The sequence below is a fragment of the Nonomuraea sp. NPDC046570 genome (assembly GCF_040645915.1).
Lineage (GTDB): Bacteria > Actinomycetota > Actinomycetes > Streptosporangiales > Streptosporangiaceae > Nonomuraea.
Map to the genome: position 1 here is coordinate 1 of NZ_JBEYZF010000027.1, position 55,358 is coordinate 55,358.

Here is a 55,358-nt window from a genome sequence, read left to right on the forward strand (position 1 = left end):
TCGAATCAAACACGTACTATCGCGAAATGAGGAGTGACCATGAGTGAATCCCTCCGCCCCGTCAAGAACAACAGGGCCCGGACGCCGCGGGTCTCTCGGCGAGTGGCGGTTACGGCGCTGGCGGCCGCGCTGCTGGCCGGGGCGGCCACACCCGCAGTGGCCGGCAGCGCGGCCGTGCCGAAGGTCGCTGCCGGGCAGGATCGCCCGGAGCTGCAGAAGGCCATCCAGGAGTTCATCGATGCCGGTTACGCCGGGATGCAGATGCGCGTGAACGATGAGCGGGGCGAGTGGGTCGGCAGCGCCGGGGTGCGCAAGCTGGGCCAGAGCGCGAAGCCACCGACGAACGGGCGGTTCCGGGCGGGCAGCGTCACCAAGGCCTTCGTCGCGACCGTGGTGTTGCAACTGGTGGCCGACGGCGAGATCGGGCTGGACGCCCCGGTGGCCGGCTATCTGCCCAAGCTAGGGCTGGACCGGCGGATCACCGTACGGATGATGCTGCAGCACACCAGCGGGCTGTTCAACTACACCGGCGAGTTCTACGACGACGGGAAGTACGTGCCGGGGATCCCCGGCGCGGGCAAAGAGTGGGTGGACAACCGGTTCCACACATACCGGCCGCAGGAGCTGGTACGGCTGGCGTTGTCCAAGCCGGCGAAGTTCGAGCCGGGGACGGGCTGGAGCTACGCCAACACCAACTACACGCTGGCCCAACTGCTGATCGAGAAGGTCACCGGCCGCTCGCTCGCCGAGGAGATGAAGCGGCGGATCCTGCGGCCGCTCGGGCTGTCGGGCACCGTGGTGCCGGGCGCCCGGCTGGACATCCCCGGGCCGCACGCCCACGGCTACTACCGGTATGAGGACGCCGGCCAGTGGAAGGTGGTCGACGTCACCCGCCAGAACCCCTCCCTGCTGCCCGCCGCCGGTGACATGATCTCGACCACCCAGGATCTCCACACGTTCTTCTCCGCGCTGAACGGCGGCAAGCTCATCCCGGCCAAGCTGCTGGCCGAGATGCGCAAGCCGCACCCCAAGAGCGGCGGCCTCTTCGGCCGCTACGGCCTCGGGCTGTACGTGCAGGACACGGGCCCGGACTGCGTCGGCACCCTCCTCAACCACAACGGCAGCGTGGGGGGCTACGGGGCGCTGATGTACAGCACGCCCGACGGCAAGAAGACCCTGATCGCCTCGATTACCACCGGGGACGCCGCAATCGACCCAGCGCAGGTGTTCCCGAAGGCACTGGACAAGCTCGTCAAGGACGTTTTCTGCGGCGGGACGGCCGCGGGCTGACGGGCCGAGCCGGCCAGGCATGCCACACCGGTGGTACCGAAACTCACCGACACCGCTTCCGCCTCAAGCGGGTGGAGCTCTGCTTGACCGGCAGCTGGTACCAATCCTCACCTACATAGCCAGTCAGCCGGTGTCATCCCAGAAATTCGGACGTCGCCGTTGCCGCCACCACGGCCAATCAGGTGAGGCACGAGGGTCCGGTGACGTCCTGGCGAGGAAGCTTCTGTCGATGGGCAGGACCAGGCTGTAGAGGTACGGCTTGGCCCAGCGCGGCAATGCGGTGAGCATCCGTTCGACTTCTCCGCGCGGATCGGGCTCCCACGAACACCCAAGGCATGAGCACTGGGGCAAGAGCTGGGTGGTGGTGCCGGGTATCACGTCCCGCGTCCAGGCCAGCAGTGCGGCAGCCACCTCGCCTGGCCACAGAAGGGTGTGTTCCACGGCGATCACCGCGGCCATGGGCCGGGAGGTGAGACCGGGGACCTGGTGGATCAAGGCTCTGTGGGTTCCGCACGTCGACTCTCGCGTGCGGACCTCGGAGGGGCGCCTACGCGGCATGGGCCTTTCTGATCAACGTCATGAACCGATGATCACACGCCGGGAAGGGGATCTCCAGCCCATTGGACTACCGCCCGTGCGGCTTGCTCTCTTCTCCGTCGACTTGGCTAGGTCATTCATGGTGCTGAAAGCATTCACTCATTTGATTTCAGCACGACGGGATCATGCTGTGGCGCAGGCCATATCTGAAGGTAGTGATCATCGACTAAGCAGCGCTCTTCATCCATTCCTCGGACGTGGTACCGCAAGCGGTATGTTCCCGGACCAGCAGGTAACGAAGGAAGGCTGCACACCTTCTCTTCGTGCCAATCAATGTGCCATCCCATCAGGAAGACCTGGCCTGATGGGGACTCGAAACTGGTCTCCACGATGTCTTCGTAGCCTTCGAGGTCAGCGCCCGGATCCCGATCAGCGACAGCCACCGTGAAAGGCACCGTCCCCCACTGAGGGGCGACGCGCAGGGTGATGAAGCCTCTCCCCCCTCGGATGATCGTCCCAACGGGATGGTTCACTGATCCGTCGGGGGCCTCGCGATACCTCTGATCGGCGAAATGGACCTGACCGCAGTCCTCCACCTCCACATCCACCCGCTTGGTGTGCACGGCCGGGGTCTCATCTCTGCTCATGGGCGGGAAGCATAGAGTCCGTCAGCGACAAAAACGGCTATCGGCGGGGCCGAGGGCCTGTGTGCGGGCCGAGGTCGCCGCGGTGGGCACCTCACCCTGCTCGTGGCCGCGTCGAGCGCACGCTGGTCGCACCCGGCTCCGCCCGGGGCCGCCGCTTCGCACTTCCGGCTGGGCTTAGGTCAATGAAAAGAAGACCGTAAGTCCCTCTCGGCATCCTTAAGTCAGCACCTCAAGAACAACACGTGATCTCGCTCAAGGAGAAAAGCCATGGAGCTCAGCGTCCACACCTTCGTCAGCCTCGACGGCGTCATGCAGGGTCCGGGCGGGTTCGAGGAGGACCGGAGCAACGACTTCGAGCGCGGCGGCTGGCTCGTCCCCCACAGTACGGCCGGCCAGCTCGCCCCGGTCGACGGGTGGTTCAGGAAGGCCGACGCCTTCCTGCTGGGGCGGAAGACTTTCGAGATGATGCGCACCTACTGGTCGCAGGTGACCGAACCCGACAACATCGTGGCCACCGCCCTCAACACCTGGCAGAAGTACGTCGTCAGCGACACCCTCTCCGACTCCGACGCGGCCTGGGGCAACACCACGGTACTGCGCGGCGACATCATCGAGCAGATCCGCCGGCTCAAGGAGCAGCCCGGCGGCGAGCTGCAGGTCCACGGCAGTTGGCAGCTGGCGCGCACCCTGCACGACGCCGGGCTCATCGACACCTACCGGCTCCTGCAGGTCCCGGTCGTGGTCGGGAACGGCAAGCGCCTGTTCGCCGACGCCATCCCCGCCACCTACAGCATCACCGAAGCGGAAGTGCTCCCCGGCGGCTCCGGCGCAGTCTCGCTCACCCTGCGCCAAACCCAGTTCGGCACCACCAGCCCCGGCGAGTTCGCGGTACGCGACGGCAAGGAGACCATCGTCTAGGCACGGCCCGTACGAGGTCGGCACGCTTGAGCTGTGTGGGACGTGCGCACCGGCGACCTCGGCCAGGACCAGGTGTGACGGCTCTCGATGTACGGGGCGTCGTACCCTTGCCGTAATGAAATCCGAAATGCCTCGTACGAGCACTGAGGCTTTGTCGGACGCCTTTGTCGCCGACCACCGGGGCCGCGCGGCGCCGAAGACGCCTCGGCGGCTGGTCGTGGTCGTGTTCGACGGCGCGCTGCTCGGCAGTATGTCCTTCGCGTTCGGTGTGTTCGACATCGCCGCGCACTACGGTGGTCTGCCCGACCTGGATCTGCGAATCGTCGCGGGTGAGCCGGACGCCGCGATCACCGGGGGCGGGCTGTCGTGGGAGGTCCCCCAAGATCTTGAGGCGATCCGGACCGCCGATCTGGTCATCGTGCCCAACCTGCGCCAGGAGGCGGCCGAGAGTCCGCCGAAACCAGTGCTGGAGGCCCTGCGTACCGCGCACGCGCGGGGCGCGCGGGTCGCCGGATTGTGCAGCGGTACGTTCGTGCTGGCGGCCGCCGGCCTGCTGGACGACCGTCCCGCGACGACGCACTGGGCGGTGGCGGCTCGGCTGGCCGAGATGTATCCGAAGGTCCGTGTCGACGCGAGAGTCCTCTACATCGATGACGGGGACGTCCTGACCGCCGGCGGTGGCGCCGCCGGAATGGATCTCGGCTTGCATCTGATCCGCGCCATGGCGGGGGCGGCGGATGCCAACCAGCTGGCGAAGGCCATGGTGGTGCCGCCGCACCGGCCCGGCGGGCAGGCACAGTACATCGAGTCGCCGATACCCGAACCTGACCTCGAAGATCCGGTGGCCGAGTCGATCGCCTGGGCGCTCACCCGGCTCGACACCGCGGTTCCGGTGAGCGCCCTGGCCGAACGGGCACACATGAGCAGGCGCAACTATGACCGGAGATTCCGCGAGATCATCGGCAGCGCGCCGGCGACGTGGCTGACCCATCAACGCGTCATCCGCGCCCAGCAGTTACTGGAGTCCAGCGATCTGCCGGTCGACGAGATCGCCCGACTGTGCGGCTTTTCCTCTGCCGCGACTCTACGTCCGCATTTCCGACGCCACGTCGGCGTCGCCCCGATCACGTACCGCGAAACGTTCGCGCACCGCGGCGACGATCCCACGATGTCCTGAAACCGCCGGTCGTTGGCGAATTCGCTACTCACGCTGGGCCGAGCCGGTGCTGAGAATCAATCAACATGAGCGACAACGACATTCGGCGGTTCCGAACCGACCTCGACGACCTGCGGGAACGGCTGGCCCGTACCCGATGGACGAACAACCGGCTGCCTGGCTGGGCCCGCGGGGTGCCCCTCCCGGACCTGCGGGAGCCGGCATGCCGCTGGATGACCGACTATGACTGACGCGCCCACGAGTCCCGGATGAGCGGCATTTCCGGTGCGTGGACGCGCAAGTGCAGCGTCTGTGGACTTCCCGCTGGGCCGTGGCGATGGCCTGGTCGCGGGGGCAGTGCTGGGTGTGTTCGATGACGAGGACGAGGTTGTCCATGTCCCCGCGCGCTTCCTCCTTCTCCAGGGAGTACACGTCGTTGCACATCAGCGTGATGTCGATGACGATCTCTCGCATGATCCTCAGCTGCGGGCTGTGGAAGGCGGCCGCCGGGACGCGCGCCGCCCACCCCGGAGGTGCTCCGTCGGTACTGCGCCGCCACAGCTTCCATATCCGCACTGACGCGGAGCGGAAAGGGCAGATCGAAAGCAACGTCCTGCGGCATGGGCCCCTCCACACGGTTGGCTCTACAAAGATCGCGTTCCTCGTTCAGGAGTGCGACGATTGGCTGGCGGTACGAGGTGACTGCATGCCAATAAACCCGCAGAACGCGCGCGTGTCTCGGTTGTAAGGTGCGCTCGTGGACAATCTTGAAGGTCTCGTCATCGCCAGGCGGCTTCGTGTCCCCATCGACGCACCTGCCGGCTCCACGCCGGGCTGGGGAGAGACCGCCGCCCGCCAACTCGACGCCGCGCTGTTGAGCGTCGGCTTCAAGTGCTCAGTGGCGCTGCTCGAACGCCTGTCAGAGTTGCGTGGCGAGACCGTGGTGGATCTCGGCGTTCGGATCCTGGCCGCCGTCCGCGGGTTGGTCGGCGACCACGTCCAGCACAACGCCTACTTCATCGACTTCCCCGCGAACGTCCCCGACACCCTGGAGTTCTGGGCCGGACTGCTGCGTGAGGCCCTGCTCGACCCGGTCGCCGCCGCGCGCGTCCAGCCGCCGACGCTCAACCTCCTCACCCTGCCGGGCTACGGCCGCTACCAGCACACCTACGCCGACCTGCTGGCCGCTCACGCCGAACTGATCCCGCTGGCCGGGGACCGGGTGACCGTGCTGGAGCTGGGCGGAAGCCTGGAGCGGGAGGCGCGTGAGCTCTACTTCTCGCTGGCGGGCTCGGAGGTGCCGCTGGCCGCCGAGGATCTGGCGGCACTGCGCGCGCTGGCCGCGTTCTGCGCCGACCAGCCCGAGCGTGTACCGGTGCGAGAGAACCGGGCCGTCATCAACGAGGTACGGCTGGCCGCCGGGCAGCCGTTGCTCGTCGACACCGTGACCGACGTACTCCGGCTGGCCTGCGGCTGCTCCGGCGGCGATGTCACGCTGGCCACCCCCACCAGGTTCCGCTCGTTCCGCCGCGCCGAGCGCCGCGCCCTGCTGCAGGCCCTGGACACCGTCGCTTCCCCGGCCAAGCTCGGTGACGTGCCGCGCCACCGGGAGCAGTGGAAGCGGCTCGGCGAGCGGCTGCACCCTCATGAGTACCCGCAGTTCCCGCAGGCCGCGGGCGTCTTCGAGGTGGCCAGGGGTGTGCGCGAGGCCGCCGGCTTCGACAGCCGTGTCGAAGCCGCCCTTTCGGCGGGCCGTACCGCCGACGCCCTCGACCTTCTGGAGAACGCGCCGGGCGCGCTGCTGCGCCGCCTCGACCACCTGCTGCGGACGGGCCCTTCGGCGTCGGCCGTACTGGACGCCGCGCAGAAGGCCGCGGCGGATGCCTCCGGCCGGGTCCTGCTGTCGCTGCGCGAGCACCTGCAGAACCGATTCGCTCCCGCCGCCGGCCGCGTCTTCGCCAACCGGTACGGCAGGGCGTGGACGGCGGTCGACGCCCGCCCGCCGCTTGAGGAGGAGGTCCTGTCGCGGGCGCTCGCCATCCTGGACGAGGAGATCGCCCGCCGCCTCCCCGATCCCGGCGAGCTGATCGTCGATCCGGACGTGCTCGACGTCGCCCTGCCGCTGTCGGGCAAGGCCGTCTCTCCCGGGCTCGGCATGCTGCCGCGCGGCTCGCTGTCGGCGGTGGACGGCGAGCTGCTCAGGTTCTTCGTCCACTGGCGCCAGGCCGAGCGGCGCACCGACTACGACCTGTCCGCGCTCATGCTCGACGCCTCGTACGGCGAAGCGACGCACATTTCGTGGACGAACTACGCCAACGACTTCGCCCGGTACTCCGGCGACCTCACGGAGGCACCGGCGCCCCACGGTGCGTCGGAGTTCATCGACATCCGGCTCGCCGACGCCACCCAGCCGATCATCATTCCCCAGGTCAACATCTACTCCGGCGAACGGTTCGACGAGGCGGCCGAGGCCTTCTTCGGCTACATGACCAGGGACGCCGCGCAGGAGGGCAGGCCGTTCGAGCCGCGCACCGTGCGGATGAAGTCCGACCTTCGCGGCTCCGGCCGGATCGCCTTGCCGCTCGTCTTCCTTCGCGGCGACGACGACCGCTGGCGGGTGAAGTGGCTGCACCTCTATCTGCAGGGGCACCTGAGCTTCAACCAGGTGGAGGGCAACCAGGCCACCGCTTCCCTGCTGGTGCGCTCGATCGCGGAACGCGACTACCTGCGGGTCCGCTACCTGGTCGAGTTGCTGCGGTCGAAGCGCTCCAGCGCTGAGCACACCACCTACATCGGGCTGCAGGCGCCGGACGACCTACCGCCGGGCGCACGCGTCCACACCCCCGGGACGCTGCACGAGTTGATCCCCGCCTGATACCGTGAAGATCGCGAGGCCATGGGAGGGCTTCCTTCTCACTTTTGAAAAAAGTCTCTCTAGCCTTCCCGCATTCCTCGCCTTCCGGTCGTGAGGCCATCCGAGAGCTTCCTTCTCACCTGGTTCGAATCCAGGTAGGCCCCATGCGGGCCTACTGGCACATCTAGCTCCCGGGCCTTCCTCACGACCGGTAGATCTCGCACGGGTCGACGCGATGACGCCGGTGTCCCTACCCGACCGTCTCGCCGACCCGGGTGACGCGTCGCCATTCACGGCATCTACGCGGACCATGCGCGAAAGGGATCACCTTGCTGGACTCCCCCCGGGTGTCGAGGTTGGCGCTGCTGATGTGGATGGTGGCGCTGGTCGTCGCCGCCGTCTCGACCTGGGAGGAGTGGCGCCTCCGGCTGCAGCCGGGTGAGTACTCGATCTCCTCGTGCGCAGGTTGGAGCAGGGAAGGATCACTGCTGGCCCCGCTTCGAGGCGATCTCGACGACTTCCTGGAAAGCATTGTGGCGTGGGCCCTCCCCGCCCCCCTGGTCCTTCTCGGGTTCCTCGCCTGCCTAGGCCGCGGAGACCCTCGAAGTGCGGGACGACGAGTGGCGGGCGTCCTCTGCTTGATCGCTGTTCTCGAACCTCTCACCCCGGTATATTCAGGCCCCGACACCTGCGACGGCCCCATCCCCATTCTCAGCGTGGACTGGTTCGCCACGGTGATGAGCAGTTGGGGAACCACCCAACTCTGCCTCCTGACCGCGGCTGGGCTGGTGCTTCTCGCGTCATGGACCATGCGACGCGCCGACCGTGAACACCGGGGAACCGGCCCACAGCCAGGTACCGCACGGCGTCGACTCCTGGCGATCCTGGTCGACTACCTGATCGTTGCCGCAGTTCTCATCTTCGTCGTACAGCCGATCCTGTTCTTGACCGACATCGACGGCTTCTTCCCCTCCATCAACCTGGAGTACGGGCTCCTGAACTGGATCAATCTGTTCGAGGTGAACAACGCCCCCGAACGACTCGCCGTACTCCCCGCGGTGTTCCTGTACTTCTGGGTTCAGCACCTCCTATGGCAACGAACGCTCGGTAAGCGACTGCTGCGCGTTCGCGTCGTCTCCGCAGGCACGACGGACCCGCCGGGGGCGAAGAAGGCGGCGCTCCGTGCGCTGGTCTTTCCGCTCCTCGCTATCGTGCCGACCGTCGGGCCACTCATCCTCATCGTGGACGGGCTGTACGCACTCTTCGATTCTTATGACCGAACCCTTCATGACCGCTGGGCGGGCACCAACGTAATACGCCGCATACCGAAGACCCAGCCCCAGGGATAAGCCGCCGAGCACCAGCCACCGGATCCGGCCAGGCAGGCAGGATGTCAGAGTCACGATCGCCGGGTGGACCGGCACTTCGACGCGGACATCACCCCCAGGAGTCTGGTGGGTCCACGATGAGGTCTTCGGGGTGAGGGAGTGGGGCCGGTTCGTCCTCGGTGGCGTAGATCTCCAGGCACGAGAGATGTCCGTCTTCGACGAAGAGCAGGACACCGTCGCCGCGTCCTCGCGTATAGGCGGAGATCAGCACGCCATCCTGTACAGGGGAGTTGAGCGCGCGAGGTCCTGTTCCTGGGCGAAGATTCACCGTCGCGCATCCGCATCCGCAGTGTCCGGTGACGACTGCCGAAGGGACCTGAGCCCGAAGCTCCTCCGCGCCGGGGAAGTCCTGCGCGAGGAGCGCCAGAATGACGACTTGCTCCTCAGCGGACAGAGGACGCTCACCGGTCGACATTTCACCAAAGTAGCGGGTCGGCCGCTCGCGTGAGAGTGATCGAAGGCCGCCTCAGAATCCTGGAACTGTTAGATGTCGATCGAACCGCAGCTGTGTCGACTGGGTTGCCCGCACGGCGACCCGTACCTCGTCCTCGGCGAACACGTTCATCAGGTTCATCAGGTTGACCAGGTCACCGGCGTCGGTCGCGATGGCGTCATAGGCGCGGCTGAACGCGGACAGCAGCGCGGGAAGGTGGTCGGCCAGTTCCGAATCGAGCCCGCCGTCTTCGGGATGGGGCCGGTTCTACCTTCCGTGGAAGACCGGGTGTTCGCGCACCAGCCGCATGGTATTTCGCTTGGAAGCAGGTTGAAGGAACGCCTTATTGCGCCGATTTCCGCAGGTCACAGTTCGTATTGCACTGAACTCTTCGAGAACTAAGAAAGGAGTCGCGCCTGGGCTTGGGCCCTTTGCGGCCCCGATCGGCAGGGCAGTCGTGGAGGTATCTGCTTAGGTCCTTCATACTGGGCACGTACCCCCCTTCCGATTCTGGCGAAGGGAGCCGACCGTGTCTGACAACGTCCTGCTGGTCATGCGATTCCACCCGCTGGGTGGCGAGGACTTCTCCGTGGTGAGCCGGGATTTCGATAGTGAGCCGGAGGCGATAGCGGCGATCGCACGCGCTCTGGACGAGCGGCGCAGCCTGGTGTTGACCCATGCGAGGTACGACCGTGAGGCCGACATCAACGGCGTGGTCGTCAATTTGGCCAACGTGGTGTCGGTGCGCCTGTCGAGGACAGACAGCGTCGAGGCAGGTCAGTACCTGTAAGCGAAAGCGCGCCGGCTTACGCGGTCCGGCCGCGCGCTGGTGTGGAGACAACGGCGGTGCTCTCGGAGGGCCTGGGTGTCAGCCTGCCGCTCTCATCAGCCACAGCAGCATCTGGCCGGTGATCACCGCTGGTGATGGGCCTGGTTGCGATTGGTGGTTTCCGCTCCGTCGAGCTAGCTAGATGATCAGGTCACCGCACCTCACTGCATCGCTCACGCTGGCGCCATCGCAACGTGTTCATACCGCCTCACGCACGCGGCCATCCTGTCCCGCACTCCCGGAGGAGTCGGCATGAACACGACGGACGCCCCCAGCAGCCCCCCTGTCATCGCGCTCACGCCCGTCAGGGCCGCCGACCAGCTCCTGCGCATCACCGCGCTCGTCGACCGTACGGGCTTGCGCATCGAGGGCGAGCTCGACCGCGTCACCCTGCCCGCCCTGACCCTGGCGCTGGCCTCGACGGCGGGAAGCGGCAGCTTCTGCGTCGATCTGAGTGGCCTGGTGTTCATCGACGTCGGCGGGCTGCGCGCCCTGGTCAACGCCGCCGCCCGTCTGCAAGGCGGCCACGTCCTGACGTTACGGTCGGCGTCCCCGCAGGTACGACGCCTGCTCGAGCTCACCGGCTGGCACGAGGCGCCCGGACTTCGCCTGGAGGCGCGACAGAGCGCCATCCCGCAGAAACTCAAGCCGGCTGTGGCGTCAGACCGGCGATCGCAGCCGGCGATGAGGCTTACTGGGATTGGACCTTTCCGCGAGCCTGCCGATCACGTTGACTGATGACTGATCAGTCGGCGCACTTGGCGTCACTGTCGCTGTGAGGGGGTCGCCATGACCCTGAACGCAGATGGCATGAAGGTGACCGCGCACAGCGGTCCGAACGGCCAGGCACCACGCTGCCACCACCTCGACCTGCTCACGAACGCTGAGCGAGGGGTACCCGAATGCCGACAGTGCCTGGCGGCCGGCTTGACCTGGGCACGTCTACTGGTGTGCCTGACGTGTGGGTGGGTGGCCTGTTCCGACGATTCGCCGGGCGGTCATGCCAGAGAGCACTACCGGGAGACCGACCACCCGGTGGTCGTGGCGCTGGACCCGGAGACGACCTGGCGATGGTGTTACGTGCACGGTCAAGCCGTCTGACCGAGTTGGAAGAGGCATGACCATTGCTGAACAGATGGTTTGGTCCGACATCTCGGAGAGGGATCGAGAGCGGAAACGCGGCCGGCCATCTCGGTCGGCTCACCCGACCTATGTGCGCCGACCATCGCGAGAGCGACCTAAGGTGAAGAGAGACGGTCCGCATCAGCGCCGCCCGGGCGGAAAGGGGTGGCGGGCATGGAGTTACGCCAACTCCGCTACTTCGTGACGCTGGCCGAGGAGCTGCACTTCGGTCGCGCGGCCGCCCGCGAACACATCGTGCAGTCCGCGCTGAGCCAGCAGGTGCAGCGGCTCGAGCGCGAGCTCGGGGTACGGCTGCTGAATCGCAGCACCCACCACGTCGAGCTCACCCCGGCCGGCGCGGTCTTCCTCGTCGAGGCGCGCCAGATCCTCGACCACGTGGGCCGGGCCGCGCACGCCGCACGCAACGCAGTCGCCGCTCCGCGTACGCTTCGGGTCGGCATCATCGACGCCGGCTACGACTCCATGCCGCAGATTCTGCGGGCCGTCCAGCAGCGCCATCCGGATCTGACGATTCACCAGGTCGAGGCCAGCACCCCTGAGCAGTACCGGCAACTGGCCGACGGGCGTCTGGACATCGGAATCGGTCGAGCCTCGCAGACTCCTGCCGAGGTGGCCTCCGAGCTGATCCGGCTCGATCCGCTCGGCGTACTGGTCCCCGACGATCACCGCTTCGCCACGCAGAACGGTGTGCCCGTCTCCTCCTTGGCCGACGAACCGCTGCTGCTCGGCGAGGACACCCACGCGCCGGAGTTCAACCAGTTCGTCATCGAGCTGTGCCGCTCGGCCGGATTCTCACCCACCGTCTACGAGGGAACCGTCGAGAGCACTCGTGCCGCCGCCGACCTCGTGCTCCAGCGCCGCTGCGTGCTTTGCGTCCCCTCCTCCTCCCGCACCTCCAACCGGCCGGGAACCGTCTGGCGTCCCCTGATCGAACCGGTGACCCACTACCCGTGGTCGCTCCTGTGGCGCTCCGGCGTCCCGCCTGCCCACGTGGCCGCCGTCATCGACGCTGCCCGACAACTCGCCCACCGGCTCGGCTGGCTGGACAGCGCCGATCCGCCGTCCGGTCGGAGAACACCGACGGTCATCACCAGCGGTGAGGGAGTTTCCTGACATCGGTCGCTTCCACCGGGTGGGACGCGGCTCGGGCCGGGGCTCGGCGCCACCTGATCTCCAGCCGGGAGCTCCTTACGCGGGCAGCATGATCTGCTCGTGGCAGAAGAGCCCGTTATGGGCGGTGATCACAACGGCGACGTGACAGACGGGTCACCGGATGGCAGCCGCCGCCGACACCTCCTGGCGGGCATCGAACTGCCCACCTTCGTTCTCCCAGTCGTCTTGTCCCGTGTCCCGTTCTGGCCGAGGCGTCGGAGAAAGGTCCCGCAGCGTGATGCTTGGGGCGGCGATGCCCGTGGACGACCCGCCGCTCATACTCGCGACGGCCGCTGCGAACGCGCTCCTCGCCGACACCGCCGTGGCCTGCGGCGGTATCACCTGAAGCGTGATGCCTTCTTGCCTTCCCCTGATGCTCAGAGTGACCAGCCGTCCATCCATGGACCGGAACCATCCCACTCTGACCACTCGGCCGGGAGCCGCGATCCGGTGCGGGATGTTGTCCCAGGCGTCCACCTGCAGCCCGACTCGGAGGGTCATCTCCCCCTGTCGCTGGTCGACGGCTGCGATCAGAGCCGGAAGTTCGGCCGCGGCGTCGGTGGAGCGGGGCCACCAAGCCCCGTCCACGGGCCCCACGTGGCCACGCGCGGACGCGAGGCTCAGCCGTACGGCGGATGCTTCGGCTGGAGGTTTCGGTGGAACACGAGTGGCGGGAATTGCCTGGAGTGAAGTGGCTTGCCTTGTCATGATCGACCGGCCGTCTCGGCTGATTGGGCCGCAGTGGTGGAACGCCTCAGACGGCGTCGACTTGATTGCCGGCGTTCGAGATATCCTCGGCAAAACCAATTGTACATCCTTCAACAGATCTTCAATCATCCACCTAAGACTTACCGAAGGCAGTAAGCCCGCATTCAAGAACCCCATAGATACGCGATTAAGGTTCCCATGACCGGCTTCTGGTCAGGATGAATGTGCTGGTCGGATCGCGCCAGGAGAGTCGCCACGAAAGAAGCTCCTCGGCCGACTGGAAAATGGGTTCTGGTCGGATGTAGCGTGGTGTGTGGGTCGTGCGCTCTCACGTGCGACGGCCTGGAAGGGACGGCCCCGGTGTTCAACCGCCGGGGTCGTTTTCGCGTCAAGGGAGCCCATTTCACCGTGACGCCGATCGGCACAGCGACCCGCGACCTGGTGCGTACCGCGCTCGCCAAGGACCGCGGGTCCCGACCCTCGGCGTACGAACTCCTCGCGCGACTCTCCGCCCCGCGCCCGGGCGACGCGCAGGCTCTTGTACGGCCGGAGCACGCGAGCCGCCTGACCGTACCGTTGTGGAGCGCTTCGGCAGTCGTGGCGGCCGTCGTCGCCATCGGCGTGGTGTTCGCGGTGACCTCAGCGGGGAAACCGGACGCACAGCAGACCCCAAGCGCGCCCTCGTCCCGGCAGTGGAATGTGCGGCACGACGACCGCGCCCGCGCTCGTCCTGAGCGCGCAGCAGAGCATCAGGGACTTCCTCTGCCCCCACGGCATCGACTGAACGCCGTCACACGTTGACGACGACTTTCCCTCGGGCGTGGCCTTGCCGCATGTACTGGATGGCCGCAGGGGTCTCGCTCAGCGGGTAGGTCCTGTCGACGGCCGGAGTCACCGCGCCGGATTCGATGAGTGTGGTGAGGACGGTCAGGTCCCGCGCGTTCTCCGAGTTCGTGAGCGTGCGCAGCTTCTGGCCGACGAACGGGGACATCATGGGCGCCCGGAGTAGACGGTCGACGCCGCCGAGCCACCGTCCGCCCGTTTCGGCGCCGACGATGACGAGCGTCCCGCGGGGGGTGAGGGCGCGCCGCAGGCGGGTCAGCGAACGGTTCCCGCCGTTGTCGAGGATGACGTCGTACCGCTGCCCGGCGTCGGTGATGTCGTGGCGGGTGTAGTCGATGACGTGGTCGGCGCCGAGGGACCGGACCAGGTCCACCTTCGTGGTGCTGCACACGCCGGTGACCTCGGCTCCGTACGCTTTGGCGATCTGCACGGCGAAGGTGCCGACGCCTCCTGACGCGCCGATGATCAGCACCTTCTGGCCGGACTGGACCTGTCCGCTGTCGCGAACACCCTGCAGGGCGGTGAGGGCCGAGATGGGGGTGGCGGCCGCCTGCTCGAAGGTGAGGTTCTTCGGCTTGGGCGCGAGCTTGTCCGCTCGGGCGGGGGCGTACTCGGCGAAGGAGCCCTCGCCGATGCCGTACACCTCGTCGCCGGGGTGCAGCGTGGTCACGTTCTCGCCGACCGCCTCGACTCGCCCGGCGACCTCGCGTCCGCGCACTCGGGTGCTGGGGGTGCGGAGTCCGTAGCCCATCAGGCGGATCGGGTACGGGAGGCCGGTCATGATGTGCCAGACGCCCCGGTCCACGCCGGCCGCGTGGACACGCAGCAGCACCTCGTCGGGCCCGATCTCGGGCCGGTTGATCTCCTCCATGCGCAGGACGTCCTCGGCTTCGCCGTACTGGTCCTGGACGATCGCCTTCATCGTCGGTGCCTCGGCGGCCGCGTGTCGGGCTTGCGCCGGCTGGACGTGACGCTCGGCTCCCATCGGGATCTCCCTACGTTGTAAGCTTATGTTGTAAGTCGTACACTTACGTCGTAAGTAAGTCAAGGGTGAGAGACTGAAGGATGCGGATGATCGACCCGGGCGCCGGGCGCCGAGACCGGCTCAACCGCGACCGGGTGCTGCGGGCCGCGGTCGCCTTGGCGGACGCGGATGGGATCGAGTCGCTCACCATGCGCAAGCTCGGCGAGAAACTCGGCATCGAGGCGATGTCGCTGTACAACCACGTGGCCAACAAGGGCGATCTGCTCGACGGCATGATCGATGCCGTCTTCGGCGAGATAGAGCTGGCAGCCGAAGGGGTCGACTGGAAGACGGCCATGCGCGAGCGGGCGATCTCGGTGCGCGCGGCCCTGTCGCGTCACCCCTGGGCGATCGGGCGGATGGAGTCGCGGTCCACGCCCGGACCCGCGACGCTGCGACACCACGACGCCGTGATCGGAACACTGCGGGGCGCCGGGTTCTCGATCGCGCTGGCCGCCCACGCGGTCGCCGCCCTGGACAGCTACATCTACGGATTCGCTCTGCAGCAGAAGAACCTGCCGTTCGGCACCGCGAAGGACACGGCGAAGGTCGCGCAGGCGATCATGGCGGGATTCGCCTCCGGTGAGTACCCGCACCTCACCGAGATGGCCGTCGAGCACGTCCTGCAGCCCGGTTACGACTTCGGCGACGAGTTCGCGTACGGGCTCGACCTCGTCCTCGACGGCCTCGACAGGGCCAGCCGCACGACCTGACTCCCCTTGGTGAACGATTGGGTCCGGAGATGGTCATGATCGCGTAGGGCGGGTTGGGGGCGGACGAGCGGGTGGAAAGCACCCCTCATGAGTCGATCGCGCGGCGGTACGCCGGTGCCTGCTCCCGAGATGACCGGCTGACTCGTGGCCGGCGATCTCAGTGCGGAGGAGCGGGCGGAGCTGGAGCGCCTGCGCGCCCAGGTGGCCGAGCTCCAGCGGCCCGCGGCGCAGCGCTGGCGCAGCGTGCTGTCGGCGATCCTGATCACGCTCGCCGCCGTGCTCGCCCCGCTCTCCCTGGTGGGGGTGTGGGCGGCCAACGAGGTGACCGACACCGAGCGGTACGTCGAGAACGTCACCCCGCTGGCCACGGACCCGGCCGTCCAGAACGCCGTCGCCACCCGCGTGACCACCGAGATCATGAAATTTCTCAATGTGCCCAGGGTTGTGGACGAGGTGGTGGGAGCGCTGGAGTCCAGGGGGCTGCCACCCAAGGTCGGCGACAAACTCAACGGGTTGTCGGGCGCGCTGGCGGCCGGCGTCGAGGGCTTTGTCGGCAAGCAGGCCACGGCAGTCGTACGGAGCGACGCGTTCAAGACCGTGTGGGTCGAGGCCAACCGCGCCGCCAGCAAGCAGCTCAACGCCGTGCTGTCCGGTCAGGGCAGCCAGGCGCTGAAGGTGGCGGGCGACACCGTCACCCTGGATCTGGCCCCACTGATCGAGAGGGTGAAGCAGCGCCTGGTGAATACCGGGCTCGGAATCGCGGCCTCGATCCCGGAGATCCACACCTCGATCGAGCTGTTCTCCGGCCCGCAACTGCTCAAGGCGCAAACCGCCTACACCTGGCTGACCACCCTGAAATGGGTGCTGCCCATCCTCATGCTGGTGCTGGCGGCGGTCGGCGTCTACGTCGCCAAGAACCATCGGCGGGCGCTGCTGGGGGTCGGTCTCGGCCTGGTGGCGGGGATGCTCGTGCTCGCCGCCGCGCTGGCGATCGGCCGTAACGTCTACCTCAGCGCGGTCTCCGCCAACAGCCTGTCGGTGCCCGCGGCGGCCGAGGTGTTCGACGCGCTGATCACGTTCCTCAAGATCAGTATGCGCATGCTGCTCGTGCTGGGCCTGGTGGTGGTGCTCGGGGCGTTCTGCACCGGCCCGTCCGCCACCGCCGTTCGTACCAGGTCGGCACTGTCGGGCGGGCTGAGCCGGGCCGGTGCGCGCCTGCCCACCGGCAGGTTCGGTGAGTGGGTGTATCGCAACCGCACGCTGCTCAGGGTCGCCATCGTGCTGGCCGCCGTCGTGGTCTTCGTGTTCTGGAACCGTCCCACGGGCCTGGTGGTGGCGCTGCTCGCACTCGCCGTCCTCCTGCTGCTCGCCGTCGTCGAGTTCCTCGGCCACAGGCCGTCCTCGCCCCAGGGCGATTGAGGCGTTGATCCACGACGCTAATGACCGCCGGTGGCAGTCAGACCGAGTATTTGCAGATCAGCGCCTGGCTGCCGCCCTGGGCGTAGCCGGTGTAGGTGTAGGTGGGGTTGAAGTAGACGCATGCGGCGGAGGGGCTCCCGCTGCCCGTGTAGGTCAGGCCGGTGCCGCTCCACCGGTGGCAGCTCAGGCCGCCGTTGTAGAAGCCGATGGTGGAGAAGGAGTTGACCTGGGCCACGCAGTACTCGCCGAGCGAGAGCGGGCTGTACACGACCTCGATGTTGCCCGCGGAACGGACGGCCTGCGCGGGTACGGCGGAGACGGCGAGCGCGCCGAGACAGGCGAGCGCGGCGGTGGCGAGCGCGACGACACGACGGGACATGGGGACCTCCGGGATGGAAGGCGGCGGGGCATGCCGGAGCGCGCCGCTGGGCTGGGTGGAGCTCTGCGCGACACGGCTATGCTGCGCTGATCGCAGTATTAAATAGGAAACCTTCCTATGCAATACGCCAGCCTCACCGATTGGGGGGCAGAACTCGCGCGTACGGCCTGAGCCTGGGCTTCTCCGGCCGATACCCTCAAAATCGTATTCATCGTCCTGTCATGCGGACGGGTCGTGGATCGCCCGGCGCGATGTCGCGCTCGCTACTCTTTCGGGGCGTAGGTGAGCACGACGATGCCGGAAGCGAAGGGCGTGGTCTTCACCAGGTTCAGGTGGGTGGTGTCGAGTCCGTCGAGGAGGCGCTGGCCGCTGCCGGCGATGACGGGGAACATCCAGAAGTGGTACTCGTCGACGAGCCGGTGCTCCAGGAGAGTGCGGTCGAGTTCGCCGGTTCCGTATTTCAGGATGTTCCGGCCGGGCTTCTCCTTCAGCCTGGCGACCTCCTTGGCGACGTCGCCCTCGATGATCGTGGCGTTCCAGGTGGCCGCCTTCAGGGTCCGGGAGGCTACGTACTTGGGGAGGGCGTTCATCCGGGCGGCGTAATCGCCTTCGGCCCGCTCCATCTTCGGCCAGACCTGGGCGAACGCCTCGTAGGTCTCGCGGCCGAGCAGCAGGGCGTCAGAGGAGGAGAAGAGGCTCTCGCCGTACTCCGCGTGCTCCTCGTCCCAGTACGGCGAGCCCCACTTCTCCGGCGACCCGATGACTCCGTCCAGCGTCACGAACGTCGACTCGATAAGTTTTCTCATCTGTCCACCCTTTCCGGCATTGACTCGGCTCGTCGGTACGCGCGCAGAAAGATCCGTATGCCGCCCGCGACCAGGCGGTCGATCTCGGCGTCGTCGAGTTGCACGGCTCCGTACCAGGTGCGGTGGTTCACCCGGCCGGTGACCAGCAGGCCCAGGAACTCGGCGGCCTCCATCGGGTCCGGGATGTCGAGCAGCCCCTGGTCGTGCAGCTCGGCCAGCCGGTCAGCGAGAGCGTGCTGGACGGTGTGGTTGTTGGAGGTAGGCGCCAGCAGGGCTGGAAAGTGCGACACCTCCGCGATCATCAGGCGCATCACGGCGGCACGCTCCGCCGATCGGGCGACTTCGGCGGCGAACTCGCGGCCGAAGACGGTCAGCGCCGCCTCGATGTCGTCGACCTGGCCGAGGGTGCGGTCCAGCAGCTGCTGGAACGCCGCCGCCTGCGCGCTCTTGGTCTCTTCCAGAGTCGAGAGGAACAACTGCTCCTTGTCGCCGTAGTAGTCGTAGATGGTGCGCTTGGAGACGCCCGCACTGGCGGCGATGGCGTCGACGCTCGCGCGCGCGTACCCCTCCCGCACGAACACTTCGAGCGCCGCTCGCACGATCGCGACGCGTTTGGCCGGTGACCCCTGACGGAGTGTGGGCTGGCTGTTCGACATGGCTGACTCCTTCCCAGGAGCCCACTATACCGTGCAGTGTAGTGGTCAGTTACACTGCACGGTATAGTGCAGTTCATGAGCGACACCTCGACTGCCACGCGTCTCGACAGCGCCGTACTGAAGCTCAGTGCTGTTGTCGTCACCGGCACCATCACCGCCATGCTGGACATGACCATGGTCAACGTGGCGCTGGCCGATCTGACCCGCGCCTTCCACACTTCCGTCGTCACGGCGCAGTGGGTCAGCACCGCGTATCTGCTTTCCATCGCGATGGTCATCCCCCTGACCGGCCGGTTGGCCGAGCGGTTCGGCACCCGGACCATGTGGCTGTTCGCGCTCACCGTCTTCCTGGTCGGTTCGGCACTGTGTGGAGCCGCCTGGTCGGTCGGCAGCCTGATCATGTTCCGGATCGCGCAGGGCGTCGGCGGCGGCATGATCGTGCCGCTGAGCATGATGATCCTCGTCCAGGCCGCCGGCCCTGACCGCCGCGGGCGGGTGATGGCGATCGCGACCATGCCCGCGCAGGTCGCGCCCATCGTCGGCCCCCTGCTCGGCGGTTTGATCATCGACAGCGGCGACTGGCGCTGGATCTTCTACCTCAATGTCCCCGTCTGCCTCATCGCGCTGCTGCTTTCCCGCCGCGGCATTCCGGACGACGGCCGACGGGAACTCCGGCGCCTGGACCTGCCCGGCATGGCGCTGCTGTCCCCCGCCCTCGCCCTGATCGTCTACGGTCTGTCCCAGACCGGCCGCCCACTCCTGCTGGTCTCCGGTACGGTCCTGCTGGCCGCCTTCATCTGGCACGCCCTGCGCACCCCGGCCCCGCTGCTCGACCTGCGCCTGTTCGCCCACCGGCCACTGGCCGCCGCCTCGGCACTCAACTTCGTGTCGCGGCTGTCGATCTTCGGAGCGCTGATCCTGATCCCCCTGTACTACCAGCAGGTCCGCGGCCACAGCGCACTCACCGCCGGTATGCTCCTGGCCCCCCAGAGCCTCGGCACGATGCTCGCCCTGCCGTACGTCGGCAGGCTCACCGACCGCATCGGCGCCCGTCCGGTCGTCCTGACGGGAATCGCCGTCACCACGCTCGGCGCCCTCGCCTACACGCAGGTGGCCGCGCACACCCACGACCTGGTCCTGGCCGCCTCGCTGCTGGTCTGGGGCGTCGGGATCGCCGCCGTCGCCGTCCCCGTCTCGGCCGCCGCCTACCAGGGGCTGCCATCCACCGTGATTCCGAGTGCGACCAGCGCCATCACCATGGTCCAGACGATTGGCGCGTCGGTCGGCGCGGCCGTACTGGCGGCGATCCTGCAGGACCGTGCGACCCGTCACCCCGGCGCGATGGCCGCCGCCTTCGCGGACACCTTCTGGTGGGTTCTGGCCTTCACCGCCCTCGCGCTGATCCCCGCCCTGCTTCTCCCGATGCGGCGAGCCTGACCCACGGTCTCGCCGAGACGGTGCCCCTGACCTGCGTAGATCGTGATTATCCTGATTTGCTTGCGGGGAAGATGGCGGTGACAGCCCAGGTCGTTCCGACAGCCGTGAGGCCGGCGCCTGATGTCAAGACCGTCACGGTCGCTCCCGACTGCTCGCGCCTCACCCCGGATCGGATTCCAGGTTGACCAATGGAGAACCAGCCGGACACGCCTTCGTCCAGGGCCGATTCCTCAGCGCACCCGATGATCCGCCGACCGGCGAACACGCGACTGCTGAACTTCCTGGTCGCCGCCGAGCACGTGATCCTCTATCTGGTCTCGTTTGTGCTGCTTGGTGTCGGGGTGGCCATTCTGGCCGTGATGGGTTTCACGGTCCTGCGAGATGACTCGGCCGGAGCAGAGAAGATCATCATCGTCCTTGAGGAGCTTCTCCTCGTTCTGATCGTTCTAGAGATATTCGTGACGGTTCAGACCCACCTGGAGGGTGGCCGCCTCCAGTTGGAACCGTTCATCATCGTCGGCATCATCGCGATCGTCCGGCACATCCTGTCGGTGGTCGTCAGGCTGTCCATTCCGGTGACCTCGGCCGAGAACCGTGAGCGGCTCGCGGAGCTGGCCGTGTACGTGGGGGGCGCCTTCGTGCTGGTCGCCGCGCTGGCTCTCGCGCGGTGGTCGCAGCGACGGCCGGACCAATCCGTCGATGAGGAGCCGTCCGCTTCCTCCGGGTAGACGTCAGGGCACTCCCTCACCTCGCCCGGCTGCTTGTCCGGGCGAAGGCAGCGACCCGATCATGCCGGGGTTCTACCCGTTCCGGAGGTAGTGTGCCTGCCCGCCCTTCCGGAAGCGATGGACGGCCTCCTCGACCAGGCGCTCGGCGCACTCACGAGGTTCCCATCCGCGTGCGTCGGCGGTCTTCCCCGGCTCCAAGTCCTTGTAGACGCCAAAGAAATGCCCGATCTCACCTCGTACGTGCACCGGCACGTCATCCATGTCCTGGTACTGGTCGAAGCGGGGATCATCCGCCGGCACGCAGAGAATTTTGGCGTCGGGTCCCTGCTCGTCGCGCATCCAGAACACCGCGACGGGGCGGGTCCGGATGACGCAGCCGGGGAACGTCGGCACCTCGCCGAGCACCAGCGCGTCCAGCGGGTCGCCGTCCTCGGCCAGGGTGTCGGGCACGAAGCCGTAGTCGTACGGGTAGGCGGTGGCGGTGAACAGCAGCCGGTCCAGCCTGATCCGCTGCCGGTCGAGGTCCATCTCGTACTTGTTCCGAGACCCTCGGGGCGTCTCCACGATGACGTCGAAGCGCATCTCGCCATCACCGCTCAATACGTCACGACGAGTTCGCCGTCGCGTTCGTCCACCGTGATCAGGGAGCCGTCTTCGATGTCGCCCCTGAGCAGGGCTCTGCCGATGCGCGTCTCCACCTCGCGGGCGATGAACCGGCGGAGCGGGCGGGCGCCGTACACCGGGTCGAAGCCTTGGGCGGCGATGAAGCGCCGGGCGTTCTCGGTGACCTCCAGTGACAGGCGGCGGTCGGCGAGCCGGGTTCTGATGTCGTTGAACATCAGGTCGACGATGCGCTCGATCTCGGGCTCGGTGAGCGGCTTGAACAGGACGATGTCGTCGACCCGGTTGAGGAACTCCGGGCGGAAGTGCCGCCGAAGCTCCGCCATGACGCTGTCGCGGTTCTCCGGCTTGATCTCCCCGTCGGGTGTCACGCCTTCGAGCAGGTACTGGGAGCCGATGTTCGACGTCATGATGACGACGGTGTTGCGGAAGTCGACCGTACGGCCCTGCGCGTCGGTGAGGCGCCCGTCGTCCAGCACCTGGAGCAGTGTGTTGAACACGTCGGAGTGCGCCTTCTCGATCTCGTCGAAGAGCACCACGGAGTACGGCTTACGCCGTACCGCCTCGGTGAGCTGGCCGCCCTCCTCGTAGCCGATGTACCCGGGGGGCGCGCCGACGAGCCTGCTGACGGTGTGGCGCTCCTGGTACTCGCTCATGTCGATTCTGATCATGTTCTCGTCGGTGTCGAACAGGCCCTCCGCGAGCGCCTTGGCCAGCTCGGTCTTCCCGACGCCGGTCGGGCCGAGGAAGATGAAGGATCCGATCGGGCGCCGCGGGTCCTTGATGCCGGAGCGGGCGCGGATGATGGCGTCGGCCACCAGTTGCACCGCTTCGTCCTGTCCGACGACGCGCTCGTGCAGGGTCTCGTCCAGGCGCAGGACCTTGTCGCGTTCCCCTTCTTCGAGGCGGCTGACCGGGATGCCGGTCCAGCGCGAGACGATCGCGGCGATCTCCTCTTCGGTGACGACCTCCCTGAGCAGCCGCCGGCCGCCCTGTTTGGCCGCCAGACGCTCCTCTTCGGCCTGCAGCCGGCGTTGGAGTTCGGGCAGCTTGCCGTGGCGCAGCTCGGCGGCGCGGTTGAGGTCGTAGTCGCGTTCGGCCTGCTCGGCCAGCCGGTTCGTGTTCTCGATCTCCATCCGCAGGTCCTGTACCTTCCGCACGGCCTGGCGCTCTGCCTCCCAGCGGGCACGCATGGAGTCGGTCTCGGCCCGCAGGTCGACCAGCTCCTTGCGGAGGTCCTCCAGCCGGGTCCTGCTGGCCGGGTCGCTCTCCTTGGACAGCGCGGCCTCCTCGATCTCCAGGCGCATGACGCGCCGGGTGAGCTCGTCCAGCTCCGCGGGCATCGAGTCCATCTCGGTGCGCAGCATGGCGCACGCCTCGTCCACGAGGTCGATCGCCTTGTCGGGCAGGAATCGGTCGGAGATGTAGCGGTGGCTGAGCACCACGGACGCGATCAGGGCGCTGTCCTGGATCTTCACGCCGTGGAACACCTCAAGCCGCTCGCGCAGGCCGCGCAGGATCGAAATGGCGTCCTCCACGGTGGGCTCGTCGACGAGGACGGGCTGGAAGCGGCGCTCCAGGGCGGCGTCCTTCTCGATGTGCAGGCGATACTCCTGCACCGTCGTGGCGCCGATCATGTGCAGCTCGCCGCGCGCGAGCATCGGCTTGAGCATGTTCCCGGCGTCCATGGCGCCTTCCGTCGCGCCGGCCCCCACCACGGTGTGCAGCTCGTCCACGAAGAGCAGGATTCGTCCCTCAGCGGCCTTGACCTCGTTCAGTACGGCCTTGAGCCGCTCCTCGAACTCGCCGCGGTACTTGGCGCCGGCCACCAGCGATCCCATGTCGAGGCTGAAGACCGTCTTGTCCTTCAGCCCTTCCGGAACGTCACCGTGGGCGATGCGCTGGGCCAGCCCCTCGACGATGGCCGTCTTGCCGACGCCCGGATCGCCGACCAGCACGGGGTTGTTCTTCGTCTTGCGGGACAGGATCTGGATGACCCGCCGGATCTCGCCGTCACGGCCGATCACCGGATCGAGTCTGCCCGCCTCGGCGTCGGCGACGAGGTCGCGACCGTACTTCTCCAGCGCCTCGTAGGCCACCTCCGGCATGGCGGAGGTCACCCGCTGGCTGCCCCGGATCGCGGTGAGCGCCTGGAGGAACCGGTCCCGGGTGACGCCCTGCGCGTTCAGCAGGCGTCCGCTCCCGGTCTGCGAGCCCTCGTCCAGCAGGGCGATCAACAGGTGCTCGACTGATACGTACTCGTCCTTGAGCCGCCGCGCCTCGCGCTCCGCCGTGTCGAGCAGGCGGGACAGGCGCTGGGTGACGAAGACCTGGCCAGGTGCCGCTCCCGGGCCGCTCACTCTGGGGCGGCGTTCGAGCTCAGCCTCCAGGTCCGCCTTGAGGCGGTCGGTGTCCGCTCCGGCCTGGCGCAGGAGGCGGGGCGCGAGGTCTTCAGGGCGCTCCAGGAGCGCCAGCAACAGGTGCTCCCCGTCGACCTCGGTGTGCCCGAAGCGCAGCGCCTTGGTCTGCGCGTCGTGCAGGGCCTCCTGGGATTTCTGCGTCAGGCGGTTCGGGTCCACGGTTCAGCCTCCTGTGCGTCGATTGCGCAGAGCAGCTTCCAGCTCCGCGATGCGGTCGAGCAGGTCCATCACGAGGCCGAGCGCGGCGTAGTTCAGCGAGAGTCCGGCGCGCAGCCGCTGGATACGGCCTGCCACGGCGACCTGGGAGAGCGGGAACCACAACCGGCCGGCGGCGTCGCGGTGGGCTTCGAGCAGGCCCAGCACCACCAACCGGCGCGCCATCTCCGGATGGAGGCCGGTGACCCGTGCGAACGTCTCCAGGTCCAGATCGACCGGCGCCCACCGGGCGAGCGCGTGACTCATCGCGACCTCCTGGGATCGAAGTCGGAGATCGCGGCCAGGTGGTTGAACAGCCGCTCCTCCTCCTCGGTGAGGCGCGCGGGAACCATGATCCGCGCTTCGGCGTAGAGGTCTCCGGGGGTGCCGCGGGGGTTCGGGAGCCCGCGGCCGCGCAGGCGCAGCCGGCGGCCGGTGGAGGTGCCCTTCGGCACCTTGACCTTGGCTTCGCCGCCGGGCGTGTCGAGTGAGACGGTCGCTCCCAGGGTGGCCTCCCATGGGGTGAGCGGCAGCGTGACATGGATGTCGCGGCCCTCGACGCGGTAGCGCGGGTGATCGGCGATGCGGACGATCAGATAGAGATCTCCCGGCCGGGCTCCGCGCGCTCCGTGCCCGCCCTGTTCCGCGAGCCTGATGCGCTGGCCGTTCGTCACGCCGGGCGGGATGGTGACGTCGACCTGCCGATCGCCGCTGAGGGTGAGCCGCTTCCGGCCCCCGCGGTACGCCTCCTCGACGGTGAGCACCAGCTCCGCCTCCTGGTCGGCGCCCGGGGCGGGGCCCCAGCCGCCGCGGCCTCGCCCGCCGCCGAACATCTCGCCGAAGAGGTCTTCGAGGTCGACGTCGCCCTGCCGCCGGGTCTGGCCGGTCCACCCGCCCGCACCGGCTCCCGCGCGCGCTCGTGCCCAGGTGTCCGGGTCGACGTCCTCCGGCACCCGGCGGAAGTCGGCGCCGAACGCGTCGTAGCGGCGCCGGGTCTCCGGATCGGAGAGGACCTGGTACGCCTCGGCGAGCTCCTTGAACCGCTCTTCGGCCACCGGGTCCTTGTTGACGTCCGGGTGGTAGGTGCGGGCCAGCTTGCGGTAGGCGCGCTGGATCTCGTCCTGGCTCGCCGTCCTGGAGACTCCGAGGGCCTCGTAGAAGTCGCGTTGATCGGCCATCAGTCCGCCTTCGCCACGATCACGGTCGCGGGGCGGAGCTGGCGTTCGCCCTCGCCGTACCCGGGCCGGACGACCTGGACGACCGTTCCCGGTGGGACCTCGGTGGTCGCGACGGTGCCGACCGCTTCGTGGCGGGCCGGGTCGAACGGCGCCTGGTCGTCGTCCTGGCGCGGGAAGCCGAACCGGTCGAGCAGGGCGAGCGCCTGCTCGCGCACCACCTTGACCCCCTCCACGAGCGCGTCGGGATCGGAGTCGGCGTGCTGGAGCACGAGGTCGAGGTTGTCGATCACCGGCAGCCACTCCCCGAGCACCCGCTCCCGCTCCTTCCCCGCCTCCCAGGCCGCTCGCTTGCGCACGTTGTCAAGGTCCGCGAGGGCGCGCAGCCGCTGGTCCTCCAGCTCGGACACCCGCGCCTTCAGCTCCGTCGTCTCGGCGCGCTCGGACGTCTCGATCTGCTCGGCCGGAGTCGGCGCCGGGTCGTGCTCGGACATGTCAGTCCGGGGTGGTGAACTCGGCGTCGATGACGTCGTCACCGCCGGACGGCGGAGGTTGCTGCCCGGCGGGGGCCGCGGCGAGGCCGTGGTAGACCTGCTGCAACTCCGAGGTGAGCGAGCGGAGCCGGTCGAGCGGGGCCTCCTCCTTGATGGCCTGCCTGGCGTCCACGACCAGCATCTCGGCGCGGGCCCTGTCGTGCTCGGCGGCGGCGGAGCCGAGTTCGGCCAGGCGCCGCTCGACCTGGTAGGCGACCGTGTCCAGCTCGTTGCGGGCGTCCACCAGTTCGCGGAGCCGTACGTCCTCGCCCCGGTGTCGTTCGGCGTCCGCGATCATCCTCTCGACCTGTTCCTTGTCCAGCGTCGAACTCTCGCTGATGGTGATGCGCTGTTCCGCGCCGGTGTCCTTGTCCCGGGCCGAGACGTTGAGGATGCCGTTCGCGTCGACGTCGAAGGTGACCTCGACCTGTGGGAGGCCCCGGGGCGCCGGCCGGATGTTCTCCAGCTTGAACCGGCCGAGCACCCGGTTGTCGGCCGCCCGCTCCCGCTCGCCCTGGAGCACCACGATGTCGACCGAGCTCTGGTTGTCCTCCGCCGTGCTGAAGATCTCGGTACGGCGCGCCGGGATGGTGGTGTTGCGCTCGATCACCTTGGTCATCACGCCGCCCAGCGTCTCCACGCCCAGGGACAGCGGCGTGACGTCGAGCAGCAGCACGTCCTTGACCTCGCCCTTGATGATGGCGGCCTGGATGGCGGCGCCGATGGCGACCACCTCGTCGGGGTTCACCGACATGTTGGGGTCCTTGCCACCGGTCAGCCGGCGCACCAGGTTCTGCACGGCCGGGATCCGGGTGGAGCCCCCGACGAGGATCACCTCATCGATGTCGTCCGCGGTCAGTTTGGCGTCGGCCATCGCCTGCTTGACCGGTTCCATGCACCGCTCGACGAGGTCCGCGGTGAGCTGGTCGAACGTCGACCGCATCAGCGTCGTGTTCAGGTGCTTGGGGCCGGCGGCGTCGGCCGTGACGAACGGCAGGCTGATCGTCGCCTGGGTGACCGAGGAGAGCTCCACCTTCGCCTTCTCGGCGGCCTCGAAGAGGCGCTGCAGCGCCTGGGGGTCGCGGCGCAGGTCGATGCCCTCCTGCCGCTGGAACTCGTCGGCCAGGTGGTCGACGATGCGCCGGTCGAAGTCGTCGCCGCCGAGATGGGTGTCACCCGAGGTCGACCGTACCTCGACGACTCCTTCCCCGATGTTCAGGATGCTCACGTCGAAGGTGCCGCCGCCGAGGTCGAACACGAGGACGGTCTCGTTCGCCTTCTTGTCCAGGCCGTAGGCCAGGGCGGCGGCGGTGGGCTCGTTGATGATGCGCAGCACTTCGAGGCCCGCGATGCGCCCCGCGTCCTTGGTCGCGTGCCGCTGGGCGTCGTTGAAGTACGCGGGAACGGTGATGACGGCCTCGGTGACCTTCTCGCCGAGGTACTTGCCCGCGTCGTCGGCGAGCTTGCGGATGATCAGCGCGGAGATCTCCTCCGGCGTGTACTGCTTGCCGCGGATCTCGAAGCGGGCCTCGCCGCCCGGTCCGGCGACCACGTCGAACGAGACGGCGGTCTGTTCGCTCGTCACCTCGTCGAAGCGCCGACCGATGAAGCGTTTGGCGGAGTAGATCGTGCCCTTGGGGTTGAGGATGGCCTGCCGCCTGGCCAACTGCCCGACGAGCCGCTCGCCCTGCTCGGTGAAGCCCACCACGGAGGGAGTCGTTCTCGATCCCTCGGTGTTGGGGATGACGGTCGCCTGCCCGCCCTCCATCGCGGCGATCACTGAGTTCGTCGTGCCAAGATCGATCCCGACTGCCTTGGCCATGTGAGCCTCCTCTCCCTATCTCGACCCTTGCTCCAGATGTCCCGCCTCGCATCCTCAACTCGGGTAGTCGTCCGGCGATGACCTGGCGATATTCGCGGTTCCTGGGGCTACCTGAATGAGGGGTGTGCGAACGCCTCTCATACGATGGTCGTGACCTGTTCGTTATCTATCGCCAGGAGTCCGATTCCGGGAGTGACCGAATGCGTGGACGTGAGCGCGAATGGCGGGCCGTCCTCGGGCTCCTCCGAGGGGCGCGGCGGGGCAAGAGCGGAGTACTGCTCCTCGACGGCGAGCCGGGCATGGGCAGGAGCAGGTTCCTCGCCGAGGCGGCCGACGCGGCCACCTCACGGCGGTTCTCCCTCGCGGTCGGGCAGTCGGAGGAGTTCGGACAGCTCGTCCCGATGGCGCCGCTGCTCGCCGCGTTCAACCAGTCGCCGATCACCCCCGCGGACGAGACGCTCGCCATCGACACGCCCCTCGCGCTGGTCGAGCGGTTGCGGATCAGGGCGGAGGCGCTCGCGTCCGCGAACCCGGTCGCGGTGATCCTGGACGATCTCCAATGGGCCGATCCGACCACCCTCAAAGCGCTGAGAACCCTTCAGTCACGGCTGACCTCCCAGCCGCTCGTCTGGCTGCTCGCCCGGAACACCCTCGACCACGGGACCGAGGCCGAACGCCTGTTCTCCCTCCTCGAATCGGAGGGTGGCATCCGGCTGGAGCTCGGCCCGTTGCCCCCCGACGCGGTCGCCGAGGTCGCCGCCGACTTCCTGGCCGCCACGCCCGGCCGCGAGGTGCTGGAGCTGGCGGCCGGGGCGGGCGGCAACCCCCACCTCCTGGTCGAGCTCCTGACCGGACTCCAGGAGGAGCAGGCGATCCACGTCTCCGGCGGGCTGACCCACCTGGTCTCCGGGCGGCTTCCGCGACGACTCCAGCGACTGGTGGCACGGCGCCTGGAACGGCTGAGCGGCCAGGCTCGCCAACTGGTCGAGACCGCGGCGGTACTGGGGCGGCCCTTCTCCCCCGAGGACATGGCCAAAGTGCTCGGCCGAACACCCGCCGCCCTGCTCCCCGCCCTGGAGGAGGCCATGGACGCCGACCTGCTGACGGTCGGCCCCGACTCTCTCCACTTCCGGCACGCGCTCATCCGCCAGGCCATCGCCGAGGGCCTGCCGACGCCGCTGCGCCAAGCCCTGCACCACCAGATCGGCGGCCTCCTCGCCGACACACCCGCCTCCGCCGCGCGCACGACGGAACCCACCAGCCCCCGGCGCCTCACACACTCACTGAAAACCGCCCAAGCCATGATCGAGGCGGGGCGGCTGGGAGAGGCCACCGAGCTGGTCACCGCGACACTGGCCCAGCCCCTTCCGCCGCAGGTCGCGGCCCAGTTGCACGGCGAGCTCTCGGCCGTCCTCGTCCTGTCCGGTCAGGCGGCGGGCGCGGTGACCGAGGCGGAGACGGCCCTGGCGGAGCCCGAGCTGCCCGACGCGGTCCGGGACCGGGCCCATGTGTCACTCCTCCAGGCCCTCGCGGGACAGCAGGACAGCGAGAGCGCGGTACGGCGGGCCGCATCGATTCTCGAGGAGGCCGACCGGCACGGCGACGCCGTGGTCGTCACGGCCCTCACGATCCTCGCGGCCGACCGCTGGGACCGCGGCAGGCTCTCCGACGGGCTGAACCTGGCCCGCGAAGCCGTACAACGGGCGGACGAGGGCTCGGGGGCGGCTCGCCGTACCCACCCTCATCTGGCGATGGCGTCGATGCTGCTTGACGTCGGCCGCCTCGACGAGGCGGAGACCCTGCTGCGTACGGCCCGCGAGGAGGTGGAGACGCTGGGGCACATCGCGTGGGCGGCGGGCCCCGCCGTACTCCACGCGCGTTTCGAGCTGGCCGGACATCGGGTGGTGGACGCGGTGGCGGGAGCCGAGGCGGGGCTGGCCACCGCCGACTCGCTGGGCACGCATCTGTTCACGTCGCTGGGCATGGCGGTGTTGGGGGCGGCGGCGTTGCGGCGCGGGGATCTCCAGGAGGCGGCCGGTCATGTGGAGGGCGACCGCGCTCAGGTGTCCCACTACGGCCCGACGCAGGGGCGGTTGCGCTGCCTGATGCTCTCCGCTCAGGTCATGGAGGCACGAGGGCAGCCGCGCAAGGCCATGGCCCTGCTCTCCGGCCTCTACCCGATGCTCGATCGGCACCGCGGCCTGCTCATCGTGGAGCCGACCGCCGCGGCGTGGCTCGTCCGCCTCGCGTTGAGCGTGGGCGACCGGCCGCGAGCCGAGAGCGTCGTCGCGGCGGCCCGCAGCCTGGCCGACGACAACCCCGCCTTCTCCGCCGTCCTGGCGGCTGCCGCCCACGCCCGCGGCCTGCTCGACAAGGATGTGTCGGCCTTCACTGTCGCCGTCGCCGCCGCTCGTGACGACTACGCGCGGGCGTCGGCCCGGGAGGATCTCGGGGCGGCACTCGCGTCGACCGGGGAGCGCGACGCCGCGATCCGCGTCCTCGACGACGCGCTCGCCGGTTTCGAGGCGACGGGAGCGGTGCGAGACTCCGCCAGGGTCCGGCGGCGGCTGCGCCTCCTGGGCGTCCGGCACCGCCACTGGAGCCGCGAACAGGGGGCGGCCCTGGGCTGGGGCAGCTTGACCGCCACGCAGCGCGCGGTCGCCCGCCTGGTCGCCCGGGGGCTGACCAACCGCCAGGCCGCCGACCAGATGTTCATCAGCGTGCACACCGTCGCGTTCCATCTGCGGCAGATCTTCCGCAAACTGGACATCGACTCACGCGTCGACCTGACCCGCTTCATCGTCGAAGAGGACCATCTCCACGACCGGCCGACGATCTAGCCCCGGCCACCACCACCCGGGAGCAGGCCGTCGCGTGCGCGGGTCACGCCGGGGCACGATCAGCCTGGCCCGCTCTCATTTGCGCGATGCCGCCGACCGGATGGTCAGGCGGGATGATCGGCCGGCGGGTGGCGGTCAGGGTGGGGCCAGGGAGTCGGGGGCGGGGACCGGGAGGGGGTGAGCGGCCTGCGGGCGCAGGCCGTCGAAGATCAGGCTGAGGTAGCGTCGCCACAGACCTGGGACCGCGTCGCCGAGTGGTGCCGTCGCCTGCGCCACGGCGTTGATCAGCAGAACGATGTCGTATCCGGTGATGTCGTCGCGTACGACGCCGTCCGCCAGTGCGCGGGCTGTGAGAGATCCCGCTGCTGCCACCAGCCGGTCGCTGGCGGCCCTGAGCTGTGGATCCCTTCGCAGGTCCGCGGTGACCGCCTGGCAGAAGGACCGATCGGCGACCTGCATCTCGACCGCGTCCGCCATGAACGCCAGCAGCGCCTGCCCGGAATCGGCATGACCCAGGAGCTCCTCGCCTCTGGCCGCCAGCCGGTCGAGTTGGTCGCCGAAGATCGCGGTGACCAGGTGCTCCTTGGTGGCGAAGTGCCGGAACACGGTGCCCTTGCCGATTCCCGCCCGCGCCGCGATGCGTGCGATCGAGACCTCCGTGCCGTACTCGGCGAATTCGGCCGCGGCGGCCTCCAGCAGCAGTCGCCTGTTTCGCGCGGCGTCGGCCCGCATCCTGTCCACGAAAAGGACTGTACCCCAACCGGACCGCTCGGTCATGTTACGCTCGCCACAACCTGACCGAACGGTCCGCTTATGGAGGTAGCTCGATGAAGGCACTGGCCGCCCATGGATACGGTGGCGTGGAGGTCCTGGAACTGCTGGACGTGCCGATCCCGCCGCCCGGCCCCGGCCAGATCCAGGTGCGGATCGTGGCGGCGGCGCTCAACCCGGCCGATCTCAGGCTTGTCGGCGGGACGTTCAAGGAGATGGCCCCGCTGGCGTTCCCGCACGTCCTCGGCGGTGACTTCGCGGGCACCGTCACCGCCGCAGGTGAAGGCGGCGGCCGATTCGCCCCGGGGGACGAGGTCTTCGGTCTTGGTCTGCCGAGGACGGCCGGGGGTATGGCGGAGCTGCTCTGTTCGCCGCCCTCGTTCACCACGGGCACGATGGCCGAGTACGCGGTCTTCGACGCCGACACGCCCGCCCTCGCGCTCAGACCCGCCGAACTGCCCGCCGAGCACGCGGCGAGCCTGCCCACCACCGCCCTGACCGCCCTTCCGCTGCTGCGCGCCGGGGACTTCACTGCGGGCATGAAGGCGCTGGTCATCGGGGCGGCCGGCGGCGTCGGGGGCGCGGTGGTGCCGCTGCTGGCGGCGCGCGGCGTTCACGTGATCGCCACCGCCCTGCCTGAGGACGAGGAGTACGTGCGCGGGCTGGGCGCCGCCGAGGTGATCGACTACCGGTCGGCCGACACAGCCGCGGAAACCCGCCGTCGCCATCCTGAGGGCGTGGACGCCCTGGTCAATCTGGCCCTACCGGGGACGTCCCTGCCCGCCATGGCCTCGCTCGTTCGCCCTGGAGGACGCCTGTTGAACCTCGCCTTCCCCAGCCCCGGCCCCGACTCCGGCATCGAGACCGTCTACACCGCGGCGCGCCCCGGCGACCTGAACGAGGTGGCGGCGCTGGCCCTGAAGGGCATCCTGCCGTCCACCGTGACCCGCCGCTATCGACTCGAGCAGGCCGCGCAGGCCTACGCGGACCTGGTGAACGAGCACGTCACCGGCAAACTGATCGTGACAATCGGCTCGGCTGAGTAGGGAGGTAGTAGCCGAAGTCGCCCTCGCCGGGAAATGGTAACCCCCCGCCGCGGATTCGACGGCGAGGGGCGTTGAACAGGGTCAGCAGCTCAGGTTGGAGCCTGGTGTGACGCCCAGGATCTGGGTGAAGCGCTGGTAGGAGTTGATACGGCTCTGCACCTGGGCCGGGTTCCCGCCGTTGCACTCCAGGGCGCCGTTGATGCTGCGGATCGTCTCGCCGAAGCCGCTGCCGTTGACCATCGCGTTGTGCGGGGTCATGGTGCCGGGGCCGTTCTGCGTGTTCCAGTACCAGAGGCCGGTCTTCCAGGCCACGGCGGCGTCGTTCTGCACCAGCCACGGGTTGGTCAGCAGCGGCAGGCCGAGCGCGTCACCGGCCGCCTTGTAGTTGAAGTTCCAGCTCAGCTGGATCGGACCGCGGCCATAGTAGGCGGCCTGCCCGGCGGGGCACCCGTAGGGCTGGCTGCTGTCGCAGTAGTGCGGGTAGTTGGCGGTGTTCTGCTCAACTATGTGGACCAGGCCGCCGGTCTCGTGGTTGACATTGGCGAGGAAGGCGGCGGCCTCCTGCTTCCTGACCGTGTCGCTGCCGGTCTTGGCGAAGCCCGGGTAGGCGCTCAGCGCGGCGGTCAGGCCGTTGTAGGTGTAGAAGGAGTTGCGGCTCGGGAACATCTGGTTGAACTGCGCCTCACTCACCACGAAGCCCGAAGGGTCCGGGGGGTCGGTGGGGCCGCTGCAGGAGTACGGGTCCCAGTACCAGGTGCTGATGGTCGGGTCGTAGCCCGGGTTGTCGTGCTCGGCGATGTAGTACTGGCCGTTGGTGTATCGGACGATGCTGCCCGTGGCGTACCAGGTGCCCGCTGCCCAGTTCGGGTGGTTGCAGGTGGGAGGAGTGGTGGGGCCGCCACCGCCGGTGCAGGAGCCCTGGCTGGCCCAGACGGCGGCCGAGCCGGGCGTCTCGTTCTGCGTCCACCACTTGGCCTGCCAGTTGCTGCCGTTGTGGGAGGCGACCATGCCTCCGGTGTAGACGGCCGAGGGGCTCCACGCCGTGGCACAGGCCGCCGCCGAGGCCGCGGACATGGGCAGGACGACGAACATGGCGGCGGCCGCCGCGAGGACGGCGAGTAAAGCCATGAGGGGGTTCTTCGACACTGATTCGCTCCCGGGGGTGTGGGGCAGCTTTTTTTACAGGAAAGTTTCCTAACAGTTATGCCGAGGGTAACGCCGCGCATGCACGCCTGCAAGGCCCAAAGGCCACGCGAGCCGTACCTGCGGACTTGAGACTTCCCTCCCGTCGGCCCTGCAGCGCGGGTCGCTGGCGACGAAAAGCTTCCGGGATCGTTACAACGACAGGCTTGAAGTCATGAATGCCGACGACAACGAGCGGCCCGCGGCGGAGCCTGCCGTCGAGACCCGCGACCCGCGGACGGGCTACGGCTCGACCGACGCACTGAACGAAAAGGGAGCGCCCCCCTGGCGGGAGCTCCTGGGACCAGAGCACCTCGGAGCCGCGATCGTGCTGGCCGGCGGGGTGCTGGTGGGCGCGGTCAACATCTATCTGGCGTCGAGCATGCTGCCGACCGCGGTGGCCGAACTCGGCGGCGCCAGCTTCTACGCGTGGAACATGACGATCTACCTGGTCGCCATGGTGATCGCGACGATGCTCGTCAGCCGGCTCCTCGCCCGATGGGGCAACGTCGGCGCCTACCTCCTCGGCTTCGCCGTGTTCACGGTGGGCTCGGTGGCCTGTGCGGTGAGCCCTGCGATGCCGGTGCTGCTGGCCGGCCGTGGCGTCCAGGGGCTCGGCGCCGGATTGCTGTCCGGGCTGGGGTTCGCCGTCATCCGATCAGCCCTGCCGCGCCGCCTCTGGACGCGCGGCAACGCGCTGATGTCGGCGATGTACGGCGTGGGCAACTTCGTCGGCCCGGCGCTCGGCGGCCTGTTCGCCCAGTTCGGCTCGTGGCGCCTGGCGTTCGTGGTGATGGCGGTGGTCGCGGGGGTGTGCGGCGTGGCCGTACCCCGTGTGCTGCCCCGGAGCGAGCGCGGTGGCGCGCGGGCTCCGATTCCGGTCGTGTCGCTGGTGCTGGTCACGGCCGCCACCGCGGCCGTCAGCGTGGCGGGCGTCCTGCCCGGCGCGATGGCGATGGCCGCCGGCGTTGCGGTGGCGCTGCTGCTGGTCGTCGGGTTCGTCGCCCATGAACGGCGCAGCGAGCTGCGGGTCTTCCCGCGCACGACGTACCGGGCGGGTTCATCGCTGAAGTGGGTCTACCTGACCATCGGGCTGCTGGCCTTCGGCGTCGCGGTCGAGTCGTTCGTCCCGCTGTTCGGCCAGCACTTGGGCGGGCTGCCCCCGCTCGCGGCGGGCTTCTTCGGCGCGGCCATCTCGCTCGGCTGGTCGGTGACCCAGATCGCCAGCTCGTCGGCGGTCAGGGAGCGCACGGTGCGCCGGCTGCGCGCCATCGGCCCGGTACTGCTCGCGCTCGGCTTCCTCCTCCAGGGGCTGCTGCAGCGCGACGACACGCCGATCTGGCTGGTGCTCGTCTGGGCGCTGGTGCTGTTCGTCGCCGGTTCGGGCATCGGCGTCGCCTACCCGCACCTGTCCGTGGCCGCGATGACCAGCACCCGTGACCCGGAGGAGGGAAAGCAGGCGGCCGCGGCGATCGCCACTGTGACGACGATGTCGACCGCGTTCGGTACGGCGGTCGCCGGGGTCCTGGTCAACCTGGGCGGGCACTCGATGCTCGACTCGGCCCGATACCTGCTGTTCGGATTCGCCGCCATCTGCGCGATCGGGATCATCACCGCACGCGCCGCGAATCGCTCTGGCCGGCCCGACCACTCATGACGCCCATCATTCCGACACGAGGAGATTCCATGACTGACGCGCTGTTTCCGATGCCCCGAGCGGCGGGCTGCCCTTTCGACCCGTCACCGGAGCTGAGGCGGCGAATCGAAGAAGAGCCGGTGTCGCAGGCGAGGCTGTGGGACGGCAGCACCCCGTGGCTGGTCACCCGCTACGCGGATGTACGCGCACTGCTCGCCGATCCGCGCGTCAGCGTCGACGTCGCACAACCCGGCTTCCCGCACACCAACGCGGTGAGCAAGGCGCGCGACGCGTACATGAAGACGCTGATGCAGATGGACGCGCCGGAGCACGTCGCCCAGCGGCGGCTGCTGATCTCGGACTTCACGATCAAAAGGATGGAGGCGTTGCGGCCCCGGATCCAGCGGATCGTCGACGACCTCATCGACGAGATGCTCGCCGGCCCGAATCCGGTCGACCTGGTGGAGGCGTTCGCGCTGCCGGTTCCGTCACTGGTGATCTGCGAGCTGCTGGGCGTGCCCTACACCGACCGCGCCTTCTTCCACCGGGTGGCCCGAACACTCGTCATGGACGAGCCCGACCCCGAGCAGGCCATCGCCGCCAGCGAGGAACTGAACGCCTACCTGGAAGAGCTGGTGGACCGGAGGAACGCCGAGCCGGGCGACGACGTGATCAGCAGGCTGGCCGTCGAGCAGTACCGGACCGGCGTGATGACCCGGCGTGAGATCGCCACGATCGGTCAACTCCTGCTGGTGGCCGGGCACGACACCACCGCGACCATGATCTCGCTGGGCACGGCCGCGCTGCTGGCGCACCCGGACCAGTTGCGCCAGATCCGCGACGGCGGCGACCCCGCGCTGGTGGCCAACGCCGCCGAGGAACTCCTGCGCTACCTCTCCATCACCCACACCGAAGCCCGCCGCGTCGCGCGGGCGGACATCGAGATCGGCGGCCGGCTCATCCGCGAAGGCGAGGGCGTCATCGGCGTGAAGAGCATCGCCAACCGGGACCCCTCGGCCTTCCCCGAGCCCGACACGCTCGATGTCCGCCGCAAGGCCCGTCACCATGTCGCCTTCGGTTTCGGCGCCCACCAGTGCCTGGGCCAATCACTGACCCGAGTGGAACTGCAGGTCGTCTACGGCACCCTCTACCGGCGCATCCCCACGCTGGCCCTGGCCGTACCGCTGGACGAGCTGACGTTCAAACCCGACGCGATCTTCTACGGGGTGCGGGAACTGCCCGTCACCTGGTAACTCACAAAGGGAGAAAGCGCATGAAGGTCATCGTCGACCAGGACGCATGCATCGGCTCCGGGCAATGCGTCCTCAGCTCACCGCAGGTGTTCGACCAACGCGACACGGACGGCATCGTCGTACTCCTGCAAGACAGCCCGGAACCTGGCCTGCGGGAGGCCGTCCACGAGGCCGCCCGCATCTGCCCGGGCCTGGCGATCACACTGCCCCCGTCGTGAACCACCCTCTGATGCCGCGGGGGTGACCGGCTGCCGCTGGCCGTCCCCGTGCCGATGGGGCTGGGGACGCCGGCCTTCGGCTATCCGTGGCACTGGTCCGTCACGCGATGGCTCGACGGCACGACAGCGACGGTGGACGGCCTCGCCGACCCCGCGCGCACCGCTGTGCGACTGGCCGGTTTCCTCACCGGCCAGGACTTTCCTCACTAAAAGTATGCAAATGAACACCAAGCGTACTTGAAATGGTCCACCCGTCCACCTAAGTTGGCTGTGTATCCGGGTTCCGCCAATTGTCGGAACCCCTGCTGCGGTCCCCCCTCGACGCGAGAGGAACACCAAGGTGGCCGCGTTCGACATGGAATTGTCCAGCCCCTTGCCCTTCGGGCTTTCCGGTGGGCTCGGCGGCCCCGGCGAAGGGGGCCACCAATCATCTGACTGGTACATCCAGTTCGGAATGGACCTGGCCGCCGCCGAGGGCACGGAAGTCCGCGCCGCCTTCGACGCCCATATCACCAGATTCAGCCCGCACGACCCCAGCACCGACAGCGGCAAGGTGTACGGCGCGCAACTCTTCATGCGGGCCCCCAACGACATGATGGGCGCCTTCTACACCCACCTCACCGGCGTGCCCTCCGGGCTGACCGTCGGGTCCCAGGTCAGCAGGGGCGACCTGCTGGGCTCCGTGTTCTCGTTCGGCGGGATCCCGCCGCATCTCCACATGGCGCTGGTCGAGATCATCGGCGGCGCGCCGGGCGGCGTGTATCAAGGTGTGGACCTGTACCAGACCATGCTGAGCCTGTCCGATTCGAGCAGCATCACCGTCTCTTTCAACCAGAACGGCTCACCGCCCACCGTCGCCTGAGCGTGTGCATTTCGGACAAGTCGGCCGCCGGTTTCGGTAAAACGATAATTGGCCCCTTTTAACGGACATCCTTATCTCATCGACCAGACCAGGCCCATTCTTCACATACAGCACCTGATCTCGCATTTCAGTCGTTTGCCAATGGTTTGCAAGGACGGTCTGTGAGGTTCTCGTCGTGCCCCCAATCGGGCGGCGCCGAGAAGCCTGGAGGCAGTGCCGTGCGGACCGACGCGACCATCCTGCGTGACCTGGTGACCGCCGAGCTCGCACGCTCCGGCGGAGCCGCCTGGTCGGTCGACGAGACCGACTACTGGTGCCGCGTCACCCCCGACGGCTACGCGATGCCCGACCAGGGCTGGAAGCTGCACGTCTCCGCGACGATGCTGTCCGCGCCGTACGTGCTGACCCAGGTCGCCCGCGTGCTGATCGAGGCCGGATGCGCGTTCAAGTTCCCCGCCCGGCTCGGCGACTACTGGGAGCTGCTCGCGCCGCACTGCGCCAGGGCGCAGGCGGGCAAGTTCGTCACCGCCTACCCGGCCGACGACGCCGAGTCGGTACGGCTGGCCGCCCTCCTGGACGAGGCCACCACGGGACTGCCGGGCCCGGTGATCCTGTCCGACCGGCCCTACCGCGCGGGCGGCATCGTCCACTACCGCTACGGCGCCTTCTCCGGCCACCGAACGCTCGGCAACGACGGGTTCTACGAGATCCGGCTGCGCGCCCCGAACGGAGAGCTGGTACCCGACCAGCGGGTGGCCGCCTTCACGCCGCCGAGCTTCGCGGTCTCCCCGTTCGGCGAACCGCCGAAGCGGACGCCCGGCTCGTCGGCGGTGATGCTCAACGACCGGTTCGTGGTGCGCGAGGCGATCAGGCACGCGACCAAGGGCGGCGTCTACCTCGCCGAGGACACGAAGACCGGACGCCAGGTCATCGTCAAGGAGGGCCGCCCGCACGCCTCCTCCGACCTCAGCGGCAGGGACGCCAGAGACCGGCTGGCCGCGGAACGCGCCGCGCTGCGCGACCTCGCCGCCACCGGCGGCGTCCCGGCCCTCGTCGACTACTTCGAGCAGGGCGGCCACGCCTTCCTCGCCGAGGAACTGGTGCCGGGCCACACCGCGCTGCGCTGGTCGGAGACCCGCGCGACACCTCTCGGCGGCAACGGTTTCGGCTGCCCGATCGAGGAGGTCGCGCGGATCGTCTCCGACCTGGTCGGCCTGCTCCGGAAGGTACACGCCCGCGGCTACGTCTTCCGCGACCTCTCGCCGGGCAACCTGATGATCCTCCCCGACGGCGGGATCCGGCTCGTCGACCTGGAGTACGCGACCCCGCTGGACGGCACCGTCCTGGTCGGCGGCACCCCCGGCTACCTCGCCCCCGAACTGATCCCCCACTCCGGCGAACTCCGCCAGGCCCCCACCGAGGAAGCGGACCTGTACAGCCTCGGCGCGCTGGTGTACCTGCTCGCGACCTCCGCCGAACTCGGCCTGGCGGACGACGAGGCGACCGGCCCGGCGTGGGGCGGTCGCGCCGCCGACCAGGTGGACCGGGTGGCCGCGAGCAACCCCACCCTGGCGCTGCTCCGCCCCATGGTGGTGGGCCTGCTCGCCAAGCCCGGGGACCGCTGGACGCTCGACACATGCGCCCGATTCCTCGACGAACTCAGACCGGCCCCCGCGAAACCGGCCCCCAAGCCCCGGGTCAGCGCCGACGACCTCGTCTCCGACGGGCTCGCCTGGCTGACCGAGACCATGGACGACCGCGAAGACGGCCCGTCTCCCTGGCCCACCGACACCTACGGGCTCGAAGGCGACCCGTGCTCGGTCAGCGCCGGGGCGGCGGGCATCCTCCCGGTCCTGGAACCCGCCCAGGCCGGAGCGGTCTCGCGCTGGCTGCGCCGCCGCCTCACCGAGGAGGACACCTGGCCGCCCGGCCTCTACGCAGGAAGGTCCGGCGCGCTCTGGGCGCTGTACGAGGCTGCGCCGGACCAGGACACCCGGGACTTCGCGGTGCGGACCGCGCACCGGCTGCCGACCGGCTACGCCAGCCCCGACATCACGCACGGCCTGGCCGGTAGCGCGATGGCCACGCTGCGCCTCGCCGCCCGCGCGGACGACTCCGTGCTGCGCGGGCGGGCCGCGGAGATGTTCCAGAGCCTGTACGACGCGAGGTCCTCGCTGAACGGGCGTCCGCAGTGGGCGACCCACGCCTCGCTGGACTCCAGCCTGGCCGGCGTCAACCACTTCGGCTTCGCCCACGGCCTGGCCGGGATCGGCACCGCGCTGCTCTACGGCGGCCTCGCCCTCGACCGGACCGACTGGTTGGAGACCGTGCGGGAGGTAGCCCACACCCTCTACGAGCACGCCGACATCGACGGGGACACGGCCTGGTGGCCCTCCCGGCGAGACGACCCGGAGTCGGTACGCCCCCGCAGTCCGCACTGGTGCAGCGGGTCGTCAGGCATCGGCTCCTTCCTCGTCCGCTACTGGGACGCCACAGGCGATCAAACCGCGCTGGAATTCGCGGAACGGGCGGCGGCGGCCGTACACCGGACGCGGTGGCAGTCGGGCTCGGCGATGTGCCACGGACTGCCCGGGGAGGGCGACTTCCTCCTCGACATGGCCCACTTCACCACCGACGAGCGCTACCGCCGATGGGCGGAGGACCTGGCCGCGTGCCTGACCGCGCGGGCCGTCCGGCGTGCGGGCAGGCTGCACGTGCCCGACCGCCTGGGCAGGGTCGTGCCGACCTACCTCGGCGGCACCGCGGGCATCCTCGCCTTCCTGCTGCGCCTGCGGCACGGGCGTCCCCGCCTGTGGATGCTCGACGACGTGATCGGGCGCACCCCATGATCTCGCCGTTCCCCGAGAACGGCGATGCCAGAGGAACACGGAACCAGAGAGGGGGAAAACCATGTCCTTCGACGTTCAGGACCTGCAGAGCCTGCAGGAGCGTGAGCCGAGCATGACGGAGTCGGCGCTGCTGAGCCACTGCATCAAGCACCCGGGCTGCACCGACACCAACTGATGGCAGTACGGCGTGCGGACGCGTCCGCACGCCGTACCAGTTCTCCGAGAGGGCGGTGGACGTGACGACCCGCAGGATCATCCGGCTGTTCAGGCCGTACCGGCTCGCCGTCCTGCTCGTCGTGCTGCTGGTCGCGATCTACTCGGCGCTCAACGCGGCGATCCCGCTGCTGACCCAGGTCGTCTTCGACCGCGCGCTGTTCGGCGCGGACGGCCCGCGGCCCGACCTGCTGGCGCTGATCGCCGCTCTGGCCGCGCTCACGGCGGCCGGGGCCGCGGCGGTCGATCTGGCCCAGACCTGGATCTCGGCCCGGATGGCCCAGCAGGTCATCCACTCCCTGCGCACGCGACTGTTCGGCCACCTGCAGCGGATGCCGCTCGGCTTCTTCGCCGCCGCCAGGAGCGGCGAGATCCAGTCGAGGCTGGCCAACGACACCGACCAGATCGAGGACTCGATCAAGGACACGCTGCCCAGCCTGCTCAGCGGACTGCTCGGCTTCCTGTTCGCGCTGGGCGCGATGTTCACCTTGTCCTGGCCGCTCGCGAGCGTCACGCTGTGCCTGGCGCCGGCCATCCTGTGGGTCTCCGCCCGCTCGGGACGCGCGCTCAAGACCTTGTCCGCCGCCGGGCAGCGGGCCCGCGCGGAGATCGCCTCCATCGCCGCCGAACGGCTCTCGCTGGGCGGTGTCACGCTGGCCAGGGTGCACGATCGCGAGCGCCACGAGGCCGAGCTGTTCGGCGCGGAGAGTGAGCGGCTGGCCCGGCTGGGGGTGCGCGCCAGTCTGGCCGCGCAGTCGGTGCTGAGCGCGGGGCACGTCTTCTTCGTGCTGACGCCGTACATCGTGTTCGTGGCGGCCGGGCTCATGGACGGGATCACGCCCGGCACGCTCATCGCCTTCGTGGTCCTGCAGTCGAGGCTCTACCAGCCGCTGTGGCAGATCCTGCACATCTCCACCGAATTCCGTACCGCGCAGGCGGCCTTCGAGCGGGTTTTCGACTATCTGGACCTGCCCGCGGGACCGGACGCCGCCAGGCCCGCCGTCGCCGGGGGGACGGGCGCGATGAGCGTGGCGGCCGCCTCCTACGCCTACGCCGGGGCCGAGTCCGAGGCGCTGCGGGGGGTCACGCTCGACCTGCCCGCCGCCTCCGCGACGCTCATCGTCGGTCCGAGCGGATCGGGCAAGACGACCCTCGGCTACCTGCTCGCCGGGCTGCACGCGCCGACGGAGGGCGCGGTGCGGATCGACGGGCGCGTCTGCCTGGCCCCGCAGGAAGCCGTGCTCTTCCAGGGCTCCATCGCCGAGAACCTCCGCTACGCCGCGCCCGACGCCGAGCTGTCCGACCTGGTCGACGTCTGCACGACGACCAGGATCCACGACCGGATCACGGCCCTGCCCGACGGCTACGACTCCGTGGTCGGCGAGCGTGGGGCGCTGTTCTCCGGCGGTGAACGCCAGCGCATCGCCCTGGCCCGCGCGCTGCTGAGCGACGCGCCCGTCCTGGTCCTCGACGAGGCGACCTCCGCGCTCGACCCGCTGACCGAGCGCGAGGTCGTCCGCGCGGTCCTGGAGCGGCGCAGGGGGCTGACCACCGTCATGATCACCCATCGGTTCGGCGGCCTGGACTCCTTCGACACCGTCGTCGTGCTGGACGAAGGGCGGGTCGTCGAGTGGGGCGCCCATCCCGAACTGCTGGGCAACCGGCACGGACTCTACGCCCGGATGGTCCGGGCGCAGGCCGTCTAGGGACTGGTCAGGCTCGGGCGGTCGATCGGGTTGTGCGTGAGCGGGAGGCGCATGCCCAGGCGCCACCCGAGCGCGGCACGCGACGCGGGCCGTTCGGCCGCCTCCCGGCGCATGAGCCGGCCGAACTCGGCGGGGAAGCCGTCGCGCGGGTGCAGGCCGAGCACCCGCCGTACGGCCGGGGGCGGCAGTTCGGCCGCCCGGATTCCGGCGACGTCGAGGTGGGCCGCGGCGTGCAGCAGGTGGGCTTCGGCGCCGGAGGAGAGCGGGACCTGGACGTTCATGTGCAGGGCGATCGCCTCGTCGGCCCGGTCGGCGAAGGCCGGGGCGGCACCCTCCTCGACGAGGAGCAGGCGGGCGACCCGGCCCCCGTGGACCGCGAAGCAGCCGACTTGATCCCCGGCCGCCGGGCGGTGCGCGTCGGTGAGGCCGAGATCGTGCAGCAGGCAGGAGACGTAGAGCAGCTCGGGGTCGTAGGAGATCCCGTCGAGCTGGGCGAACAGGTCCGCCCACAGCCAGCAGCGGAGGCAGTGGCCGAGCAGGGGCGGACCGTAGGCTTCGCGGGCCTGCTCCAGCATCTGCCGGGCGAGCCGGCTGTCGGGGGGATTGCGGCCGCTGACCAGCGCCGTGCGTTCCAGGCGATCCTGGCGCAGCCGGGCTCCGGCCTGGCCGGTCCAGTGGGTGAGCTGAACGAGCATCGCGTGGCGGGCGTAGGCCAGCCGCTGTCTGGGGTTCAGTTCGCCGTCGCGGTGGGTCATCGGGGTTCGCTTCCTGCTCTCGTGAGTGCCAGCGCGGCTTCTTCGGCGGTACGGTGCCCGGATTCGATCGCGCCGTCCATGTACCCGGGCCAGCGGGTCGCGGTCTCGCACCCGGCCCAGTGCAGGGGCCCGATCCGCGCCCGGAGGGCGGGGCCGAAGCGGGTGAGGGTCCGCGGGCCGGCGAAGGCGCCGTAGCAGCCGCGGGAGTACTCCTCCGCGGCCCAGTCGCGTTCGATGTAGGCGATCGGTTTCCCGGCCGCCGCGCCGAAGTAGCCCTTCAGGTCGGCCAGCACCTGACGGCGGCGGTCGGCGAGGCCGAGGCGGGCGGCGGTGTCGGCGTGGCGGCCTTCCAGGAACCCGACCAGGACGCCCGGCCTGCCCTCGGGTGGCGTGTTGTCGAAGACGGTGCCCAGGGCTCGGCGGTCGCTGTTGGCCTGTCCGCTGAGGCCGCGGTCACGCCAGAAGGGTTCGTCGTAGACGACGTTGACCTTGATGACCCGGCCCATCGGCAGGCGCTGGACCAGCTGATCCCGGTCCCCGGGCAGCCCTGGCGTGTACCGGATCCGGGCGGCCAGCGGCGGAGGCACCGCGATGATCGCCCGCCGCGCCCGTACCGGGGAGGCGCCGGACAACCGTACGCCGTCGGCGTCCCAGTCCACCGAGGTCACCGGGGCGTCGAGGACGACCCGATCGCCCAGCTCGGCCGCCAGGGACAGGGCGATCCGCTGGGAGCCGCCGGCGACGCGGTCCTGCTGCGCGCCGCCCGCGGTCTGGATCAGCGCGTCCAACCCTCCGGCCGCGCCGATGTAGAACAGCGCCCACAGCGCGGACATGTCCTCCGGCTCGGCGGCGAACACCGCCTCGGTGACCAGCCGCATGAAGGCCCGCCCGCCGGTGGTCCGGAACCGCCGGTCGAGCCAGGTGCCGAAGGTCTGCCCGTCCAGCCGGGCGGCGTGCAAGGCCTGCCAGGGCTCGGGCGGGATCCTGGCCGCCGCCCGGTCCAACCGCCACTGCCCCTGGCCCATGTCCGCCAGCACGACAGGGTTCAGCCGGGGGACGCGGCCGGTGTAGGCGCTCCGGCGACCGCCGAACTCGGCGATGTGCCGCCCCCGCGCGTGGGTGGGGAAGGTGGTCAGCCCCAGCTCGCCGATCAGTGAGAGCACCCGGTCCTGGCCGGGGCCCACCCACTGGCCGCCCACCTCGATGGGCGATCCGCCCGGCAACTCGTCGTTGAGCAGCCGCCCGCCCACCCGGTCACGGGCCTCCAGGACGACCACCTCATGGCCTCGTCGTACCAGGTCACGCGCGGCCACCAGACCGGCGAGCCCGGCGCCCACGATCGCCACGTCCACGGGTTCCGCCATCATCACCCTCCACGTACTCGGCGAATCTGACATACGCTGTGTATGTGGTATCCATGCGCCATGGAGACTGTCAAGACCCGGCGAGAGCAGTACGCCCAGAGCACCCGCCAGGCGCTGCTGGACACCGGCCTGGAGTTCTTCGTCGAACGCGGCTACCCGGCGGTGTCGGCGGAAGAGCTGGTCCGGGCCGCCGGACTCACCCGCGGGGCGCTGTACCACCACTTCGACGGCAAGCAGGGTCTCTTCGAAGCCGTCTTCGAGGAGCAGGAGCGCCGGGCCGCGGCCCTGATCGCCGAGGCGATGGCCGCCCACGACGATCTCTGGCAGCGGGCGCTGACCGGGCTGGACACCTTCCTCGACGTGTGCGCCGACCGCGACTACCGCGAGATCGTCGTGCTGCAGGGCCCCATCGCGCTGGGCTGGGAACGCTGGCGCGAACTCGACCAGCGGCACCTCGGCGGACTGCTCGTCGGCAGCGTGCGGGCCCTGCTGGACGCCGGACTCGTCAAGCCCTACCCCGTCGGCCTGGCCGCCGCCGCCCTCTACGGCGCCCTCACCGAACTCGCCCTCGCGGCGGCCCGCACCGACGACCCCGCGCAGACCCGGCGCCAGGCGGGCCGCCTGGTCCACGGCCTCCTCCAAGGCCTCCGCCCCGCCGACGCGGGCTAGACCTCTCCACCGCGCGCACCCGCCGTCGTGCGGCTACAGCAGGATGCGGGTGTGTGCCGCCCTGCTGGGTGGGGGCTGGACTCTGGCGAGTTCTCGCAGGGCTCGCGAGGCGCCGCTCTGTCTGGCCAGGGCGAGAGCCTGACGGGCCGTTTCGGTCAACCGCTCGCGCTCGTGGGCCTCGGCGTACGCGTGGGCCATGCGGGCCATGGCGTAGGCGGTGGCATAGCTCGACGGCGCTTTCGGCGGTACGTGTTCCAGGATCTCGATCGCGCCCCTGGCGAAGCCGAGGTCGACGAGGCACCCGGCGCACAGTGTGTCGTGGGCTTCGGTCGAGCTGTCGAACCGGTAGGGCGGGTCTTCGCCCGGTTTCGCGAGTGACTGAGCGGACTCCTCCAGGCGGCGGTGGCACATGTCCCGGTCGCCGGCGAGGGCGTGACCTTGCGCTTCGTGGTGACGGGACAGCGCGTCCATCCGCGGCGGGAGGTGGCCGCGTTCGCGGGCGGCGACGGCGAGGGCGACGATCTGGGCAGGATCGGCGGCGGTGTCGGAGAGGCCGCCTCGCTGGGCGAGTGTGTAAGCCTCCAGCAGTGTGTCCGCGGCTTCACGGGCGTCCCGGATGGCCTCGTCCGACCATGCCAGTGCCCCTTCCGGGTCGCCGGCCTCGTGGTGCATGCGGCTGATCAGCTCCGCGTTCTCCGCGGCGAGCAGGAGCAGCGCCCGCCTGACCGGCGAACCGGCGTCACGGTGGAACGCCTCGATCCCGGCGAAGACGGGACGCAGGGCATTGATCAGGTCGGCCGGTCGGAGGTCGGTTCGGGCGTAGGCGTCGATGATGGTCTTGAAGTAGCGCACCGTTTCTTCGTCGGCCCGCTGGGGGGCTTCGATCGCTCGACCGGTGCGCTCCTCGTCTTCGGCGGTGAACATCCCCGGCATCAGCGGAATGCCTGTCAGGTGATGCCACCGGGTGGTGCCCGCCGCTTCTCCGACGAACAGTTCCGCCTCGTCCATGCCGAACGCCCGGCAGAGCAGTTCCGCCTCGCGCTCGTCGGGCCGCCGCTCCCCGGCCTCCCAGAGTTCGATCATCGAGGTGAGCGTCTCCAGCGCGGGAAGCTGCTCACGCGTCGCCTCGTCCGCCGCATTGGCCAACTGTCTCCCGAGCTCCTGGCGACTCCACAGCCGCGCACGGCGCGCGGCCCGCAGACGGGCAGCCCAGATCGGAACGTCGATGGCGATCATTGGCACATCCCTCACAATCCCGAACGATGATCCCATTTGTGAGGATTTATTCCCTATTATCCGCTTTCTGGGCTCTCGCGTTATCCCCGAACCTGAGGATGCACCGAACGGTTTCGGACAGAAGGGGGCACATCTTTAGCGCAAGTCAAAAGCTACGTTGCATTCATATTTCTATCGATCTAACTAGCTGCCACTTCTGCGTAATAGCAGATAGAAGGCTACTATCGTTGCAATGAGCTTTAGGAATGAACGCAAACAAGCATTGCAGTAGATTTGCAATGGCATGGGATCGAACGCAATACTGTGCATCGTTCCCACAGAGGCGGGAACGATGCACAGCAGCAGGAGGCGAGCACCGATGCCGGGAGGCAGGCTGACCCAGCAGGACCGCCGGCACATCGCCGAGGGACTGGCCGAAGGACTCGGGTACGCCGAGATCGCCAGACGCCTGGCCCGGCCGACGTCGACCGTCAGCCGGGAGGTGACCCGCAACGGCGGCCCCGACGGCTACCGGCCCGATCAGGCACACCAGGCCACCGAACAACGCGCCCGCCGGCGCAAGCCGACCCCGACCCCGACGACGACACCGGCCACCACCGCCGCGTACGGTCGCGACCCCGAAGCGGTGCGCGACTTCGAGGAAGGGCTCACCGCGCTGATCATCCAGACGGGGCTGCCACGGATGATGGCCAGAGTGCTCACCAGCCTGTACACCACCGACACCGGCAGCCTCACCGCCGCCGAACTGATCCAGCGGCTTCAGGTCAGCCCTGCCTCGATCTCCAACGCCATCGGCTACCTCGAAGAGCAGGAACTGGTCAGGCGCGAACGCGACCCCCGAGGGCGGCGCGAGCGGTACGTCATCGACGACGACGTCTGGTACCAGGCCTGGATCGCGAGCGCCCGGTCGAACGCCATGCTGGCCGACGCCGCCGAGAAGGGAGCCGAGATCCTCGGCGCGAACACCCCCGCCGGAGCCCGCCTGAAGGACATGAGCCAGTTCCTCGGCCACACCGGAAACGACATGATCAAGGCAGCCGAACACTGGCGCCAGGTCCTCTCCGCCCAACGGACGACAGGCCGCTAAGACCCCTTGAACACCCTTGCGCCTCTGCTAGCTTTGTTCGCATGAAGCGCGCTGCCATGACGACGACGCCGGAGAGTGTCCCGGCGCGCTGACAGATGTCTCAGTCCAAAGCCCCGGGGCGAGTGCCCCGGGGCTTTCGGCTTGCGGTGGTCACTCGCCCGATGTTCGAGGAGACCACCATGCACGACCACCGCAAACTCGGCCGCGAGCTTGACCTGTTCGACACCGACCCGCTGATCGGCGCGGGCCTCCCGTACTGGCTGCCCGACGGCGCGGCCGTGCGGCACACCCTGGAGGAGTACATCCGCACCGCCGAGCGGCGGGCGGGCTACCGGCACGTGTACTCGCCGGTGCTGGGCAAGCGGGAGCTGTACGAGATCTCCGGGCACTGGTCGCACTACAGCGACGACATGTTCCCCCCGATGGACCTGGGGGCGGAACAGGTCGTTCTGCGGCCTAGCCTGTGTCCCCACCATGCGGTGATCTATCGCTCCCGCTCGCACAGCTACCGCGAGCTGCCGCTGCGCATGGCCGAGCTGGGCGGCATGTACCGCTTCGAGCTGTCGGGGGTGCTCGGCGGCCTGACCCGCGTGCGGGCCATCCAGCTCAACGACGCGCACATCTTCTGCACCCTGGACCAGGTCGCCGACGAGGCGCGGGGAGCCCTGGAGATGATCCGCCAGGCGTACGAGGCGCTCGGTATCACCGCCGCCCGCTTCCGGCTCTCGCTGCCGGGCCCCGACGGGAAGTACGTCGCCGCACCCGAGATGTGGCAGCGGTCCACCGCCCTGCTGACCGAGGTCCTCGACCGCTCCGGCCTGCCGTACGAGGAGGCCGAGGGAGAGGCCGCGTTCTACGGCCCCAAGATCGACGTGCAGGTCGTCGACGGGGCCGGGCGGGAGTCCACCCTGTCCACCGTTCAGGTCGACTTCCACCAGCCCGAGCAGTTCGACCTGCACTACGTCGGCGCGGACGGCGCGAAGCACCGGCCGGTGATGGTCCATCGCAGCATCATCGGCAGTGTGGAGCGAGCCGTCGCCCACCTCATCGAACAGCACGGCGGCGCCTTCCCCGCCTGGCTCGCCCCCACCCAGCTGGTGATCCTCCCGATCTCCGAGGCCGAACTGCCGGACGCGGCGGCGCTCGCCCGGCGATGCGCCGAACTCGGACTGCGGGCCGAGATCGCCGAGCCGGAACGCGGCAGCCTGGGCGCCCGCATCCGGGAAGCCCGACTTGTCCCCTACCAGGCGGTCATCGGCGCCAAGGAGGCTTCCGCCGGCGAGGTCGCCCTGCGCCTGCGTGACGGCCGCCGCCTCGACCCGCGCCCCGTCGGCGAGGTCCTCACCAGTGTCGCCGCCCTCATCGATGCCCACAGCACCGACCTATGGGACGCCACCGCCCGTTCGTCATGACGACATCCGAGCCGCGCCTAACGGCAGGGGTGGCAGCGCCATCCGATACCGGACCACGGGCTCGGCGAATCTGTCGTTCTCGCCGGCCGGGACCCGACCGGCGAGAACGAAGCCCGTGCGCTCATAGAACCGACGAGCCCTGGGATTGGCCTCAATCCCGGGGTTCACCATCGCGCACCAGGTAGCCCATGCGCCCCATTATTGACCAAGCGCCCCGAGTCAACCTGATAAGGCGCGAATCGCGACCCATCGGCAGCTATGTCAGCCTTTACGCCATGCAGATCAGATTTGGTACGAGGGACGACGCCGAGCGCATCGCGGCTCTGCACACCGAGAGCTGGTTGACCGCCTACACCGGGATCATGCCCGACGGCTATCTGAACGGGCCGCTGCTCGACGAGCGCAGGGCCCTGTGGACTGCGCGACTCGGCACCGCCGCCCCCGAACCGGATCGCGCCCCCTGCCTGCTGGTCGTCGGCGACGACACCACCCTCTTGGGATTCGCCTACCTCACTCCCGGAACCGACGGCCGCCTCCTGCTCGACAACCTCCACGTCCAGCCCGGCCTCAAGCGGTCGGGAATCGGCCGCCGGCTCATGCGCCACGCCTTCGCCTGGGCGTCGGCACAGCATCCGGGCAAGGCCGTCTACCTGGAGGTACTGCGCGACAACACTCCGGCGATCGCCTTCTACAGGAGTCTGGGCGGCCATCTCACCAAGGAGTTCGTCGAGCACTTCCCCGCAGGCTTCGCACTGCCCGTCGTCGAGTACACGTGGACTCCGGACACGGTCAGCGCCGGCATGTAGTCCTTGTGGAAACGGGCCTGACCCCTTGCCTGCACTCGAGTGACTGGATAGTGTGACTATCCAGTCAGTAGATAGTGCAACTATCCATGGGGGTAGGTCATGTCCGTAACCTTCATCGTGCTCGTGGTCGCGGCGCTGGGCTTTCGGCTGCTGGGTGCGGCCGGGATCAGCAGGTTCGCCACCTGGCAGGTCAGCGCGGGGCACGCGCTGGCGGTCATGCTCGCCGTCACCGCCGCCGCGCACTTCGTCCCGGAGAGCGTCACGGTCATGCCCAACCACGCCGACCTGGTGCGCATGGTGCCGCCGTTCGTGCCGTTCCCCGGCTTCGTGGTCTACCTGACCGGCGTGCTGGAGGTGCTCGGCGCCGCAGGGCTGGTCCTGGCCTCGACCCGGCGGGCCGCCGGGATCTGCCTCGCGGCGCTCTTCGCGCTGATGCTCCCGGCCAACATCTACGCCGCGGTCGCCGACGTGCCGTTCAACGGCGGCGCGGCGACACCCTTGTGGGAGCGGATTCCCGAGCAGGTGCTGTACATCGGCATCGCCCTCTGGGCGGCCGGCCTGGTTGCCCGCAGACCGGTCAGGGTGAGCTAAGGCGGTGCCGATCACCTCGTCCTCGCGTGAGCGGACCAGGTCGCCGATCACATGGTGGCAACCCCACCCACCTGTACGCCCACGGCAGAGCGGGCTACACCGACTACCCACGCCTGGTCGGATGAGTCCACCCCACTCAGGAGGCAGGTGACCAGCATGACGACATCGCTCACCGGTGCGATCCAACTGCCCGACGGCACCTGGATCCGCGGGCGCGGGCTGCGGAATCCCACTCCCCCCGGCCCGGCACCCGAGTTCGCGCTCTACCTCGGCTCGGCCCGCCTGCGCCGCCGTCACCAGGACGCGCTGCGCTGGCCGCACGAATGGATCGCCTGGCCGGACTTCCTGCTCCCCGCGGACCGGCACGCGGCCGCCCGGTCCATCGCCCACCTGCGCGACCAGGCGCGTTCGGGTCTCGCCGTCGAGGTCGCGTGCGGCGGAGGTGTCGGCCGGACCGGCACCGTCCTGGCCTGCCTCACGGGCCTGCCCCCTGGTGAGGCCGTCGCCTGGACGCGCGAGCACTATCACCACCGGGCGGTCGAGACTCCCTGGCAGCGCCGATGGGTCGCGTGGTTCGCCGGCCATGGTTGACCCCGGGACCGTACATCGGCATCGTGGGGCGAATGACCAGCGATGAGACGCGGGACGGTGTGTCGCTGACCAATCTCGATCAGCCGCTGTTCGACGGGGCGAACGCGACCAAACGGGATCTGGTCGACTACCTGGACGCGGTTCGCGACCGCATCCTTCCGGTCCTGAGGGAGCGGGCGCTGTCGGTGATCCGGGTACGGCCCGGCCAGGCGGCGTTCATGCAGAAGAACGTCCCCAAGTACACCCCTTCCTGGGTCCGTACCGTCACCGTCTGGGCGGAGGCCTCGCACCGGGAGGTGTCCTACGCCCTGTGCGACGACCGCCGTACCCTGCTGTGGTTCGCCAACCAGCGGGCGGTGGAGTTCCACCCGGCGCTGGTGCGCGGGGACCATCCCACCCACCTGGTGCTCGACCTCGACCCGCCGGAGGAGAACGCGTTCCCGCTGGCCGTACAGGCCGCCGAGTTGGTCCGCCAGGCGCTCGGTGACGCGGGGCTGGCGGGCGCGGTGAAGACCAGTGGGGCGAAGGGGGTGCATGTCTTCGTACCGGTGGAGGCGGGGACCGCGATGGACGACCTGGCCGCGGCCACCCGCGCCGTGGCGGCCCGCGCCGAACGGATCGACCCGGCGCTCGCCACCACGGCGTTCATCCGCGAGGACCGCGAAGGCAAGGTCTTCCTCGACTCCACCCGAGCCGGTGGCGCGACGGTGGTCGCCGCTTACAGCCCCCGGATCCGCCCGGACGCCCCGGTCTCCTTCCCCGTCGCCTGGCAGGACCTCGACCAGGTCACCCCGTCCGACTTCACCATCCGCACGGCAGCCCGGCTTCTCGCCGACGGCGACCCTTGGGCGGCGTCCATGCCCGAGCCGCAGCGCCTGCCCCCGGACCTGGTCGAGGAGGGCCACACCATCCCCATCGCCCGCGTCCAGGCCATGCACGAGGGCAAACGCCGCGCCCGAGCCCGCCGGGGCGAATGACCACCGAAGGTATCAACCTGTCCCGTCGCGGAGACATAGACGGCCAGCTCTACCTAGGTAGATTCGAGGTATGGCAAGCGGCCTACGGATGACGCCGCAGACCCTGGCGGTCCTGCGGGAATTGCTCGACGATCCTTCGGCGGAGCACTACGGTTTGGAACTCCGCGCCGCCACCGGGCTCGCCGGAGGCACCCTCTATCCCATCCTGGTCCGGCTGGAGGAGCGCGGCTGGGTGGAGAGCCGCTGGGACGATCCCGCCGCGCACCAGGGGCGTCCGCCGCGCCGCTACTACAGGATCACCGAAGATGGGCTGGCCCGCGCCCGCGCGGCGACGGCCCCGCGCGCCGCCGTCAGGTGGGGTCCCGTCGGGGACGTGTCGTGAGCGCCCTGGCGGCGGTCCTGCCCGCCTCCCTTACCCCGGACCAGGTGCGGACGCTGGAGCGGGCGTACGCGGTGGCCGCCTACTGGCATCGCGACCAGACGCGCAAGAGCGGTGAGCCGTACATCACCCATCCGCTGGCCGTCGCCGCGATCCTGGCCGAGCACGGCGCGGACCACGAGCTGCTCTGCGCGGCGCTCCTGCACGACGTGCTGGACGACACCGCGTGCCCGGTCGGGGACCTGACGGCGGAGTTCGGCGAGGAGGTCACCCGCCTGTTGACCGACCTGCGCGCGCTCGACGATCCGGAGTTGCGCGGGGCCGACTGGGAGAGCTCCACCGACGAGCGGGTGCTGACCTTGAAGCTGGCCGATCGGCTGCACAACCTGCGGACGATGCGGTTCCTCCCGTCGGAGAAGCAGCTCCTGAAGTCGCGCGAGACCCTCGACGTGTACCTGCCGGTCGCCGACCGGCTGGGGATGGCGGAGCTCGGCCGCGAGCTCGAAGGGCTGGCCAGGACGAGACTCGGGCTCCCGGCCTTCCGTGTGCTCACGGCGGGGGCGGTGCTGCTGCCCCGCGACGTACGGGCTCGCTGGCTGGCCGAGTGGTTGGGGGAGCTCTACTGGCTGTCCGACCCGCGTTCGCGCCGGCGCCTCGCGGCCGAGCTGCTGGTCGGCCTGCCGCGGCTGGCGGCGACACTGCGCGGGCCGGCGTTCCGCCGCGGGCTCCTGGCCGCCCTCCGGTGGATCGTCAGGTCGAACCTCCGCACCTGGGCGCTGCTCGGCCCGCTGATCGCCTGGATGGTCCTCGAAACGACCGGCCTCGGCGACGCCCTGACCATCCTGATCACGGTCCCGCCCGTCCTGGCGGCGGGCGTCACGGCACTGCGCGCGAGACTACGGGACTAGCCCGATCACAGCTTGAGGTAGGCGAGATCCACGCTGTCCGCCATCGCCTGGGCCCCGGCGTCATTGAGGTGCATGTGGTCGCCGCCGTCGAACTCGGGCCGGTTCCTCGGCTCCGCGCGCGAGGTGGAGGAGCTTCGCGCCCAGAACGGCCAGGCTCGCCGCCGCCATGACGGCGAACCACACCACGGTGGAGGTGGAGACGAGGAGCAGTTCGCTCCAGGCCACACTGCTCTGGCCCACCAGGACGGCGGCGATCGCGGGCAGGCAGAGCAGCATCGCGGGGGCGATCAGGTGCCTGAGCAGGGGGAGGCCCTTGCGCCAGGCCGGTCGGCCGCTTCGCCGTACGGCCCAGCGGCGGGAGCGGCGCAGCCCCAGGCCGCCCAGGACGAGAGCCAGCGCGGTAAGCGAGACCATGGACCATTCGACGACGGGCATGACCGGGTCGACGGGCTCGGCCCGCTCGCCCCGCGCCATCGCGACCAGCCCCCGGACGATGCCGTAACTGTCGTCCGTCGTCGGCGTCATCCCGGTATTGGTCAGCAGCGCGATGCCGTACCCCGTGTCGGGAAGGATGTGCTGGTAGGCGGTGAAGGTCTTGAGGTTGCCTGGATGTTGGAACTCGCCGGGTCCCTCCTTCGACCAGCCGAAGCCCTCCGTCCGCATCCGCTTGACGCTCGCCGCGGACAGGAGCTGCCTGCCCTCGGCGGTACGGCCCTGGTTGGTGTGGATGATGAGCCATTTGGCCATGTCCTCGGCGTTGGTCACGATGCCGCCGGAGCCGAGGCCGAACGCGGCCGGTTCCGGTCTGGCGACCCAGTTGCCGTAGACGTAGATGTGCCCCTTGGCAGGTGATTCGTCGTGGCGGACGGTCGCGACGGTCGCGGTCATCCCGGCCGGGTCGAACACATGCCCCTTCAGGTAGGCGGAGAACGGTTCGCCGCTGGTCACCTCGACGACTCTGGCGAGCAGGTTGAAGCCCACGTTGGAGTACCCGTTCGAGCCCAGGGAGATCGAGCCGAGCGCGGCGACGAACTCCTTCGAGGTGCGGATCGCCGAGGTGTCGATGGCGCGCGGCAGCCCGGCGGTGTGGGTGAGCAACTGCCGCGCGGTGAACCTGTCGGCGATCTTGAGCTCGGGCAGGTAGGTCGACACCGGCGCGTCCAGGTCGATCTTCCCCTGGTCGACCTGCTGCATCACGGCGAACGCCGTGAACGTCTTGGTGACCGAGGCGACGCGCATCGGCGTCTTCGCGGTGGCGTCGCCGTACCCGCCGACGTGGACGACCTCGTCCCCCTTGGTGATCGCCACCGACACCCCCGCCAGGCCGGTGCGGTCCACCTGCTCGGCCACATACCGGTCCATCGAGGGGGTGAGGGCCGCGATCAGGGCGGCCCCGGCCATGAGTTTCAGCATGGTCGAACGCTAGAAACCACCGGGGGTACGGCGATGCCCCCGAAGGTCAGCGATCGACCCCACTTTCGTCAGGTACGGACGATCCGGCGAAAGGGGAAGTAGCGTACTCATCGTCCACCAAGGCGCAGTCCACCCGTGGAGTCACCATGACGGAGACGAGCCTGTTCGGCTGGCACCCGCATCCGGACCCCGATCCGGCGGCCAACGACCACACCATGCTGACCCTGGACGGCGACCTGACCCGCCCGGTCGCCGCCCTGATGTGCATGATCGCCGGTGCGCCTCCGGGAACCCCGGCCTTCTGGACCACCTACGTCACGGTCACCGACGTGGACGCCACGGCCGAGGTCGTACGGGAGGCGGGCGGGCGGGTGTTCATCGGGCCGATGGACGCCAAGAGGCTGGGCCGCTTCGCGCTGCTGTTCGACCCGTGGAACGCGGTGATCGGCCTCTGGCAGCCCGCGGACTTCCACGGCGCCGGGGTGATGGGCGTGCCGAACTCGTACTGCTGGAGCGAGTTGGCCGTGGACGACGCCGAGGCCGCCAAGGCCTTCTACGGCACGGTGCTCCCCCACGCCCCCGAACAGATCGTCCAGGCGACGCAGGGGCCTTCGCGCTGGACGGCCTGCTTCGCTGTGACCGACTGCGGCGCGACCGCCTCCCGCGCCGCCGACCTGGGCGGCACGGTCCTCACGCCACCTCGCGAGACCCCGGACGGGCAGACCGCCCTCCTCATGGACTCCCAGGGCGCCCACTTCGCGATCTATG

53 protein-coding genes and 1 pseudogene (1 of these 54 running past the window's edge) are annotated in these 55,358 nt (G+C 69.3%); 33 read left to right on the top strand and 21 right to left on the bottom strand.

Annotated features, from left to right (window positions below; translation table 11 throughout):
- Window positions 1–39: 39 nt before the first annotated feature.
- A complete protein-coding gene (locus ABZ911_RS32020) occupies window positions 40–1,290 on the top strand; it encodes a serine hydrolase domain-containing protein (RefSeq protein WP_358064354.1) in 1,251 nt (416 codons plus the stop codon).
- Between the two features lie 123 nt (window positions 1,291–1,413).
- Here the strand turns inward: ABZ911_RS32020 and ABZ911_RS32025 are convergent, their stop codons facing one another.
- Both ABZ911_RS32025 and ABZ911_RS32030 read right to left on the bottom strand, forming a co-directional pair.
- Complete coding sequence (locus tag ABZ911_RS32025; protein ID WP_358064357.1) at window positions 1,414–1,749, bottom strand: hypothetical protein; 336 nt, start codon at window positions 1,747–1,749, stop codon at window positions 1,414–1,416.
- 233 nt (window positions 1,750–1,982) lie between these two features.
- Window positions 1,983–2,474: a hypothetical protein gene (locus ABZ911_RS32030; protein WP_358064360.1), complete on the bottom strand. Its 492-nt coding sequence runs from the start codon at window positions 2,472–2,474 to the stop codon at window positions 1,983–1,985.
- 267 nt (window positions 2,475–2,741) lie between these two features.
- On the opposite strand from ABZ911_RS32030, the gene ABZ911_RS32035 reads away from it, so the two are divergent.
- The 3 genes from ABZ911_RS32035 to ABZ911_RS32045 all read left to right on the top strand — a co-directional run bounded on the left by ABZ911_RS32035 (window position 2,742) and on the right by ABZ911_RS32045 (window position 4,799).
- Complete coding sequence (locus ABZ911_RS32035) at window positions 2,742–3,392, top strand: dihydrofolate reductase family protein (protein WP_358064363.1); 651 nt, start codon at window positions 2,742–2,744, stop codon at window positions 3,390–3,392.
- Window positions 3,393–3,609: 217 nt separating this feature from the next.
- Window positions 3,610–4,569: a helix-turn-helix domain-containing protein gene (locus tag ABZ911_RS32040; protein ID WP_358064366.1), complete on the top strand. Its 960-nt coding sequence runs from the start codon at window positions 3,610–3,612 to the stop codon at window positions 4,567–4,569.
- 65 nt (window positions 4,570–4,634) lie between these two features.
- A complete protein-coding gene (locus ABZ911_RS32045) occupies window positions 4,635–4,799 on the top strand; it encodes an epoxide hydrolase N-terminal domain-containing protein (protein WP_358064368.1) in 165 nt (54 codons plus the stop codon).
- A gap of 67 nt (window positions 4,800–4,866) precedes the next feature.
- Here ABZ911_RS32045 and ABZ911_RS32050 read toward each other — a convergent pair.
- Window positions 4,867–5,184 (bottom strand): annotated as a pseudogene (locus ABZ911_RS32050) (terpene synthase family protein); the annotation flags it as partial.
- A 121-nt stretch (window positions 5,185–5,305) separates the two neighbouring features.
- Between ABZ911_RS32050 and ABZ911_RS32055 the strand changes: the two are divergent.
- Window positions 5,306–7,423 (top strand): hypothetical protein, encoded by a 2,118-nt coding sequence (locus tag ABZ911_RS32055; protein WP_358064371.1) that lies wholly within the window; start codon window positions 5,306–5,308, stop codon window positions 7,421–7,423.
- A 335-nt stretch (window positions 7,424–7,758) separates the two neighbouring features.
- Window positions 7,759–8,751 carry an RDD family protein gene (locus tag ABZ911_RS32060; protein WP_358064374.1) on the top strand — a complete coding sequence of 331 codons (993 nt, stop codon included), beginning with the start codon at window positions 7,759–7,761 and terminating at the stop codon, window positions 8,749–8,751.
- Window positions 8,752–8,839: 88 nt separating this feature from the next.
- Here the strand turns inward: ABZ911_RS32060 and ABZ911_RS32065 are convergent, their stop codons facing one another.
- Window positions 8,840–9,205, bottom strand: a complete 366-nt coding sequence (locus ABZ911_RS32065; protein ID WP_358064377.1) for a hypothetical protein — start codon at window positions 9,203–9,205, stop codon at window positions 8,840–8,842.
- 72 nt (window positions 9,206–9,277) lie between these two features.
- On the opposite strand from ABZ911_RS32065, the gene ABZ911_RS32070 reads away from it, so the two are divergent.
- From ABZ911_RS32070 to ABZ911_RS32090, 5 genes are all read left to right on the top strand, one after another.
- Window positions 9,278–9,625, top strand: a complete 348-nt coding sequence (locus ABZ911_RS32070) for a hypothetical protein (protein ID WP_358064380.1) — start codon at window positions 9,278–9,280, stop codon at window positions 9,623–9,625.
- 127 nt (window positions 9,626–9,752) lie between these two features.
- Window positions 9,753–10,013: a hypothetical protein gene (locus tag ABZ911_RS32075; protein ID WP_358064383.1), complete on the top strand. Its 261-nt coding sequence runs from the start codon at window positions 9,753–9,755 to the stop codon at window positions 10,011–10,013.
- Window positions 10,014–10,304: 291 nt separating this feature from the next.
- Window positions 10,305–10,790, top strand: coding sequence for an STAS domain-containing protein (locus ABZ911_RS32080; protein WP_358064385.1), 486 nt, complete (start codon window positions 10,305–10,307; stop codon window positions 10,788–10,790).
- Window positions 10,791–10,862: 72 nt separating this feature from the next.
- Complete coding sequence (locus ABZ911_RS32085; RefSeq protein WP_358064643.1) at window positions 10,863–11,153, top strand: UBP-type zinc finger domain-containing protein; 291 nt, start codon at window positions 10,863–10,865, stop codon at window positions 11,151–11,153.
- Window positions 11,154–11,348: 195 nt separating this feature from the next.
- Window positions 11,349–12,308, top strand: a complete 960-nt coding sequence (locus tag ABZ911_RS32090; protein WP_358064388.1) for a LysR family transcriptional regulator — start codon at window positions 11,349–11,351, stop codon at window positions 12,306–12,308.
- 153 nt (window positions 12,309–12,461) lie between these two features.
- Here ABZ911_RS32090 and ABZ911_RS32095 read toward each other — a convergent pair whose 3' ends face one another.
- Both ABZ911_RS32095 and ABZ911_RS32100 read right to left on the bottom strand, forming a co-directional pair.
- Entirely contained in the window at window positions 12,462–13,184 is a 723-nt protein-coding gene (locus ABZ911_RS32095; protein ID WP_358064391.1) for a DUF5994 family protein, read from the bottom strand.
- 661 nt (window positions 13,185–13,845) lie between these two features.
- Complete coding sequence (locus ABZ911_RS32100; RefSeq protein WP_358064394.1) at window positions 13,846–14,883, bottom strand: NAD(P)-dependent alcohol dehydrogenase; 1,038 nt, start codon at window positions 14,881–14,883, stop codon at window positions 13,846–13,848.
- 86 nt (window positions 14,884–14,969) lie between these two features.
- Here ABZ911_RS32100 and ABZ911_RS32105 point away from each other — a divergent pair, with 86 nt between their 5' ends.
- Both ABZ911_RS32105 and ABZ911_RS32110 read left to right on the top strand, forming a co-directional pair.
- Window positions 14,970–15,635 carry a TetR/AcrR family transcriptional regulator C-terminal domain-containing protein gene (locus tag ABZ911_RS32105; RefSeq protein WP_358064397.1) on the top strand — a complete coding sequence of 222 codons (666 nt, stop codon included), beginning with the start codon at window positions 14,970–14,972 and terminating at the stop codon, window positions 15,633–15,635.
- Window positions 15,636–15,779: 144 nt separating this feature from the next.
- Window positions 15,780–17,054, top strand: a complete 1,275-nt coding sequence (locus ABZ911_RS32110; protein WP_358064400.1) for a hypothetical protein — start codon at window positions 15,780–15,782, stop codon at window positions 17,052–17,054.
- A gap of 37 nt (window positions 17,055–17,091) precedes the next feature.
- On the opposite strand, the gene ABZ911_RS32115 is transcribed toward ABZ911_RS32110, so the two are convergent.
- The 3 genes from ABZ911_RS32115 to ABZ911_RS32125 all read right to left on the bottom strand — a co-directional run bounded on the left by ABZ911_RS32115 (window position 17,092) and on the right by ABZ911_RS32125 (window position 18,895).
- Entirely contained in the window at window positions 17,092–17,433 is a 342-nt protein-coding gene (locus ABZ911_RS32115; RefSeq protein WP_358064403.1) for a hypothetical protein, read from the bottom strand.
- A gap of 263 nt (window positions 17,434–17,696) precedes the next feature.
- Window positions 17,697–18,239 carry a dihydrofolate reductase family protein gene (locus ABZ911_RS32120; protein ID WP_358064406.1) on the bottom strand — a complete coding sequence of 181 codons (543 nt, stop codon included), beginning with the start codon at window positions 18,237–18,239 and terminating at the stop codon, window positions 17,697–17,699.
- Window positions 18,236–18,895 (bottom strand): TetR/AcrR family transcriptional regulator, encoded by a 660-nt coding sequence (locus ABZ911_RS32125; protein ID WP_358064409.1) that lies wholly within the window; start codon window positions 18,893–18,895, stop codon window positions 18,236–18,238. The genes ABZ911_RS32120 and ABZ911_RS32125 overlap by 4 nt, the downstream gene beginning before the upstream one ends.
- A 75-nt stretch (window positions 18,896–18,970) precedes the next feature.
- Here ABZ911_RS32125 and ABZ911_RS32130 point away from each other — a divergent pair, with 75 nt between their 5' ends.
- Window positions 18,971–20,332: an MDR family MFS transporter gene (locus ABZ911_RS32130; RefSeq protein WP_358064412.1), complete on the top strand. Its 1,362-nt coding sequence runs from the start codon at window positions 18,971–18,973 to the stop codon at window positions 20,330–20,332.
- Between the two features lie 188 nt (window positions 20,333–20,520).
- Window positions 20,521–21,060: a phosphate-starvation-inducible PsiE family protein gene (locus ABZ911_RS32135; RefSeq protein ID WP_358064415.1), complete on the top strand. Its 540-nt coding sequence runs from the start codon at window positions 20,521–20,523 to the stop codon at window positions 21,058–21,060.
- Between the two features lie 72 nt (window positions 21,061–21,132).
- On the opposite strand, the gene ABZ911_RS32140 is transcribed toward ABZ911_RS32135, so the two are convergent.
- Genes ABZ911_RS32140 through dnaK form a run of 6 tightly spaced genes read right to left on the bottom strand, consistent with a single transcriptional unit; the run spans window position 21,133 to window position 27,826 of the window.
- Entirely contained in the window at window positions 21,133–21,642 is a 510-nt protein-coding gene (locus ABZ911_RS32140) for an inorganic diphosphatase (RefSeq protein WP_358064418.1), read from the bottom strand.
- Window positions 21,643–21,656: 14 nt separating this feature from the next.
- Window positions 21,657–24,260 (bottom strand): ATP-dependent chaperone ClpB, encoded by a 2,604-nt coding sequence (gene clpB, locus ABZ911_RS32145; RefSeq protein ID WP_358064421.1) that lies wholly within the window; start codon window positions 24,258–24,260, stop codon window positions 21,657–21,659.
- Window positions 24,261–24,263: 3 nt separating this feature from the next.
- The gene (locus ABZ911_RS32150) at window positions 24,264–24,563 is read right to left on the bottom strand and encodes a chaperone modulator CbpM (RefSeq protein ID WP_358064424.1); all 300 of its coding nucleotides are present in this window, start codon (window positions 24,561–24,563) and stop codon (window positions 24,264–24,266) included.
- Window positions 24,560–25,474 carry a DnaJ C-terminal domain-containing protein gene (locus tag ABZ911_RS32155; protein ID WP_358064427.1) on the bottom strand — a complete coding sequence of 305 codons (915 nt, stop codon included), beginning with the start codon at window positions 25,472–25,474 and terminating at the stop codon, window positions 24,560–24,562. The genes ABZ911_RS32150 and ABZ911_RS32155 overlap by 4 nt, the downstream gene beginning before the upstream one ends.
- Entirely contained in the window at window positions 25,474–25,965 is a 492-nt protein-coding gene (locus ABZ911_RS32160) for a nucleotide exchange factor GrpE (protein ID WP_358064430.1), read from the bottom strand. Before ABZ911_RS32160 ends, ABZ911_RS32155 begins: the two co-directional genes overlap by 1 nt.
- A gap of 1 nt (window position 25,966) precedes the next feature.
- Window positions 25,967–27,826 carry a molecular chaperone DnaK gene (gene dnaK, locus ABZ911_RS32165; RefSeq protein ID WP_358064433.1) on the bottom strand — a complete coding sequence of 620 codons (1,860 nt, stop codon included), beginning with the start codon at window positions 27,824–27,826 and terminating at the stop codon, window positions 25,967–25,969.
- Window positions 27,827–28,026: 200 nt separating this feature from the next.
- Between dnaK and ABZ911_RS32170 the strand changes: the two genes are divergently transcribed.
- Window positions 28,027–30,666, top strand: a complete 2,640-nt coding sequence (locus ABZ911_RS32170; RefSeq protein WP_358064436.1) for an AAA family ATPase — start codon at window positions 28,027–28,029, stop codon at window positions 30,664–30,666.
- A gap of 135 nt (window positions 30,667–30,801) precedes the next feature.
- Here the strand turns inward: ABZ911_RS32170 and ABZ911_RS32175 are convergent, their stop codons facing one another.
- Complete coding sequence (locus ABZ911_RS32175; RefSeq protein ID WP_358064646.1) at window positions 30,802–31,398, bottom strand: helix-turn-helix domain-containing protein; 597 nt, start codon at window positions 31,396–31,398, stop codon at window positions 30,802–30,804.
- A 95-nt stretch (window positions 31,399–31,493) separates the two neighbouring features.
- Between ABZ911_RS32175 and ABZ911_RS32180 the strand changes: the two genes are divergently transcribed.
- A complete protein-coding gene (locus ABZ911_RS32180) occupies window positions 31,494–32,483 on the top strand; it encodes an NADP-dependent oxidoreductase (RefSeq protein WP_358064439.1) in 990 nt (329 codons plus the stop codon).
- 81 nt (window positions 32,484–32,564) lie between these two features.
- Here the strand turns inward: ABZ911_RS32180 and ABZ911_RS32185 are convergent, their stop codons facing one another.
- Window positions 32,565–33,611, bottom strand: a complete 1,047-nt coding sequence (locus ABZ911_RS32185) for a glycoside hydrolase family 19 protein (RefSeq protein WP_358064442.1) — start codon at window positions 33,609–33,611, stop codon at window positions 32,565–32,567.
- 229 nt (window positions 33,612–33,840) lie between these two features.
- Between ABZ911_RS32185 and ABZ911_RS32190 the strand changes: the two genes are divergently transcribed.
- From ABZ911_RS32190 to ABZ911_RS32215, 6 genes are all read left to right on the top strand, one after another.
- Window positions 33,841–35,322 (top strand): MFS transporter, encoded by a 1,482-nt coding sequence (locus ABZ911_RS32190; RefSeq protein ID WP_358064445.1) that lies wholly within the window; start codon window positions 33,841–33,843, stop codon window positions 35,320–35,322.
- Window positions 35,323–35,351: 29 nt separating this feature from the next.
- Window positions 35,352–36,554: a cytochrome P450 gene (locus ABZ911_RS32195; protein WP_358064448.1), complete on the top strand. Its 1,203-nt coding sequence runs from the start codon at window positions 35,352–35,354 to the stop codon at window positions 36,552–36,554.
- A 20-nt stretch (window positions 36,555–36,574) separates the two neighbouring features.
- On the top strand, window positions 36,575–36,772 hold the full coding sequence (locus ABZ911_RS32200) for a ferredoxin (protein ID WP_358064451.1): 198 nt from the start codon (window positions 36,575–36,577) through the stop codon (window positions 36,770–36,772).
- Between the two features lie 340 nt (window positions 36,773–37,112).
- Window positions 37,113–37,634: a peptidoglycan DD-metalloendopeptidase family protein gene (locus ABZ911_RS32205; RefSeq protein WP_358064454.1), complete on the top strand. Its 522-nt coding sequence runs from the start codon at window positions 37,113–37,115 to the stop codon at window positions 37,632–37,634.
- 218 nt (window positions 37,635–37,852) lie between these two features.
- Window positions 37,853–40,483 (top strand): class IV lanthionine synthetase LanL, encoded by a 2,631-nt coding sequence (gene lanL, locus ABZ911_RS32210; protein ID WP_358064457.1) that lies wholly within the window; start codon window positions 37,853–37,855, stop codon window positions 40,481–40,483.
- Window positions 40,484–40,719: 236 nt separating this feature from the next.
- Entirely contained in the window at window positions 40,720–42,402 is a 1,683-nt protein-coding gene (locus ABZ911_RS32215) for an ABC transporter ATP-binding protein (RefSeq protein ID WP_358064460.1), read from the top strand.
- On the opposite strand, the gene ABZ911_RS32220 is transcribed toward ABZ911_RS32215, so the two are convergent.
- Together ABZ911_RS32220 and ABZ911_RS32225 are read right to left on the bottom strand one after the other, a co-directional pair.
- Complete coding sequence (locus tag ABZ911_RS32220; RefSeq protein ID WP_358064463.1) at window positions 42,399–43,157, bottom strand: hypothetical protein; 759 nt, start codon at window positions 43,155–43,157, stop codon at window positions 42,399–42,401. The two genes, ABZ911_RS32215 and ABZ911_RS32220, sit on opposite strands and share 4 nt — an antisense overlap.
- On the bottom strand, window positions 43,154–44,521 hold the full coding sequence (locus ABZ911_RS32225) for a flavin monoamine oxidase family protein (protein WP_358064466.1): 1,368 nt from the start codon (window positions 44,519–44,521) through the stop codon (window positions 43,154–43,156). Before ABZ911_RS32225 ends, ABZ911_RS32220 begins: the two co-directional genes overlap by 4 nt.
- Before the next feature lie 60 nt (window positions 44,522–44,581).
- Here ABZ911_RS32225 and ABZ911_RS32230 point away from each other — a divergent pair, with 60 nt between their 5' ends.
- Window positions 44,582–45,190 (top strand): helix-turn-helix domain-containing protein, encoded by a 609-nt coding sequence (locus tag ABZ911_RS32230; RefSeq protein ID WP_358064469.1) that lies wholly within the window; start codon window positions 44,582–44,584, stop codon window positions 45,188–45,190.
- A 33-nt stretch (window positions 45,191–45,223) separates the two neighbouring features.
- Here the strand turns inward: ABZ911_RS32230 and ABZ911_RS32235 are convergent, their stop codons facing one another.
- Window positions 45,224–46,426 carry a hypothetical protein gene (locus ABZ911_RS32235; protein ID WP_358064472.1) on the bottom strand — a complete coding sequence of 401 codons (1,203 nt, stop codon included), beginning with the start codon at window positions 46,424–46,426 and terminating at the stop codon, window positions 45,224–45,226.
- A 358-nt stretch (window positions 46,427–46,784) separates the two neighbouring features.
- Here ABZ911_RS32235 and ABZ911_RS32240 point away from each other — a divergent pair, with 358 nt between their 5' ends.
- From ABZ911_RS32240 to ABZ911_RS32275, 8 genes are all read left to right on the top strand, one after another.
- A complete protein-coding gene (locus tag ABZ911_RS32240) occupies window positions 46,785–47,513 on the top strand; it encodes a helix-turn-helix domain-containing protein (RefSeq protein WP_358064475.1) in 729 nt (242 codons plus the stop codon).
- Between the two features lie 161 nt (window positions 47,514–47,674).
- Window positions 47,675–48,925, top strand: a complete 1,251-nt coding sequence (gene thrS, locus ABZ911_RS32245; RefSeq protein WP_358064478.1) for a threonine--tRNA ligase — start codon at window positions 47,675–47,677, stop codon at window positions 48,923–48,925.
- A 275-nt stretch (window positions 48,926–49,200) separates the two neighbouring features.
- Complete coding sequence (locus ABZ911_RS32250; protein WP_358064481.1) at window positions 49,201–49,731, top strand: N-acetyltransferase; 531 nt, start codon at window positions 49,201–49,203, stop codon at window positions 49,729–49,731.
- 99 nt (window positions 49,732–49,830) lie between these two features.
- Window positions 49,831–50,322: a hypothetical protein gene (locus ABZ911_RS32255; protein ID WP_358064484.1), complete on the top strand. Its 492-nt coding sequence runs from the start codon at window positions 49,831–49,833 to the stop codon at window positions 50,320–50,322.
- Window positions 50,323–50,478: 156 nt separating this feature from the next.
- A complete protein-coding gene (locus ABZ911_RS32260; protein WP_358064487.1) occupies window positions 50,479–50,913 on the top strand; it encodes a protein-tyrosine phosphatase family protein in 435 nt (144 codons plus the stop codon).
- Between the two features lie 32 nt (window positions 50,914–50,945).
- The gene (locus tag ABZ911_RS32265) at window positions 50,946–51,890 is read left to right on the top strand and encodes an ATP-dependent DNA ligase (RefSeq protein WP_358064490.1); all 945 of its coding nucleotides are present in this window, start codon (window positions 50,946–50,948) and stop codon (window positions 51,888–51,890) included.
- Window positions 51,891–51,960: 70 nt separating this feature from the next.
- Window positions 51,961–52,272, top strand: a complete 312-nt coding sequence (locus ABZ911_RS32270) for a PadR family transcriptional regulator (RefSeq protein ID WP_358064493.1) — start codon at window positions 51,961–51,963, stop codon at window positions 52,270–52,272.
- Window positions 52,269–53,177 (top strand): HD domain-containing protein, encoded by a 909-nt coding sequence (locus tag ABZ911_RS32275; protein WP_358064496.1) that lies wholly within the window; start codon window positions 52,269–52,271, stop codon window positions 53,175–53,177. The genes ABZ911_RS32270 and ABZ911_RS32275 overlap by 4 nt, the downstream gene beginning before the upstream one ends.
- A gap of 60 nt (window positions 53,178–53,237) precedes the next feature.
- Here the strand turns inward: ABZ911_RS32275 and ABZ911_RS32280 are convergent, their stop codons facing one another.
- Window positions 53,238–54,590 (bottom strand): serine hydrolase domain-containing protein, encoded by a 1,353-nt coding sequence (locus ABZ911_RS32280; protein ID WP_358064499.1) that lies wholly within the window; start codon window positions 54,588–54,590, stop codon window positions 53,238–53,240.
- A gap of 146 nt (window positions 54,591–54,736) precedes the next feature.
- On the opposite strand from ABZ911_RS32280, the gene ABZ911_RS32285 reads away from it, so the two are divergent.
- Window positions 54,737–55,358: the 5' portion of a VOC family protein gene (locus ABZ911_RS32285; RefSeq protein ID WP_358064502.1), read on the top strand. The gene runs 29 nt beyond the window's last position; only the first 622 of its 651 coding nucleotides appear in the window; its start codon is at window positions 54,737–54,739; its stop codon lies beyond the right edge, outside the window.

Excerpts from the sequence above, each read along its gene's own strand:
- ABZ911_RS32265 (WP_358064490.1), top strand. The coding sequence starts at position 50,946 with ATGACCAGCGATGAGACGCGGGACGGTGTGTCGCTGACCAATCTCGAT.
- ABZ911_RS32115 (WP_358064403.1), bottom strand. The coding sequence starts at position 17,433 with ATGTCCCGTCGTGTCGTCGCGCTCGCCACCGCCGCGCTCGCCTGTCTC.
- ABZ911_RS32190 (WP_358064445.1), top strand. The coding sequence starts at position 33,841 with ATGAATGCCGACGACAACGAGCGGCCCGCGGCGGAGCCTGCCGTCGAG.
- ABZ911_RS32260 (WP_358064487.1), top strand. The coding sequence starts at position 50,479 with ATGACGACATCGCTCACCGGTGCGATCCAACTGCCCGACGGCACCTGG.
- ABZ911_RS32125 (WP_358064409.1), bottom strand. The coding sequence starts at position 18,895 with ATGTCGAACAGCCAGCCCACACTCCGTCAGGGGTCACCGGCCAAACGC.
- ABZ911_RS32065 (WP_358064377.1), bottom strand. The coding sequence starts at position 9,205 with ATGTCGACCGGTGAGCGTCCTCTGTCCGCTGAGGAGCAAGTCGTCATT.
- ABZ911_RS32100 (WP_358064394.1), bottom strand. The coding sequence starts at position 14,883 with ATGGGAGCCGAGCGTCACGTCCAGCCGGCGCAAGCCCGACACGCGGCC.
- ABZ911_RS32240 (WP_358064475.1), top strand. The coding sequence starts at position 46,785 with ATGCCGGGAGGCAGGCTGACCCAGCAGGACCGCCGGCACATCGCCGAG.
- ABZ911_RS32255 (WP_358064484.1), top strand. The coding sequence starts at position 49,831 with ATGTCCGTAACCTTCATCGTGCTCGTGGTCGCGGCGCTGGGCTTTCGG.
- ABZ911_RS32250 (WP_358064481.1), top strand. The coding sequence starts at position 49,201 with ATGCAGATCAGATTTGGTACGAGGGACGACGCCGAGCGCATCGCGGCT.
- ABZ911_RS32170 (WP_358064436.1), top strand. The coding sequence starts at position 28,027 with ATGCGTGGACGTGAGCGCGAATGGCGGGCCGTCCTCGGGCTCCTCCGA.
- ABZ911_RS32120 (WP_358064406.1), bottom strand. The coding sequence starts at position 18,239 with ATGAGAAAACTTATCGAGTCGACGTTCGTGACGCTGGACGGAGTCATC.
- thrS (WP_358064478.1), top strand. The coding sequence starts at position 47,675 with ATGTTCGAGGAGACCACCATGCACGACCACCGCAAACTCGGCCGCGAG.
- ABZ911_RS32200 (WP_358064451.1), top strand. The coding sequence starts at position 36,575 with ATGAAGGTCATCGTCGACCAGGACGCATGCATCGGCTCCGGGCAATGC.
- ABZ911_RS32045 (WP_358064368.1), top strand. The coding sequence starts at position 4,635 with ATGAGCGACAACGACATTCGGCGGTTCCGAACCGACCTCGACGACCTG.
- ABZ911_RS32130 (WP_358064412.1), top strand. The coding sequence starts at position 18,971 with ATGAGCGACACCTCGACTGCCACGCGTCTCGACAGCGCCGTACTGAAG.
- ABZ911_RS32085 (WP_358064643.1), top strand. The coding sequence starts at position 10,863 with ATGAAGGTGACCGCGCACAGCGGTCCGAACGGCCAGGCACCACGCTGC.
- ABZ911_RS32080 (WP_358064385.1), top strand. The coding sequence starts at position 10,305 with ATGAACACGACGGACGCCCCCAGCAGCCCCCCTGTCATCGCGCTCACG.
- ABZ911_RS32095 (WP_358064391.1), bottom strand. The coding sequence starts at position 13,184 with ATGATTGAAGATCTGTTGAAGGATGTACAATTGGTTTTGCCGAGGATA.
- ABZ911_RS32030 (WP_358064360.1), bottom strand. The coding sequence starts at position 2,474 with ATGAGCAGAGATGAGACCCCGGCCGTGCACACCAAGCGGGTGGATGTG.
- ABZ911_RS32020 (WP_358064354.1), top strand. The coding sequence starts at position 40 with ATGAGTGAATCCCTCCGCCCCGTCAAGAACAACAGGGCCCGGACGCCG.
- ABZ911_RS32185 (WP_358064442.1), bottom strand. The coding sequence starts at position 33,611 with ATGGCTTTACTCGCCGTCCTCGCGGCGGCCGCCGCCATGTTCGTCGTC.
- ABZ911_RS32280 (WP_358064499.1), bottom strand. The coding sequence starts at position 54,590 with ATGCTGAAACTCATGGCCGGGGCCGCCCTGATCGCGGCCCTCACCCCC.
- ABZ911_RS32235 (WP_358064472.1), bottom strand. The coding sequence starts at position 46,426 with ATGATCGCCATCGACGTTCCGATCTGGGCTGCCCGTCTGCGGGCCGCG.
- ABZ911_RS32270 (WP_358064493.1), top strand. The coding sequence starts at position 51,961 with ATGGCAAGCGGCCTACGGATGACGCCGCAGACCCTGGCGGTCCTGCGG.
- ABZ911_RS32175 (WP_358064646.1), bottom strand. The coding sequence starts at position 31,398 with ATGCGGGCCGACGCCGCGCGAAACAGGCGACTGCTGCTGGAGGCCGCC.
- ABZ911_RS32070 (WP_358064380.1), top strand. The coding sequence starts at position 9,278 with ATGTCGATCGAACCGCAGCTGTGTCGACTGGGTTGCCCGCACGGCGAC.
- ABZ911_RS32150 (WP_358064424.1), bottom strand. The coding sequence starts at position 24,563 with ATGAGTCACGCGCTCGCCCGGTGGGCGCCGGTCGATCTGGACCTGGAG.
- ABZ911_RS32140 (WP_358064418.1), bottom strand. The coding sequence starts at position 21,642 with ATGCGCTTCGACGTCATCGTGGAGACGCCCCGAGGGTCTCGGAACAAG.
- ABZ911_RS32230 (WP_358064469.1), top strand. The coding sequence starts at position 44,582 with ATGGAGACTGTCAAGACCCGGCGAGAGCAGTACGCCCAGAGCACCCGC.
- ABZ911_RS32180 (WP_358064439.1), top strand. The coding sequence starts at position 31,494 with ATGAAGGCACTGGCCGCCCATGGATACGGTGGCGTGGAGGTCCTGGAA.
- ABZ911_RS32225 (WP_358064466.1), bottom strand. The coding sequence starts at position 44,521 with ATGGCGGAACCCGTGGACGTGGCGATCGTGGGCGCCGGGCTCGCCGGT.
- ABZ911_RS32105 (WP_358064397.1), top strand. The coding sequence starts at position 14,970 with ATGATCGACCCGGGCGCCGGGCGCCGAGACCGGCTCAACCGCGACCGG.
- ABZ911_RS32160 (WP_358064430.1), bottom strand. The coding sequence starts at position 25,965 with ATGTCCGAGCACGACCCGGCGCCGACTCCGGCCGAGCAGATCGAGACG.
- ABZ911_RS32195 (WP_358064448.1), top strand. The coding sequence starts at position 35,352 with ATGACTGACGCGCTGTTTCCGATGCCCCGAGCGGCGGGCTGCCCTTTC.
- ABZ911_RS32025 (WP_358064357.1), bottom strand. The coding sequence starts at position 1,749 with ATGGCCGCGGTGATCGCCGTGGAACACACCCTTCTGTGGCCAGGCGAG.
- ABZ911_RS32155 (WP_358064427.1), bottom strand. The coding sequence starts at position 25,474 with ATGGCCGATCAACGCGACTTCTACGAGGCCCTCGGAGTCTCCAGGACG.
- ABZ911_RS32220 (WP_358064463.1), bottom strand. The coding sequence starts at position 43,157 with ATGACCCACCGCGACGGCGAACTGAACCCCAGACAGCGGCTGGCCTAC.
- dnaK (WP_358064433.1), bottom strand. The coding sequence starts at position 27,826 with ATGGCCAAGGCAGTCGGGATCGATCTTGGCACGACGAACTCAGTGATC.
- ABZ911_RS32135 (WP_358064415.1), top strand. The coding sequence starts at position 20,521 with ATGGAGAACCAGCCGGACACGCCTTCGTCCAGGGCCGATTCCTCAGCG.
- ABZ911_RS32090 (WP_358064388.1), top strand. The coding sequence starts at position 11,349 with ATGGAGTTACGCCAACTCCGCTACTTCGTGACGCTGGCCGAGGAGCTG.
- ABZ911_RS32035 (WP_358064363.1), top strand. The coding sequence starts at position 2,742 with ATGGAGCTCAGCGTCCACACCTTCGTCAGCCTCGACGGCGTCATGCAG.